At 69.7% G+C, this 57,671-nt stretch carries 49 protein-coding genes and 3 tRNA genes; 40 read left to right on the forward strand and 12 right to left on the reverse strand.

What is annotated here, in order from left to right; translation table 11 throughout:
* The first annotated feature begins 83 nt into the window (after positions 1 to 83).
* The gene (locus ACYVF3_RS17895) at positions 84 to 1,034 is read left to right on the forward strand and encodes an electron transfer flavoprotein subunit alpha/FixB family protein (RefSeq protein WP_461155365.1); all 951 of its coding nucleotides are present in this window, start codon (positions 84 to 86) and stop codon (positions 1,032 to 1,034) included.
* A 58-nt stretch (positions 1,035 to 1,092) separates the two neighbouring features.
* Here the strand turns inward: ACYVF3_RS17895 and rnhA are convergent, their stop codons facing one another.
* Positions 1,093 to 1,539 (reverse strand): ribonuclease HI, encoded by a 447-nt coding sequence (gene rnhA / locus ACYVF3_RS17900; RefSeq protein WP_461155366.1) that lies wholly within the window; start codon positions 1,537 to 1,539, stop codon positions 1,093 to 1,095.
* Positions 1,540 to 1,820: 281 nt separating this feature from the next.
* Here rnhA and ACYVF3_RS17905 point away from each other — a divergent pair, with 281 nt between their 5' ends.
* The 12 genes from ACYVF3_RS17905 (at position 1,821) to ACYVF3_RS17960 (ending at position 16,325) form a co-directional block, all read left to right on the forward strand.
* Entirely contained in the window at positions 1,821 to 3,023 is a 1,203-nt protein-coding gene (locus ACYVF3_RS17905) for a nucleotide disphospho-sugar-binding domain-containing protein (protein ID WP_461155367.1), read from the forward strand.
* Between the two features lie 86 nt (positions 3,024 to 3,109).
* A complete protein-coding gene (locus ACYVF3_RS17910; protein WP_461155368.1) occupies positions 3,110 to 3,874 on the forward strand; it encodes a GNAT family N-acetyltransferase in 765 nt (254 codons plus the stop codon).
* A complete protein-coding gene (locus ACYVF3_RS17915; RefSeq protein ID WP_461155369.1) occupies positions 3,871 to 4,695 on the forward strand; it encodes a lysophospholipid acyltransferase family protein in 825 nt (274 codons plus the stop codon). Before ACYVF3_RS17910 ends, ACYVF3_RS17915 begins: the two co-directional genes overlap by 4 nt.
* A gap of 206 nt (positions 4,696 to 4,901) precedes the next feature.
* Positions 4,902 to 6,281 carry an MFS transporter gene (locus ACYVF3_RS17920; protein WP_461155370.1) on the forward strand — a complete coding sequence of 460 codons (1,380 nt, stop codon included), beginning with the start codon at positions 4,902 to 4,904 and terminating at the stop codon, positions 6,279 to 6,281.
* Between the two features lie 62 nt (positions 6,282 to 6,343).
* Positions 6,344 to 7,567, forward strand: coding sequence for a cysteine desulfurase family protein (locus ACYVF3_RS17925; protein ID WP_461155371.1), 1,224 nt, complete (start codon positions 6,344 to 6,346; stop codon positions 7,565 to 7,567).
* Positions 7,568 to 7,604: 37 nt separating this feature from the next.
* Positions 7,605 to 8,693, forward strand: a complete 1,089-nt coding sequence (mnmA, locus tag ACYVF3_RS17930) for a tRNA 2-thiouridine(34) synthase MnmA (RefSeq protein WP_461155372.1) — start codon at positions 7,605 to 7,607, stop codon at positions 8,691 to 8,693.
* A gap of 331 nt (positions 8,694 to 9,024) precedes the next feature.
* Positions 9,025 to 10,554 carry a fatty acyl-CoA synthetase gene (locus ACYVF3_RS17935; protein WP_461155373.1) on the forward strand — a complete coding sequence of 510 codons (1,530 nt, stop codon included), beginning with the start codon at positions 9,025 to 9,027 and terminating at the stop codon, positions 10,552 to 10,554.
* A 135-nt stretch (positions 10,555 to 10,689) separates the two neighbouring features.
* Positions 10,690 to 11,721, forward strand: a complete 1,032-nt coding sequence (locus tag ACYVF3_RS17940; RefSeq protein ID WP_461155374.1) for a methionine synthase — start codon at positions 10,690 to 10,692, stop codon at positions 11,719 to 11,721.
* A 156-nt stretch (positions 11,722 to 11,877) separates the two neighbouring features.
* Positions 11,878 to 12,867 carry a DUF6461 domain-containing protein gene (locus ACYVF3_RS17945; RefSeq protein ID WP_461155375.1) on the forward strand — a complete coding sequence of 330 codons (990 nt, stop codon included), beginning with the start codon at positions 11,878 to 11,880 and terminating at the stop codon, positions 12,865 to 12,867.
* Positions 12,868 to 12,917: 50 nt separating this feature from the next.
* Positions 12,918 to 13,583 carry a hypothetical protein gene (locus ACYVF3_RS17950; protein ID WP_461155376.1) on the forward strand — a complete coding sequence of 222 codons (666 nt, stop codon included), beginning with the start codon at positions 12,918 to 12,920 and terminating at the stop codon, positions 13,581 to 13,583.
* 43 nt (positions 13,584 to 13,626) lie between these two features.
* Complete coding sequence (gene ligA, locus ACYVF3_RS17955; RefSeq protein ID WP_461155377.1) at positions 13,627 to 15,798, forward strand: NAD-dependent DNA ligase LigA; 2,172 nt, start codon at positions 13,627 to 13,629, stop codon at positions 15,796 to 15,798.
* A 35-nt stretch (positions 15,799 to 15,833) separates the two neighbouring features.
* Positions 15,834 to 16,325 carry a GNAT family N-acetyltransferase gene (locus ACYVF3_RS17960; protein WP_461155378.1) on the forward strand — a complete coding sequence of 164 codons (492 nt, stop codon included), beginning with the start codon at positions 15,834 to 15,836 and terminating at the stop codon, positions 16,323 to 16,325.
* A gap of 171 nt (positions 16,326 to 16,496) precedes the next feature.
* Here ACYVF3_RS17960 and ACYVF3_RS17965 read toward each other — a convergent pair whose 3' ends face one another.
* Positions 16,497 to 17,150: an ACT domain-containing protein gene (locus ACYVF3_RS17965; protein ID WP_461155444.1), complete on the reverse strand. Its 654-nt coding sequence runs from the start codon at positions 17,148 to 17,150 to the stop codon at positions 16,497 to 16,499.
* Between the two features lie 286 nt (positions 17,151 to 17,436).
* Between ACYVF3_RS17965 and gatC the strand changes: the two genes are divergently transcribed.
* The 4 genes from gatC to gatB are packed head-to-tail and all read left to right on the forward strand — an operon-like array spanning position 17,437 to position 20,982.
* On the forward strand, positions 17,437 to 17,736 hold the full coding sequence (gene gatC / locus ACYVF3_RS17970) for an Asp-tRNA(Asn)/Glu-tRNA(Gln) amidotransferase subunit GatC (protein WP_461155379.1): 300 nt from the start codon (positions 17,437 to 17,439) through the stop codon (positions 17,734 to 17,736).
* Complete coding sequence (gatA, locus tag ACYVF3_RS17975; RefSeq protein ID WP_461155380.1) at positions 17,736 to 19,247, forward strand: Asp-tRNA(Asn)/Glu-tRNA(Gln) amidotransferase subunit GatA; 1,512 nt, start codon at positions 17,736 to 17,738, stop codon at positions 19,245 to 19,247. The genes gatC and gatA overlap by 1 nt, the downstream gene beginning before the upstream one ends.
* 35 nt (positions 19,248 to 19,282) lie before the next feature.
* Positions 19,283 to 19,480, forward strand: coding sequence for a hypothetical protein (locus ACYVF3_RS17980; protein ID WP_145737724.1), 198 nt, complete (start codon positions 19,283 to 19,285; stop codon positions 19,478 to 19,480).
* Positions 19,477 to 20,982: an Asp-tRNA(Asn)/Glu-tRNA(Gln) amidotransferase subunit GatB gene (gene gatB / locus ACYVF3_RS17985; RefSeq protein ID WP_461155381.1), complete on the forward strand. Its 1,506-nt coding sequence runs from the start codon at positions 19,477 to 19,479 to the stop codon at positions 20,980 to 20,982. Before ACYVF3_RS17980 ends, gatB begins: the two co-directional genes overlap by 4 nt.
* Before the next feature lie 205 nt (positions 20,983 to 21,187).
* On the opposite strand, the gene ACYVF3_RS17990 is transcribed toward gatB, so the two are convergent.
* Positions 21,188 to 22,342 carry a PQQ-dependent sugar dehydrogenase gene (locus ACYVF3_RS17990; RefSeq protein ID WP_461155382.1) on the reverse strand — a complete coding sequence of 385 codons (1,155 nt, stop codon included), beginning with the start codon at positions 22,340 to 22,342 and terminating at the stop codon, positions 21,188 to 21,190.
* Between the two features lie 61 nt (positions 22,343 to 22,403).
* Positions 22,404 to 23,198, reverse strand: coding sequence for an alpha/beta fold hydrolase (locus ACYVF3_RS17995; protein ID WP_461155383.1), 795 nt, complete (start codon positions 23,196 to 23,198; stop codon positions 22,404 to 22,406).
* Positions 23,199 to 23,491: 293 nt separating this feature from the next.
* Here ACYVF3_RS17995 and ACYVF3_RS18000 point away from each other — a divergent pair, with 293 nt between their 5' ends.
* Entirely contained in the window at positions 23,492 to 24,238 is a 747-nt protein-coding gene (locus tag ACYVF3_RS18000; protein ID WP_461155384.1) for a DoxX family protein, read from the forward strand.
* Positions 24,239 to 24,444: 206 nt separating this feature from the next.
* On the opposite strand, the gene ilvD is transcribed toward ACYVF3_RS18000, so the two are convergent.
* On the reverse strand, positions 24,445 to 26,289 hold the full coding sequence (gene ilvD / locus ACYVF3_RS18005; protein WP_461155385.1) for a dihydroxy-acid dehydratase: 1,845 nt from the start codon (positions 26,287 to 26,289) through the stop codon (positions 24,445 to 24,447).
* Positions 26,290 to 26,478: 189 nt separating this feature from the next.
* Positions 26,479 to 26,964 (reverse strand): PH domain-containing protein, encoded by a 486-nt coding sequence (locus ACYVF3_RS18010; RefSeq protein WP_461155386.1) that lies wholly within the window; start codon positions 26,962 to 26,964, stop codon positions 26,479 to 26,481.
* Between the two features lie 401 nt (positions 26,965 to 27,365).
* Here ACYVF3_RS18010 and ACYVF3_RS18015 point away from each other — a divergent pair, with 401 nt between their 5' ends.
* The 8 genes from ACYVF3_RS18015 (at position 27,366) to ACYVF3_RS18050 (ending at position 37,347) form a co-directional block, all read left to right on the forward strand.
* Positions 27,366 to 29,198 carry an acetolactate synthase large subunit gene (locus ACYVF3_RS18015; protein WP_461155387.1) on the forward strand — a complete coding sequence of 611 codons (1,833 nt, stop codon included), beginning with the start codon at positions 27,366 to 27,368 and terminating at the stop codon, positions 29,196 to 29,198.
* A 139-nt stretch (positions 29,199 to 29,337) separates the two neighbouring features.
* The gene (ilvN, locus tag ACYVF3_RS18020; RefSeq protein ID WP_461155388.1) at positions 29,338 to 29,844 is read left to right on the forward strand and encodes an acetolactate synthase small subunit; all 507 of its coding nucleotides are present in this window, start codon (positions 29,338 to 29,340) and stop codon (positions 29,842 to 29,844) included.
* Between the two features lie 100 nt (positions 29,845 to 29,944).
* A complete protein-coding gene (ilvC, locus tag ACYVF3_RS18025) occupies positions 29,945 to 30,940 on the forward strand; it encodes a ketol-acid reductoisomerase (protein WP_461155389.1) in 996 nt (331 codons plus the stop codon).
* Positions 30,941 to 31,152: 212 nt separating this feature from the next.
* Entirely contained in the window at positions 31,153 to 31,398 is a 246-nt protein-coding gene (locus ACYVF3_RS18030; RefSeq protein ID WP_461155390.1) for a DUF397 domain-containing protein, read from the forward strand.
* A 266-nt stretch (positions 31,399 to 31,664) separates the two neighbouring features.
* Complete coding sequence (gene serA, locus ACYVF3_RS18035) at positions 31,665 to 33,260, forward strand: phosphoglycerate dehydrogenase (protein WP_461155391.1); 1,596 nt, start codon at positions 31,665 to 31,667, stop codon at positions 33,258 to 33,260.
* 281 nt (positions 33,261 to 33,541) lie between these two features.
* Positions 33,542 to 34,585, forward strand: coding sequence for a 3-isopropylmalate dehydrogenase (locus ACYVF3_RS18040; protein ID WP_461155392.1), 1,044 nt, complete (start codon positions 33,542 to 33,544; stop codon positions 34,583 to 34,585).
* Between the two features lie 270 nt (positions 34,586 to 34,855).
* Positions 34,856 to 36,457, forward strand: a complete 1,602-nt coding sequence (gene cimA / locus ACYVF3_RS18045; protein WP_461155393.1) for a citramalate synthase — start codon at positions 34,856 to 34,858, stop codon at positions 36,455 to 36,457.
* Between the two features lie 107 nt (positions 36,458 to 36,564).
* Positions 36,565 to 37,347 carry a fumarylacetoacetate hydrolase family protein gene (locus ACYVF3_RS18050; protein ID WP_461155394.1) on the forward strand — a complete coding sequence of 261 codons (783 nt, stop codon included), beginning with the start codon at positions 36,565 to 36,567 and terminating at the stop codon, positions 37,345 to 37,347.
* Between the two features lie 102 nt (positions 37,348 to 37,449).
* On the opposite strand, the gene ACYVF3_RS18055 is transcribed toward ACYVF3_RS18050, so the two are convergent.
* Positions 37,450 to 38,679, reverse strand: coding sequence for an FAD-dependent oxidoreductase (locus ACYVF3_RS18055; protein WP_461155395.1), 1,230 nt, complete (start codon positions 38,677 to 38,679; stop codon positions 37,450 to 37,452).
* Positions 38,680 to 38,782: 103 nt separating this feature from the next.
* On the opposite strand from ACYVF3_RS18055, the gene gltX reads away from it, so the two are divergent.
* From gltX to ACYVF3_RS18080, 5 genes are all read left to right on the forward strand, one after another.
* Entirely contained in the window at positions 38,783 to 40,306 is a 1,524-nt protein-coding gene (gene gltX, locus ACYVF3_RS18060) for a glutamate--tRNA ligase (protein ID WP_461155396.1), read from the forward strand.
* A 223-nt stretch (positions 40,307 to 40,529) separates the two neighbouring features.
* A complete protein-coding gene (locus tag ACYVF3_RS18065; protein ID WP_461155397.1) occupies positions 40,530 to 41,297 on the forward strand; it encodes an HAD family hydrolase in 768 nt (255 codons plus the stop codon).
* Positions 41,298 to 41,453: 156 nt separating this feature from the next.
* Positions 41,454 to 41,525 (forward strand) — tRNA-Gln (locus tag ACYVF3_RS18070).
* 30 nt (positions 41,526 to 41,555) lie between these two features.
* Positions 41,556 to 41,628: transfer RNA gene (locus ACYVF3_RS18075), tRNA-Glu, on the forward strand.
* A gap of 430 nt (positions 41,629 to 42,058) precedes the next feature.
* Positions 42,059 to 42,131, forward strand: a tRNA-Glu gene (locus ACYVF3_RS18080).
* Between the two features lie 50 nt (positions 42,132 to 42,181).
* Here the strand turns inward: ACYVF3_RS18080 and ACYVF3_RS18085 are convergent.
* Entirely contained in the window at positions 42,182 to 42,883 is a 702-nt protein-coding gene (locus ACYVF3_RS18085; RefSeq protein ID WP_461155398.1) for an IclR family transcriptional regulator, read from the reverse strand.
* Between the two features lie 93 nt (positions 42,884 to 42,976).
* Between ACYVF3_RS18085 and leuC the strand changes: the two genes are divergently transcribed.
* The 3 genes from leuC (at position 42,977) to ACYVF3_RS18100 (ending at position 45,974) form a co-directional block, all read left to right on the forward strand.
* Positions 42,977 to 44,380, forward strand: a complete 1,404-nt coding sequence (leuC, locus tag ACYVF3_RS18090; protein ID WP_461155399.1) for a 3-isopropylmalate dehydratase large subunit — start codon at positions 42,977 to 42,979, stop codon at positions 44,378 to 44,380.
* 81 nt (positions 44,381 to 44,461) lie between these two features.
* Positions 44,462 to 45,064, forward strand: a complete 603-nt coding sequence (leuD, locus tag ACYVF3_RS18095) for a 3-isopropylmalate dehydratase small subunit (protein ID WP_461155400.1) — start codon at positions 44,462 to 44,464, stop codon at positions 45,062 to 45,064.
* Positions 45,065 to 45,296: 232 nt separating this feature from the next.
* The gene (locus ACYVF3_RS18100; protein ID WP_461155401.1) at positions 45,297 to 45,974 is read left to right on the forward strand and encodes an HU family DNA-binding protein; all 678 of its coding nucleotides are present in this window, start codon (positions 45,297 to 45,299) and stop codon (positions 45,972 to 45,974) included.
* 243 nt (positions 45,975 to 46,217) lie between these two features.
* On the opposite strand, the gene ACYVF3_RS18105 is transcribed toward ACYVF3_RS18100, so the two are convergent.
* The 3 genes from ACYVF3_RS18105 to cofC form a co-directional block, all read right to left on the reverse strand.
* On the reverse strand, positions 46,218 to 47,210 hold the full coding sequence (locus ACYVF3_RS18105; RefSeq protein WP_461155402.1) for an NUDIX hydrolase: 993 nt from the start codon (positions 47,208 to 47,210) through the stop codon (positions 46,218 to 46,220).
* A gap of 143 nt (positions 47,211 to 47,353) precedes the next feature.
* Complete coding sequence (locus ACYVF3_RS18110) at positions 47,354 to 49,606, reverse strand: RNA degradosome polyphosphate kinase (protein WP_461155403.1); 2,253 nt, start codon at positions 49,604 to 49,606, stop codon at positions 47,354 to 47,356.
* 206 nt (positions 49,607 to 49,812) lie between these two features.
* Positions 49,813 to 50,457 carry a 2-phospho-L-lactate guanylyltransferase gene (gene cofC, locus ACYVF3_RS18115; RefSeq protein WP_461155404.1) on the reverse strand — a complete coding sequence of 215 codons (645 nt, stop codon included), beginning with the start codon at positions 50,455 to 50,457 and terminating at the stop codon, positions 49,813 to 49,815.
* 122 nt (positions 50,458 to 50,579) lie between these two features.
* Here cofC and ACYVF3_RS18120 point away from each other — a divergent pair, with 122 nt between their 5' ends.
* From ACYVF3_RS18120 to ACYVF3_RS18135, 4 genes are all read left to right on the forward strand, one after another.
* Entirely contained in the window at positions 50,580 to 51,356 is a 777-nt protein-coding gene (locus tag ACYVF3_RS18120) for a lysophospholipid acyltransferase family protein (protein WP_461155405.1), read from the forward strand.
* The gene (locus ACYVF3_RS18125) at positions 51,343 to 52,350 is read left to right on the forward strand and encodes an NAD(P)H-dependent glycerol-3-phosphate dehydrogenase (protein WP_461155406.1); all 1,008 of its coding nucleotides are present in this window, start codon (positions 51,343 to 51,345) and stop codon (positions 52,348 to 52,350) included. Before ACYVF3_RS18120 ends, ACYVF3_RS18125 begins: the two co-directional genes overlap by 14 nt.
* 41 nt (positions 52,351 to 52,391) lie before the next feature.
* Complete coding sequence (locus ACYVF3_RS18130; RefSeq protein WP_461155407.1) at positions 52,392 to 53,498, forward strand: cystathionine gamma-lyase; 1,107 nt, start codon at positions 52,392 to 52,394, stop codon at positions 53,496 to 53,498.
* A 295-nt stretch (positions 53,499 to 53,793) separates the two neighbouring features.
* Positions 53,794 to 54,231, forward strand: a complete 438-nt coding sequence (locus ACYVF3_RS18135) for a cysteine dioxygenase (RefSeq protein WP_461155408.1) — start codon at positions 53,794 to 53,796, stop codon at positions 54,229 to 54,231.
* 3 nt (positions 54,232 to 54,234) lie between these two features.
* Here the strand turns inward: ACYVF3_RS18135 and ACYVF3_RS18140 are convergent, their stop codons facing one another.
* Positions 54,235 to 54,879 (reverse strand): pyridoxamine 5'-phosphate oxidase family protein, encoded by a 645-nt coding sequence (locus ACYVF3_RS18140; protein ID WP_461155409.1) that lies wholly within the window; start codon positions 54,877 to 54,879, stop codon positions 54,235 to 54,237.
* Between the two features lie 60 nt (positions 54,880 to 54,939).
* Between ACYVF3_RS18140 and pdxR the strand changes: the two genes are divergently transcribed.
* A complete protein-coding gene (gene pdxR / locus ACYVF3_RS18145) occupies positions 54,940 to 56,358 on the forward strand; it encodes a MocR-like pyridoxine biosynthesis transcription factor PdxR (protein WP_461155410.1) in 1,419 nt (472 codons plus the stop codon).
* 77 nt (positions 56,359 to 56,435) lie between these two features.
* Complete coding sequence (locus tag ACYVF3_RS18150; protein WP_461155411.1) at positions 56,436 to 57,527, forward strand: D-alanine--D-alanine ligase family protein; 1,092 nt, start codon at positions 56,436 to 56,438, stop codon at positions 57,525 to 57,527.
* Positions 57,528 to 57,671 lie beyond the last annotated feature (144 nt).

The raw sequence follows: 57,671 nt of genomic DNA on the forward strand, positions 1-57,671 counted from the left end.
GAAGGCGGCGTGGGCGTCGCTGAGTTCCTGGCCGGCGAGAAGCTGCTCTGAGTCGTTCGCGGTTTTCGAGGAGGAATTGATTCATGGCTGAGGTTCTGGTCCTCGTCGATCACGTGGACGGCGAGGTCAAAAAGGTCACCTACGAGCTGCTGACGGCAGCGCGTCGCATCGGTGAGCCGTCGGCGGTCGTCGTCGGTGAGCCGGGCACGGCGGGCAAGCTGTCGGAGGCCCTGGGTTCCTACGGTGCGGCGAAGGTCTACGCGGCGGAGTCCGCGGAGGCCGCGCAGTTCCTGGTGACGCCGCAGGTCGACGTGCTGGCCGCGCTGGCGGGTTCGGCGAACCCGGCGGCGGTGCTGGTGCCGGCGTCGGTGGATGGCAAGGAGGTCGCCGGTCGTCTGGCGATCCGCCTGGACTCGGGTCTGCTGTCGGAGGTCGTGGACGTCGACGGTGAGGGCGTGGCTTCGCACTCGCTGTTCGGTGGCACCTACGACGCCAAGGCGAAGGTCACCAAGGGCACCCCGGTGATCACCGTGCTGCCCGGTTCCATCGAGGCCGAGCAGGCCTCGGGTGCTGCCGCGGTCGAGCAGGTCGAGGTCCCGGCCGCCTCCGGTGCGAAGATCACCGGCCGTCAGCCGGCCGAGGCTGGCGACCGTCCCGAGCTCACCGAGGCCAGCATCGTGGTCTCCGGTGGTCGCGGTGTCGGTTCGGCCGACCAGTTCGAGGTCGTCGAGAAGCTGGCCGACACCCTCGGTGCGGCTGTGGGTGCCTCGCGCGCCGCGGTGGACTCGGGTTACTACCCGCACCAGTTCCAGGTCGGTCAGACCGGTAAGACCGTGTCGCCGCAGCTCTACATCGCCCTGGGCATCTCCGGTGCGATCCAGCACCGGGCGGGCATGCAGACGTCCAAGACGATCGTCGCGGTGAACAAGGACGCTGAGGCGCCGATCTTCGAGATCGCCGACTACGGCGTGGTGGGAGATCTGTTCAAGGTCGCCCCGCAGCTCACCGAAGAGGTCACCAAGCGCAAGGGCTGACCCCTGACGCGAACAAGCGGGCCGTGCTCACACCAGAGCACGGCCCGCTTCTCGTCGTTCAGCGAGCTTCGTCGCGGCCCTTGCAGGCGAGCTTGTCGGCGCGCTCGTTCTCCGGGTGCCCGGCGTGACCCTTGACCCACTCCCACTGGACCTCGCCGTGGCGGGAGCACTCGGAGTCCAGCCGCTGCCACAGATCGGCGTTCTTGACCGGCTTCTTCGCCGAGGTCATCCAGCCGTTGCGCTTCCACCCGCGCATCCACTGCGTGATGCCCTTGAGCACGTAGGTGCTGTCGGTGTAGACGCGCACCACGGGGATCGGGCGCGTGAGGGCGGCCAAGCCCTCGATCACGGCCATCAGCTCCATCTTGTTGTTGGTCGTGGTCGGGTCCTTGCCGTAGAGCTCCCGCTCGTGATCGCCGTAGCGCAGCACGACGCCCCAGCCGCCCGGGCCGGGATTTCCGCTGCATGCGCCATCGGTGTAGAGGTCGACGCGCTCGATCTGCATGGGGGTGAATCTAGCCTCCACGGTCGGCCGGCCCGGGCAGCGGCGTGCGCGAAAGGTTCCCATCCTCACGTCAGCGCCGACCGGCGAGCGGTGACAGGAAGGTTCCCAGGCACCGCAGGAACCGGGGCGCTCGCGTGCGGGCGGTCCGACGCGTTCAGCGTTGGTGACAGGAAGGTTCCTCTCCTCGCTTCCCGTGTGAGGTGCGTCGCGATGGCAGGAAGGTTCCCTTGCTCACCGAAGTGGCCGGTGTTCGGTCATGCGGAGTGGCAAGCTCAGGTCTTGTGAGGATTCTGTTCACCGCTGGGCCCGCGCACGGGTTGACGTTGCCGATCGTGCCGTTGGTGTGGGCCGCCCGTGCCGCCGGTCACGAAGTGCTCTTCGCGAGCGCTTCCGAGATGGTCGACGTCCTCTCGCGCGCAGGACTTCCCTTGGTCGATGTCTTCCCCGACCACGAGCGCTGGGACGCGGTGATGGGAGCCGCCATGTCGCCGGCCGGCCCCACCCCCGAACAGCTCGCGGGCCTACCGGGCTGGATGGCCGGGACCTTCGCCGAGGTCGCTCGCACCGAGCGGGGGCCGTTCGGCCCGTTCACGCTCGCGATGACCGAGGGAACAGTCGAGGCGGGGCGGGTTTTCGGAGCCGAGATCGTGGTGCACACCAGCGATCACCCCGCGGGCGGGCTGACCGCGGCGGCGCTGGGCGTTCCGGCTCTGGAGGTGGGCAACCGGGTTTCGTGGTCCAGCCGCGACGCGGACAGCCCGTTCCGGGTCAACGAGGACGTGGACCGGTTGCTGCGCGAACGGTTGGCCATCGCCGGCAACGGGCCGGAGGTGATCGCGCGGATCGATCCGCGCCCGCCGAGCATGGGTGGGTTGGCCGCCGACGAGCCGGACGCGTTCGACGCGGTGCCCTGGTGGCCCATGCGGTTCGTTCCCTTCAACGGCGGCTCAGCCGTCCCGGACTGGGCTCTGAGGCGACCGGAAAGGCCCCGCGTCGGTGTCACCCTCGGCACGGTGGTTCCCCTGATGTCCGGCACGAGCAGCGCGAGCGTCGTCCTCGACGCGCTGGCCGACGTGGACGTCGACGTGGTGCTGGCGGGCAAGATCGAGCTCGGTGGGTTGCCGGACAACGTGCGCTCGGTGGGTTACCTGCCGTTGTCGGCGTTCCTGCCGACCACGTCGTTGCTGGTGCATCACGGCGGATCCGGGACCACGGCCGCGCCGCTGCACTACGGCGTTCCGCAGCTGGTGCTGCCTTCGTTCGCCGACAACCCGCTGTCCGCTGAGCGCGTGGTCGCCAGGGGCGTCGGGTTGTCCCTCGACCCGGCCACCGTCGACGCGGGCACGGTGCGCGCCACGGTGCGCAGGCTGTTGGACGAACCGGCGTTCGCCGAGTGCGCACGGGACGTCGCTGTGGAGATGGCGACCCAGCCGAGCCCCTCTGACGTGCTGCAACGGGCGGTATCACGGGCCCGGATGGAGTAGTACGCACCTGGCATTCACCGAAAGTTCCGGCTCCGTGTCATCCGCTGGTGTGTTGGGCGTTCGTCGCGCGGCGATACACCTTGGACATGTCCGAGATGCAGCTGCTGGCCAGCGCCGCACCGAATGCGGCGGTCGACGCACACTACTCGCTGCTCGTCGCTCGTGATGCCGACGAGGTCCACGCCGCACAACGCCTGCGCCACCGGGTGTTCGCGGAGGAGATGGGCGCCACCGTCAAGGGCGGGGAGTTCGGCGTCGACCAGGACTCCTTCGACGACCACTGCGACCACCTGATCGTGCGGGAAGACCGCAGCGGCGAGGTCGTCGGCACCTATCGGATGCTGCCGCCCGAACGCGCCTCGTCAGCCGGAATGCTCTACTCGGAAACCGAATTCGACCTCTCGGCCCTGGATCCGCTGCGTCCGTCGCTGGTGGAGACCGGCCGGTCCTGCGTGCACCCGGACCACCGCAACGGAGCCGTGGTGAGCCTGGTGTGGACGGGAATCGCCCGCTACATGCTGCTGCACGGGCACACCATGCTCGTGGGCTGCGCCTCGGTGCCGCTGGACGACGGCGGGGTTCAGGCCGCGCACGTGTGGCGGACCGTCTCGCAGAAGCACTACGCGCCGGAGGAGCGCCGGGTGCTCCCGCACCAGCCGTGGGAGCCCGGTGAGATCAACGAGCGCTCGACGATCCCGCCCCTGCTGCGCGGTTACCTGCGCTTGGGCGCGGAGGTCTGCGGACCACCCGCACACGACCCGGAATTCGGTGTGGCGGACTTCTTCGTGCTGGTGGACCTGGAACGCGCCGATCAGAGATACATGCGGTTCTTCCTCGGAGAGGCGGCATGAGCCACTCGTGGATGCCGGAGTCGCCGTGCGGGCCGGACTGCCTGCCGCCGCGCGACCCCGGCACCGAGGTCGGCCGGCTGCGGCTGGTCATGCGCATCGGCATCACCATCGCGCTGCTGCTGCTCGGGAGCGCGATGGTGCTGGCCCTCCCGTCGTCGCTGCGGCGCCGGGCGGTGCCGAAGTGGTTCCGGATGTTGTTGCGAGCGCTGGGCATCCGGCTGGAGCTGGACGGCACGCTCAAACCCGGTGGTGGGCTGGTCGTGTGCAACCACGTCTCGTGGTTGGACGTCGTGGCGCTCCAGGTGCTCACGCCGATGAAGATGCTGGCCAAGGTCGAGGTCCGGTCGTGGCCGGTGCTGGGTTCGCTGGCCGGGCGGATCGGGACCGTCTACATCGACCGCGATCGGCTCTCGGCATTGCCGGGCGCGGTGGCCACGATCGCCGATGAGCTCCGGGCCGGAGCGGTGATCGGAACGTTCCCGGAAGGCACCACGTGGTGCGGTTCGGCGAGCGGCACGTTCCGTCCAGCGGTCTTCCAGGCCGCGTTGGACGCGGGGGCTCCGATGCAGCCGGTGGCGGTGCGCTTCAGGGACGGGGGCGGGCAGCTGACCACGGCGGCGGCCTTCCTGGGCGACGCGAGCCTGGCCGATTCGGTCCTCTCGGTCGCTCGCATGCGCGGTCTCGTGGTGGAGGTCGTCGTTCTTCCGGAACTGACCGGTGATGACCGCAAGTCCCTGGCCCTGGAGGCTCAAGCCGCGATCACCGACATCACCGGAGCGCGCAGGGGACACGAGATCCCCGCCGAACCAGTCGCTGCTTGACCCGGACCGCGTCCCGGCCAACGGGGGACTCGGTCTACCGCTCGTGAGGATGTGACAGGAAGGTTCCCATGCTCGCCGCCGCCAGGCGGACAACGGAGCCGGGAGCGGTGATCTCAGCGGAAATCCGGGAACGGCCGGGTGGATCGCTGCTCCGGGCGGGTGGGAGCGCTGGACCTCCACCGGGGTGGAAGTTGCAGCCTGGTCCGGTGGGCATCGTCGAGGACAACACCAGCGACCATTCCGACAGCGCGCTGTGGCATCCGCAGCGCCGCGCGTTCACCGCGGGGCTGATCCTGGTCATCACGCTGGTGGCGTTCGAGGCGATGGGACTCGGCACCGCACTGCCCACGATCGTCGCCGATTTCCACGCATCGCAGTGGTACTCCTGGCCGTTCACGGTGTTCCTGGCGTCCAGCGCGGTCGGGACCGTGATCGGCGGCAGGATCGCGGACGTCCGAGGACCGTCTTCGTCGTTGCTGGCTGCGCTGCCGTCGTTCGCGGGTGGTCTGGTGATCGCGGCCGCCGCTCCGAGCATGGCGGTGCTGCTGCTCGCGCGCGTGGTGCAGGGCCTCAGCGGCGGTGTGCTGATCGTGTCCCTCTACGTGATGATCGCCCGCGTCTACCCCGAGCGGCACCGGCCGGCCGCTTTCGGGGCGCTCTCGGCAGCGTGGGTGGTGCCTGCGTTGATGGGTCCCTTGATCGCAGGACTGCTGACCGAGCACGCGAGCTGGCGGTGGGTGTTCGGCGGTCTTGCTCCGCTGGTCTGCCTCGGTGCTGCGCTGTTGGTTCCCACGCTGTGCCGCTTCGGCGCGCGGGGTGAAGGGCGCGTTGCTGCCCGGCCCGGCTTGCCGTGGGCCGCGGTGGGCGCGGCGGCCGGTGTTGTGGCGCTGAACTGGTCGGCGAACCAGAGGTCCCCGCTCGGGCTCGTGGTGGCGGTCGTGGGGGTGGTCGTGCTGGTCCCCTCGTTGCTGCGGCTGCTGCCGGAGGGAACGTTGCGCGCCCGCCCGGGGCTGCCGGTCATGGTGCTCTCGCGGGGCCTTCTCGCCGGGCTGTTCTTCACGGCGCAGGCGTTCGTCCCGCTGAGTCTGACCGTGGTGCACGGTTTCTCCCCGGCAGGCGCAGGCGTCCCGCTGACGGTGGGATCGGTGGGCTGGTCGGTCGGTGCTCTCTGGCAGAGCAGGCAGCGCCGGATGAGTGGGGAGCAGATCGTCGCGGCAGGGTTCGGCCTGGTGGGGACGGGTGTGTTCGCGCTGGTGTGGGCATTGCCCGTCTGGGGCGTGCCGTGGCTGGTGTTCGTCGGGTGGTTCGTGGCCGGGATGGGGATGGGAATTTCCGTGGCGACGACGGCCGTCACCGTGCTCTCGCGGTCCCCGGAGGCCGAGCGCGGGTTCAACTCCTCGGCGCTGCAGATCTCCGACATGCTCGGGCAGGCTCTGCTGGTCGGGGCCGGTGGCGTGGTGGTCAGCGCGCTGGCGAGCGGGGCCGCGCCGACCCGAGGTGTGCTGCCGCTGGATCTGGTGCTGCTGGTGGTGGCGGTGCCCGCGGCTGTGATGCTGCTCCGGTCAGGTCGGGCCGAACCGGTCTGACCTGCGCGTTCCGTTGGACCGCAGGGGAGACGGCGGTCAGCTTGCATTACCCTGGATGAGCGATGACTTACCTCGACCACGCTGCCACGACGCCCATGCGGCCCACAGCGGTGTCCGCGATGAGCGAGGCGTTGACCCGGATCGGCAACGCTTCGTCCCTGCACACCTCGGGTCGGCGGGCGCGGCGGCAGGTCGAGGAGTCCCGCGAGGACATCGCGGACGCCCTCGGCGCTCGGCCCTCGGAGGTGCTGTTCACCGCCGGGGGCACGGAGAGCGACAACCTCGCGGTCAAGGGCATCTTCTGGGCACGCCGAGCGGCCGACCCGGCCCGTCGCCGGGTCCTGGCCTCCACGGTCGAGCACCACGCGGTGCTCGACGCCGTCGAGTGGCTGGCCGAGCACGAGGGAGCCGAGGTGACCTGGCTGGAGGCGGATGCGGCCGGGCGGATCACTCCCGAGGTGTTCGAAGAGGCTCTGACCAGCGCGGATGATGTGGCGTTGGCGACGGTGATGTGGGCCAACAATGAGGTCGGATCCGTCAACCGCGTCGCGGAGCTAACCGCCATCGCGCAGCGTCACGGGATCCCCCTGCACACCGACGCGGTCCAGGCCGTCGAGACGCTGCCGGTGGACTTCGCGGCGTCCGGTGCGTCGGCGCTGACCATGACCGGCCACAAGGTGGGCGGCCCCTACGGTGCCGGTGTGCTGCTGCTGTCCCGCGACGTCAAGTGCACTCCGGTGCTGCACGGAGGCGGCCAGGAGCGCGAGGTGCGTTCCGGGACCCTCGACACCCCCGGTGTCCTGGGGTTGGCGGCGGCGGTGCGGGAGGCCGTCGAGGCGCGCGACTCGCACGCGTCGCAGCTGGCGAAGCTGCGGGACGAGTTGATCGACGGCGTGCGCGCGGCGGTCCCGGACGTGGTGCTCAACGGCGATCCGGGTGACCAGATCATCGGTGGTGGTCCGTCGCGGTTGCCGGGCAACGCGCACTTCACCTTCCCCGGCTGCGAAGGTGACAGCCTGCTGATGCTGCTGGACGCCAAGGGAATCGAGTGCTCGACGGGTTCGGCTTGCACCGCGGGAGTGTCCGAACCCAGCCACGTGCTGCTGGCGATGGGCGCCGATCCGAAGGCCGCTCGGGGATCGTTGCGGTTCTCCCTCGGGCACAGTTCGACGGCGGCCGACGTGAAGGCGCTCACCGATGTCATCGGTCCGGTGGTGCAGCGCGCACGCGGTGCCGGTTTGGCGGGGTTGCGTCGGTCTTCGGCGGCGACCGCCGCCACGGAATGATCGACACTGATCAGCAAGAAGGAAGCAGGTGTGAGTCGTGCGAGTGCTGGCAGCCATGAGCGGTGGGGTCGATTCCGCGGTCGCGGCGGCGCGGGCGGTTGCCGCCGGCCACGACGTGGTCGGGGTGCACCTCGCGCTGTCCGCCAAACCCGGAACCCTGCGGACGGGCGCGCGGGGGTGCTGCACCGTCGAGGACTCCCGTGATGCGCGCCGCGCAGCCGACCTGCTGGGCATCCCGTTCTACGTGTGGGACTTCGCCGAGCGCTTCACCGAGGAGGTCATCGAGACCTTCGTGGGCGAGTACGCGGCGGGCCGCACTCCGAACCCCTGCCTGACCTGCAACGAGAAGATCAAGTTCGAGGCGTTGCTGGAGAAGGCGATGGCGTTGGGCTTCGACGCCGTGTGCACCGGCCACTACGCCCGACTGTCCACGGTGGACGGTGTTCCGGAGCTGCGGCGCAGCCGCGACGAGGGCAAGGACCAGTCCTACGTGCTCGCGTCGCTGACCTCCGAGCAGCTGCGGCACTCGATGTTCCCGCTCGGCGGTTCGCTGAAGTCGGAGGTTCGCGAGGAGGCCGCCGAGCAGGACCTGGCGGTCGCCAAGAAGCCGGACAGCCACGACATCTGCTTCATCCCCGACGGCGACACCAAGAGCTTCCTGGAGAACAAGCTCGGCCAGGCCCCGGGCCAGCTCGTCGACGAGGAGACCGGTGCGGTGCTCGGCGAGCACACGGGCGTGCACGGGTTCACGATCGGCCAGCGCAAGGGCCTGGGCATCGACGCACCCGCTGCGGACGGCAAGCCGCGCTACGTCCTGTCCCTGGAGCCGGTTTCGGGCACGGTGAAGGTGGGTTCCCGCGAGCACCTGGCGGTCACCGAGATCGACGCGAAGCGACCGATCTGGCCGTCCGAGCAGCCTTTGGACGGCCCGACGGAGTGCGTGATCCAGGTCCGCGCCCACGGCGGCACGGCTGATGCGGTCGCGGAGTTCGACGGCGAGAACTTCACGATCCAGCTCCGCCAGCCCCTCCAGGGCGTCGCCCCTGGCCAGGCGGTCGTCCTCTACCGCCCGGACGGAGCGGGAGACCTGGTGCTGGGCAGCGGCATCATCTCGGGCACCCGCTGACGTGGGGTGGGGAAGTTTTCATGAGAACTTCCCTCCCATCACGAGACCGAGGTTTTCATGAAAACCTCCCTCACCCTGGGGAAACCGAGGGCCATGGGGACTTCTGTCCCGTGCGATTGTTCATCGATGCCGTGAAGTCGGATCGCTTCGACCGCTGACGTCTTCCGGCGGCAGATCGATTGCGTTGGCCGCTGTTCTTGATCGGAAGCGCCACGGCCGCCTTCGGTGAGTTCCCCGGCGAGGAGGTGGGGCCGTCCGGGCTAGCCGGCGTCTAGTGCCGACTGGTTTGCCGGGTTAGTGTCTGGCCTCACACGATGGCGTGGGAGGACTGATGGTGGAGCTTCGGGGGAGTGCGGTCGCGGACGTGGTGCGGCGGAGCGCTGCGCGCGTGGGCGATCGGGAGGCGCTGCGGTTCGTCGATTCCGGTGGCCACGAGCGGGTCTGGAGCTACGCCGAGCTCGACGCCGCGGTCAGCCGGGCCGCCGGGTTCCTGCTGGAGGCAGGGGCGGTCAAGGGCGATCGGATCGCGGCTTACGGCAAGAACTCCGACGCCTACCTGATCGGTTTCCTGGCCTGCGCCAGGGCGGGCTTGGTGCACGTGCCGATCAACTACAACCTGACCGGAGGGGAACTCTCCTATCTCCTCGCGCAGTCGGGAAGTTCCCTCGCACTGGTCGATCCTGCGTTGGCCGGCAACGTCGACGAGGTGCGGGAGGAAAGTTCCCTGCAGCAGGTCATCCCGCTGCGCGACGCGAAGGGATCCTTGCTTTCGCGCAGCGTTGAGGGGAACGTTCCTGCCATCGACGTCGACGTCGCCGACGACGACCTCGTGCAGCTGCTCTACACCTCCGGCACCACGTCGTTGCCCAAGGGCGCGATGATGACCCACCGCGCGCTGCTGCACGAGTACGTCTCCTGCCTGCACGCGCTGGACTTCGGCGAGAACGACCTGCCGCTGCACGTGATGCCGCTCTACCACTCGGCGCAGATGCACGTGTTCCTGCTGCCGCACCTGATGATCGGCGCGCGCAACCACCTCGTCGAAGTGCCCGATCCGGCGGACATCCTGCGGCGCATCGAGAGCGAGAAGATCACGTCCTTCTTCGCTGCGCCGACGGTGTGGGTCGCGCTCGCCAACCACGCCGACTTCGCCACCCGCGACTTGAAGACCCTGCGCAAGGCCTACTACGGCGCGTCGATCATGCCCGGCCCCGTGCTGCGGCGACTGCGCGAGCAGTTGCCCGAACTCGGTTTCTACAACTGCTTCGGGCAGTCCGAGATCGCGCCCCTGGCCGCCGTGCTGCGCCCGGAGGAGCACGACGAGCGACCGGATTCCGCTGGGCGGCCGGTGCTGTTCGTGGAGGCGAAGGTCGTCGACGACCAGGGCGAGGAGGTCGCGCCCGGCGAGTCGGGCGAGATCGTCTACCGGTCACCGCAGCTGTGCACCGGGTACTGGGACAAACCGGAGGAGACCGAGGAGGTCTTCCGGGGCGGTTGGTTCCACTCGGGTGATCTGGTCCGCCGCGACGAGGCCGGTTACTGCTTCGTCGTCGACCGGATCAAGGACGTGATCAACACGGGCGGGGTGCTGGTGGCCTCCCGCGAGGTCGAGGACGCCCTCTACACGCATCCCGCGGTCGGCGAGGTCGCGGTCATCGCGGTCCCGGACCCGAAGTGGATCGAGCGGATCGCGGCCGTCGTCGTGGCCAAGGACGAGATCAGCGAAGCGGAACTGCTCGAGCACGCCCGCCAGGTCCTCGCCGGGTTCAAGGTCCCCAAGCAGATCCACTTCGTCGACGACCTGCCCCGCAACAGCTCCGGCAAGCTGCTCAAACGAGTCCTCCGCGACGAACTCACCTGACCTCCGTCGGGCGAACGCTTGGGAACCTTTCGCTCACTCCCCGGGGTCTGAGCTCCCCGGCCAGGGGAAAGGGGCCGCTCCGGAACGGTGGTCACCCGTGCGTGCCGGATCATCTCGGCGGTCGATAATGAGGGAGTGACTGAAGCAGCGTGGGGTCCGGGTGTGGCAACAGCCGTCGGGTCTCTGCCGGGGACGGATCCGGTGGAGGCCGCGCGGACGGTGGTCGGCGAGTTGCCGGACCTGATGCCGGTGCCCGAGTTGCCCGCGCGTGGTGGCGGAGCCGACATCCTCGGGCGGACCGCGGGGTTCCTGGTCGACCTGGCCGTCGAGGTCGTGCCTTCGGGGTATCGCGTCGCCTCGGCGCCGGGCATGGATCACCGGCGGGCCGTTGACCTGCTGCGCTGGGACCTCGACGCGCTGGAGCAGGCGGTCGGCGAGGCGGGGGCGCCCCGGGTCGTGAAGGTGCAGGCGGCGGGGCCGTGGACGCTCACGGCCGGCGTCGAGCTGATGCGCGGGCACCGCGTGCTCACCGATCACGGAGCCCTGCGCGACTTCACCGACTCGCTCACCGAAGGGCTGATCGCGCACGTCGGACAAGTGGCCGCGCGGACCGGTTCGCGGGTCGTGGTGCAGCTCGACGAGCCGTCTCTGCCCGCCGTGCTGAAGGGATCGTTGCCCACGCCGTCGGGGTACGGCAACGTCGCGGCCGTGCCCGAACCGGACGCTCAGCGGCTGCTCGGCGAGGTGATCGAAAAGCTCGGCGCGGCAACGGGTTCGCCCGTCGTCGTGCACTGCTGCGCACCGAGGCCGCCGGTCGAGCTGCTGCGCCGCGCCGGCGTGGGTGCGATCTCGCTGGACGCCTCCCGCCTCGGCGACGTCAAGGGCGCGTTCGCCGACGAGCTCGGCGAAACCTGGGAAGAGGGCGTCCCGCTGTTCCTCGGCCTCGTCCCCACCACCGAACCCGCAGGTCAGGCCGAGCTGCGCCGCATCGCCCAGCCGGCGTTCGACCTGGCGACCCGACTCGGATTCGGCAAGAAGACGCTCGCCGAGCAGGCCGTTCCCACGCCCACCTGCGGTCTCGCCGGAGCATCACCGGCCTGGGCGCGCCGTGCAATCTCGCTCACCAAAGACCTGGCCAAGCTCTTCGCCGACGAAGCCGAATCCTGATCGGAATCGATCGGCCGTTCACCTCCGGCGGACGGTCAGTCCACTGTGGAAGGTTGATCGGTACGCGTCCGTTTGGACCGGTTGAGTCCGTCTCGTTGTCCGAATGTTTTGCCGAAATGGCCGTGAATCGACCTTTGCGCTGGTAGGAAGAGCTCCGTGGGGAGTCAATGCGTCAGCGAGCTTCACCGCGTCGCTTGGATCGAGCGGAGCACGATCCGGGACGCGGCGTGCTTGACCCTGGTCCGGGACAGCGACCGCGCTCGGGTCGCCGAGTCCTTCGGTGCCGTGACCTCCCGCGGGAGGTCGCTGGACATAGACGAGTTCTGCGAGGAGTCGTTCGCCTACCAGGAGAAGCACCCGATGATCGCGCTGCGCTCCGTCGGGGAGTGGACGCTGGTCGTCGAGGACAGCGGTGACCAGGGCATTCGTCCCGAGGTGCTGCGGCGGGTCGCGCATCCGGAGGCCGTCTCGTGCTACTGGGACGAAGACGTGCGCACGCGGTTCGTGCACGCCGCCGATGGCGTGATCCAGACGTCCTTCGAAGCCGTGCTCCCCGAGTACCGGGAAGGTGCCGATCCGGACGGGATCGAAGCACATCGCGAGCCCCTTCCCTGGTCGCAGGGGCCTCCGGTGCCGCTGATGCTGGCGCTGGCCGGGCGGATCACCGGGGAGGTTCCCACCGAGGAGTGGCTCACCGGGGACCTCTGCACCTACCCGGTCGCGCCCTGGCCGGACGACCTCGAATCGATGCCGTTGGGCGATCTCGACGGCTACCCGGTCGAGATGCTGACCGCCCTGCGCGCGGCCGGTGAGCACGACCAGCGGCGCGTTCTGCGATCGCTGGCCCGCTACGTCGCCACCACAGCGGACTGCCTGGACCTGCCCGTCGTGCAGCAGATCCTCGCCGGGGTGCGGCCTCCGTGCGCCGAAGTGGACCAGACCCTGCGTGAACTGGTGTGGAGCGGGATCTGGGAGCGTCCCGCGTTGGTCAGCCGGAACCGTCTGCACGCGATGCAGGTGCTGCGGCAGGTCATGCACGAGGACTCCCGCAGCGCCCTGTCCGGAGTCCTGTCCGGTGTGGCGGGAGTGCGCGGTGCGGAACCGGCGGCGGTCACCGCGCTCGTCCGCGACGAGCTCCCGGGGTGAAATTCCTCGTCCCGCCACGGCCGACTCGGCGGGGCGGCACAATAGTTCCCATGTTCAGGTTCCTGCGCCGCCGTGAAGCCGAAGTGCCCGCCGAACCGGTCGACCTCGCCGCCGAGGCCGCGGAGCGGGCCGCGGCGTTCTGGCAGTGGTGGGACGACAACCTGCCGGAGATCGCCTCCGCGCTCGGTGACAGCGAGCCGCAGCGCATCGAAGCGCTGGTCGCCGACGCCGTCGCCGCGGTGCACCCGGATCTGACCTTCAGCCTGGAACACGGGGAGAAGGCCGCGTACGCGCTGGTCATCAGCAGCCAGGCCGACCCGGAGCTGCGGCCCCGCACCGATGCCTGGATGGCCGCAGCCCCGGCCGCCGACACGCTCTTCGAGTACCACGACGCCGTGCCGGCCGTTCCCGATCCGACCGAGGTCACGGTGAACCTGCGCGGTGAGAAGTACCCCCTCGAGGAGGTGCGGATCGCCGCGCAGGTCGACGAGGCGGAGGGCCTGGTCGACGTCGCCGTGTACCACCCGGGCTTCCACAAGCTCGACGACAGCGCGCGCCGCGCCCTGACCTTCCTGCCGCTGGACGCGGCCCTCGGCGAGCGGCTGGCCGCCGACCGGCTGGGGCGGGTGGAAACCGCTGAGGCCGAACCCGCGGACGCCATCGGTCTGCTCGAACTGCGCGAGCTCGTCACCGACCTCGACCGCAACGCGCAGTGAGCCGCTGCGTGCCCGTGTCGGGGTAGCTCGTTAGTCTCGGGGCGTGACCAGCGAGGACGTGCACGAGCTCAATCCCAGCGACGACGCCGACGGCGTGCCCGCCGACCCAGCGGCCGCAGGCGCGGCCGAAGGCGTCGAGGACGTGCCGCCCGACGTGCGCGAACAGTACGCGGAGCTGGCCGAAGAGGTCCGCGGCCACCAGTTCCGCTACTACGTGCTGGACTCGCCCACGATCGCCGACGGCGAGTTCGACGAGCTGTTCACCCGCTTGCAGCGGATGGAGTCCGATCACCCCGCGCTGCAGGCCCCCGATTCGCCCACGCAGGTCGTCGGCGGCACCTTCTCCACCGCGTTCACCCCGGTCGCGCACCTGGAGCGGATGCTGAGCCTCGACAACGCCTTCGACTCCGAGGAGTTGCGGGCGTGGGTCGAGCGCGTGGAGCGCGAGGTCGGTGGCGACGCGCACTACCTCTGCGAGCTCAAGATCGACGGCCTGGCGGTCAACCTCCTCTACCGAGACGGCCACCTGGAACGGGCTTTGACCCGGGGCGATGGCCGCACCGGTGAGGACGTGACGCTCAACGTGCGCACCATGGGTGACGTGCCCGAGCAGCTGTCGGGCACCGACGAGTACCCGGTTCCGGAGCTGGTGGAGGTGCGTGGCGAGATCTTCTTCCGGGTCGACGAGTTCGCCGAGCTCAACGCGAAACTCGTCGACGCGGGCAAGGAGCCCTTCGCCAACCCGCGCAACGCCGCCGCCGGGTCGCTGAGGCAGAAGGACCCGCGGGTGAGCCGTTCGCGGCCGCTGCGGCTGATCTGCCACGGTCTGGGCAGACGCGAGGGATTCGAGCCGGAGCGGCAGTCGGAGTCCTACGCGGCGCTCAAGGCGTGGGGACTGCCGGTCTCCCGGCACACCGTCGTCCTGTCCACTGCGGATGAACTGCTCGGTCACATCCAGAACTGGGGCAAGAACAGGGACTCCGCCGAGCACGAGATCGACGGCATCGTCATCAAGGTCGACGAGGTGCCGCTGCAGCGCAGGCTCGGCACGACCTCGCGGGCCCCGCGCTGGGCGATCGCCTACAAGTACCCGCCGGAGCAGGCCACCACCAAGCTTCTGGGCATCGAGGTCAACGTCGGGCGCACCGGGCGGGTCACGCCGTTCGCGGTCATGGAACCGGTGAAGGTCGCCGGGTCGACCGTGTCCATGGCGACCCTGCACAACGCCGACGAAGTGCGCCGCAAGGGCGTTTTCATCGGTGACCGCGTCGTGATCCGCAAGGCCGGGGACGTGATCCCCGAGGTGCTCGGGCCGGTCGCCGACGTCCGGACCGGCGATGAGCGCGAGTTCGTGATGCCGGAGGCGTGCCCGGAGTGCGGAGCGCGTCTGGCGGCGCAGAAGGAAGGCGACGTCGACCTGCGCTGCCCGAACGCGCAGGGCTGCCCCGGCCAGCAGCGGGAGCGGCTGTTCTACCTGGCCAGCCGCAAGGTCCTCGACATCGACGCGCTGGGCTACGAGGGCGCTTCCGCGCTGCTGGGCGCCGGTGTGCTCGGTGACGAGGGAGATCTGTTCGACCTCGACGAGGCGAAGCTGCTCAAGACGCCGCTGTACACGACGAAGGAGGGGAACCTCTCGGCCAACGGGGCCAAGCTGCTGGCGAACCTCCAGGAGGCCAAGCAGAAGCCGCTGTGGCGGATCCTCGTCGGGCTGTCGATCCGGCACGTCGGGCCGACCGCGGCGCAGGCGCTGGCCAGGGAGTTCGTCACGCTGGACCGGATCGAGCAGGCCTCGGAGGAGGAGCTGGCCGACACCGACGGCGTCGGGCCGACGATCGCCACGGCGGTGCGCGAGTGGTTCGCGGTGGAGTGGCACCGCGAGATCGTGCGCAAGTGGCGCGAGGCCGGAGTGCGGATGGCCGACGAGCGCGACGAGTCGATCCCCCGGACGTTGGAGGGCATGTCGATCGTGGTCACCGGGACGTTGCAGCAGTACTCCCGGGACGGCGCGAAGGAATCGATCATGGCCCGGGGCGGTCGGGCCGCCGGTTCGGTGTCGAAGAAGACGTCGTTCGTGGTCGTCGGTGACTCGCCGGGGTCGAAGTACGACAAGGCGATGCAGCTGAAGGTGCCGGTGCTCGACGAGGACGGCTTCACCGTGCTGCTCCAGGAGGGTCCGGAGGCGGCCGCTGAGCGGGCGCTGCCGCCCGAGGAGTGAGGGGAGCGACGGTGCGGGGTGGCAGGATCGCGGCCATGGCAACGATTCGCGCCGCTCTGCCGGCGGAACACGAGGCAGTGGGAGAGATCTCGGCGAAGGCCTACGCGGACGCGGGCAACCTCCCGGCAGACGGTTCGTACGTGTCGGTCCTGCGCGATGCCGCGACGCGCTCGGCCGAGGCCGAACTGCTCGTCGCGCTCGACGGCGACCACCCGGTCGGCACCGTGACCGTGTGCCGTCCCGGCGACGGCTACGCGCAGATCGCGCGTCACGGCGAGGTCGAGTTCCGGATGCTCGCGGTGTCGCCCGACGCCGGTGGTCAGGGCATCGGCAGGCAGCTGGTGGACGCCGTCCTGGAGCGCGCCTGGGCCGAGGGCGCGGCCCGGGTCGTGCTGTGCGTCTCGGAGACCGCGGAGACGCCGCGACGACTCTACGAGCGGATGGGTTTCGCGAGGCTGCGCGACCGGGACTGGAGCCCCACGGGAGACATCACCCTGCTCGGCTACTCCCTCGACCTGGCTGCCTGACCCGCGGTTCAGCGACCCGCGAGGGACGACCGGGGGCGCGACCGTGTCAACGGTGGGTTGTCAGTTCCCGGTTTTAGTCCGAACCGAGCCATGATCATGTCCGTTATGTCGGCTCAGTTTGGACTAAAACTGGGACTTGGTGCGCAGGAGCGCCAGCCGCGCTCGGGGTCTTCAGCTGTCGAGGACTACTGAGACTATGCCCGCGAGGTGGGCGAGGCGGGCGAGTTCGGCGGCGCGGAACATCGGGCCGCCCGGGCGGCCCGCCAGCAGGACGCGGTCGGGCTTGCCGATGGGCGTGGCGGCGAGCTCGGTCCCCAGCTCCTGCCAGGTCTCCGGCACCCACGCCTCGTCGCCGTCGAGGATCGTGGCGCGCGGGAGCGGCAGCCACGGGAGCTCCAGGTAGCCCTCTTGCGGGGCGGAGGTGCTGGCGGCCAGCTGCTCGGCGCCACCGGAGCGGTGCCCGAACACGATCGCCCACCCCGATCGGATGATCTTCGGGACGCCTTCGGCGAAGATCTGCAGGCCGCGCGCCGGTTCCGCGGCGATCTCCTCGACCAGCTCCAGCTCGCGGTGGGTGTCCAGCACGCCCGCGTAGGGCCGCACGGCGTCGACCTCGACGCCGTCGATGGATTCCGCGGCGGTGATCAGCACGTCCGGCGGGCGCCCGCTGGGCAGCTCCACCACGAGGTCGTCGATGGCCACGCCGCCGACGCGTTCGACGACGTCGACGCTGAGGATGTCGGCACCGATCTCGCCGAGCGCGCTCGCCACCGACCCGAGGTTGCCGGGCCGATCCGGTATCTGCACCCGGATGAGGAAGGACACCGGACTCAACGCCTCCAGTTTCGTGCGCGACACCTCGCCGGCCGCGCGTTCTCCTTCGCGTGCGCATCCGCTTGCGCGGCCGCACGCGCGAGGAACAACCGCGGAGAAATTGTGTCAGACGCGGTGTAGTCACCTTGCTACAGCCGTCCACGGAGTAGAACGACCAGGCCATTCGGGAAAGTTCCCGGGCGCGCCTCGCCAGGCACGACCCCTGCCAGGTCTGGCAGCGTGGTCGCCATAGACTGGGATGCACTAGTAAACCGGACATGACCAGGGAGCCTTCGCAGTGTCCAAGATCTCCCGCGACGAGGTCGCACACCTCGCCGGCCTGGCGCGGCTGGCAGTCACCGAGGCCGAGCTCGACACCTTCGCCGGCCAGCTCGACCAGATCCTCGACGCGGTGGCGCAGGTGGGGCAGGTCGCTGCGGACGACATCCCACCCACGTCGCACGCCGTGCCGGTGACCAACGTCTTCCGCGAGGACGAGATCCGCCCGGGCCTGACGCGCGAGCAGGCGCTCGCAGCGGCGCCCGCAGCCGAAGAGGACCGCTTCCGCGTCCCCCGCATCTTGACTGAGGAGGCCTGATGAGCCTGACCGGGCTGACCGCGTCCGAGCTGGCCGCCAAGCTGGCGGCAGGTGAGGTCACGTCGGTCGAGGTGACCCAGGCGCACCTCGACCGCATCGCCGCCGTGGACTCGCTGGTCCACGCGTTCCTGCACGTCGACGCCGAGGGCGCGCTCGCCGCCGCCCGCAAGGCCGACGAGGACCGGGCCGCGGGCAAGGCGGCCTCGCCGCTGGCCGGTGTACCGCTGGCGCTCAAGGACGTGCTGACCACCACCGACATGCCCACCACCGTCGGGTCGAAGATGCTCGAGGGCTGGATGGCGCCCTACGACGCGACCGTCACGCGCAGGCTGCGCGAGGCCGGCGTGGTCGTGCTGGGCAAGACCAACATGGACGAGTTCGCGATGGGTTCCTCCACCGAGAACTCGGCTTACGGCCCGACCCGCAACCCGTGGGACACCGACCGCATCCCGGGCGGTTCCGGCGGCGGCTCCTCGGCCGCGCTGGCCGCGTTCGAGGCACCGCTGGCCATCGGCACCGACACCGGCGGCTCGATCCGCCAGCCGGGTGCGGTGACCGGCACGGTCGGCGTGAAGCCCACCTACGGCGGCGTCTCCCGCTACGGCCTGGTGGCCTTCTCCTCGTCGCTGGACCAGCCGGGTCCCTGCGCGCGCACCGTGCTGGACGCGGCGCTGCTGCACGAGGTGATCGCCGGGCACGACCCGATGGACTCGACCTCGATCGACCAGCCGGTCCCGCAGGTCGTCGAGGCCGCCAAGCAGGGCTCCGGCGGTGACCTGAGCGGCGTGAAGGTCGGCGTGGTCCGCGAGTTCTCCGGCGACGGCTACCAGCCGGGCGTGCAGCGCGCCTTCGACGCCGCGGTCGCGCAGCTCTCGAAGCTGGGTGCCGAGGTCGTCGAGGTCTCCTGCCCGCACTTCGACTACGCGCTGGGCGCCTACTACCTGATCGCGCCGAGCGAGTGCTCGTCGAACCTGGCCCGGTTCGACTCGATGCGCTACGGCCTGCGCGTCGGTGACGACGGCGAGCGCAGCGCCGAGCAGGTCATGTCGCTGACCCGCGAGGAGGGCTTCGGCCCTGAGGTCAAGCGGCGCATCATGCTCGGCACCTACGCGCTGTCGTCGGGCTACTACGACGCCTACTACGGCCAGGCGCAGAAGGTGCGGACGCTGATCACCCGCGACTTCACCGCCGCGTTCGAGCAGGTCGACGTGCTGGTCTCGCCGACCACCCCGACCACGGCGTTCAAGATCGGCGAGCGGGTCGGCGACCCGATGGCGATGTACCTCGCCGACCTGTGCACCATCCCGTCCAACCTGGCGGGCAACGCCGCCATGAGCCTCCCCTGCGGGCTGTCCGATGAGGACGGTCTGCCGGTGGGGCTGCAGATCATGGCTCCGGCGATGGCCGACGACCGGCTCTACCGCGTCGGCGCGGCCTACGAGGCCGCCCGGGACGCCGAGCAGGGCGGCCCGCTGATCAACCGTGCCCCGAAGCTGGAGGCCGCGGTATGAGCCGTTCCCACGCCACCGATGCAGGAGGTCGCAAAGTGAACCCGAAGTTGAAGGCAGCGTTCCAGCTCGCTTCCGTGGTCTCGGCGGCCTTCGGGCTGAAGTCGAGCTACAAGGCGGCCCGCGAGAAGAACGACAAGCTCGAACTGGCCGACGTCATCATCACCGCGCTCGGCCTGATCACCGGCACCGCGCTGGCGGTGCGCGCGCTGCGCAAGGGGAGTGACGACGAGTGACGGCGGTCGCCGAGATCATGGACTACGACGAGGTGCTGGACCGGTTCGACCCGGTGCTGGGCCTCGAGGTCCACGTGGAGCTCTCCACCAAGACCAAGATGTTCTGCGGCTGCGCCAACGAGTTCGGCGCCGAGCCCAACACGCAGGTCTGCCCGGTGTGCCTGGGCCTGCCGGGAGCGCTGCCCGCGGTCAACGGCAAGGCCGTCGAGGCCGCGATCCGGATCGGCCTGGCGCTCAACTGCCAGGTCGCCGAGTGGTGCCGGTTCGCCCGGAAGAACTACTTCTACCCGGATCAGCCGAAGAACTTCCAGACCTCGCAGTACGACGAGCCGATCGTCTTCGACGGTCACCTCGACGTGGTGCTCGACGACGGCGAGACCTTCCGCGTCGACATCGAGCGGGCGCACATGGAGGAGGACACCGGCAAGTCGCTGCACATGGGCGGCGCCACCGGTCGCATCCACGGCGCCGACTACTCGCTGCTGGACTACAACCGCGCCGGCGTGCCGCTGATCGAGATCGTCACCAAGCCGATCACCGGTGCCGGTGAGCGCGCTCCCGAGGTCGCCCGCGCCTACGTGACGGCGCTGCGCGACCTGCTGCGCGCGCTGGACGTCTCCGACGTGCGGATGGACCAGGGGTCGCTGCGCTGCGACGCGAACGTGTCGCTGATGCCCAAGGGTGCGAGCGAGTTCGGCACGCGCACCGAGACCAAGAACGTCAACTCGCTGCGCAGCGTCGAGCGCGCGGTCCGCTACGAGATGCAGCGGCACGCGGCGGTGCTGACCTCCGGCGGGTCGATCGTGCAGGAGACCAGGCACTTCGACGAGTCCACCGGTTCCACCTCGGCGGGTCGCCCGAAGGAGACCTCCGAGGACTACCGGTACTTCCCGGAGCCCGACCTGGTTCCGATCGCGCCGTCCCGCGAGTGGGTCGAGGAGCTGTCCCAGACCCTGCCGGAGCTGCCTTGGGAGCGCCGCCGTCGCGCCAAGGAGGACTGGGGTCTGTCCGACGAGGAGCTCCGCGACCTGGTCAACGCCGGTGCGCTGGAGCTCATCGCCGAGACCGTCGAGGCCGGTGCGGCTCCGGGCGACGCCCGCTCGTGGTGGGTGGCTTACCTGTCGCAGCAGGCCAACACCCGCGGTGTCGAGCTGGCGGACCTGGCCATCACGCCGAAGCAGGTCGCGCGGGTCGTGGCGCTGGTCGGCGAGGGCAAGCTGACCAACAAGCTGGCCCGTCAGGTCGTCGACGGCGTGCTCGACGGCGAGGGCGAACCGGACGAGGTCGTGGCCGCGCGCGGTTTCGAGGTCGTCTCCGACGACTCCGAGCTGCAGAAGGCGGTCGACGAGGCCCTGGCGGCGCAGCCGGACGTGGCGGAGAAGATCCGCGGCGGCAAGGTCCAGGCGGCCGGTGCCGTCGTCGGCTCGGTCATGAAGGCCACCAAGGGCCAGGCCGACGCCAAGCGGGTGCGCGAACTCGTCCTCAAGGCCTGCGGCCAGTAGCGCGGAAGTTCCCAGAACGCCCCCGACCTCGCCAGGTCGGGGGCGTTCTTCGCGCGGGGGAGTTCAGCGGATGTGGCGCTAGCCGACGAGGACGCCATCGACCTGCTCACCGGACTCATCGACCGCGGCATCAACGCCTAGGAGGAGTCGTTTCGATCTGTTCCCAGGCGCGGGACTCGGCCCGCACTGCTGGGCAGACCGAGCCTCAGTCCTTGCCCGCGGTGCCGCCGGTGGGTGGTTCGAGCCGCAGGACGCGGTCGTCGCTGGGGACGGGACGGTCGCCGTCGCGGTTGGTGGTGCCCAGCCACACCAGGCCGTCCGGGGCCAGCGTCGCGGTGGAGAAGCGGCCGTAGCGGTTCTCCAGCACCTTGGTGGGCTGCCCGGTGAAGCTCCCGTCCGGCGCCGGGTGCAGCGTGTAGAGGGCGGAGGCGTCGCGCAGCGCCACGATCACCGTGGACGCGTCGGCCGCGCACCCCGACACCCCGGGCCGGTCCGACCAGGTCCAGGCCGGGGTGCCCAGCGGCTCGCCCATCCTCACCTGGTGGAGCGCGTCCTGGCCGTTGTTGCGGTCGGTCACCCAGAACATGTTCATCGCGGCGGTGCCGCAGATGCCCGTCGGTTCGTTGAGCCCGGAGGTGACCACCGGTGAGTTCCGCTGCGGGTTGCCCTCCGCCGGTTTGCCGAAACCGTCGATGCGCAGCATCTTCCCGGCCAGCGAGGTCGGGTTGGCCGCGGTGGCCGGGTCGCCGCCGTTTCCGGTGGCCACCAGCAGCGCGCCCTTGCCGTCGTCGAGCAGCGCGCCGGAGTTCCCGCTGGAGCCCTTGGGGATTCCGGTCAGCACCGGTTTCGGGCTGTCGCCGCTGGCGATCCGCACTACCCGGTTGTCCGAGCCGGTCGTGACGTAGGCGTAGAAGAGCTCGTCCTCGTGGTAGGTGGGCGACAGGGCCAGCCCGGTCAGCCCGCCACCGCTGCTCGCGTCGACCGAGATCCGCGCCAGCTCAACGGGTTCCGACCCCTTCTGGACGCGCAGCACGCGACCGGTGGTGCGTTCGCCGACGATCGCGCTCTGCCCGTCCGGGAGCACCGCGATGGCCCCGACCGGGTTCAGGCAGGTGGCGACCACCGCCGGGTCGGGGTCTTCGCAACCGACCGCTTGCGGCGGTGGCTGCTGGGGGTTCGGCGCGCCCGGCGCTTCGGAAGGCGGTACTTCGCTCTCGAAGGAGGGCTGCGGTCCGGCTTGCGGCGCCAGCGATGGCTGCTCGGCGAACGGCCGGGTGTGCTCGTCGGGGAACTGGGCGCATCCGCTCAGCACGACCCCGAGCACCGCGAAGGCGCTCACCAGCGCACGAGACCGACCCATCACACCCGCGACCTTATCCGCCCCGCGGTGAACCCGGGGTGAGCCACCCGTCGCCTCGGGGTCATGTCGGTGGCCGCAGCGCCCTGCGCCGAGGACGGGCGTCCGGCAGGGGGAAGCGGAGCCGTCGCACCGGCGGGGGCGGCGGGTCGATCCCCAGGCGCGCGCATTCGACGGCCTCGACGCGGCGGAGGAGCAGGTCGAACTCCTCCCGGACCGTGCCGGGGTCTTCGAACGGGAGGAAGTGGGAGGCGTCGAGCAGCCGCACCCTGGCTTGCGGGAGGGAGCCGATCTGCCGCGCTGCGGTCAGCGGTTCGCCCAGCGGATCGTGGCGCCCGGCCAGCAGCGTGATGGGGCAGGTGATGCGCGGCGGCTCGTCGCGGGCGGACGCGCTCCAGGCCAGCGCGAGTTCGGCGTGCCTGCGCCAGTCGTGCTGCACGAGCCTGCGCAGCGCGACGGCGGTGGTGGGGCGGCGACCGGTCGGCAGCACGCCCACCTGGTGCAGGATCCGGGCGGGCCAGTCGCCCACGGGGAGCTGGGAGATGATGCCTTCCAGCAGGTCGCCGGCCAGCTTCAGCGAGGCCGAGCCCCCTGAGGCCAGCAGCCTGCGGGCCGAGTCGGGCAGGCCCAGGTTGGCCAGCAGCGCTTCGACTCCCGCGGTGGGCGGTCCGGCCAGCAGCAGCAGCCCCCGCACCCGCTCGGGGTGGCGCGCGGCCATCGCCACGGCGGTGGAGGTGCCGCCGGACCACGCCAGGACCACGCAGTCGGGCACGTCGGCGTCGTCGAGGACCTCGACGGCATCGGCGATGTGCTCATCCGGGCTGCTGGCGGAAATGTGCGAGGGGGACCAATTCAGCACCTGCGCCGTGCAATCCAGCGGAAGCAATTCCGGCGCCGAAATGAGTTCGGGAAGCATCAGAACCGCTCGCGGGGCGAACGAACCCGGTGGCCAGGCTTCGCCGAACTCCGGGAAACGCGATCCACCTGCCGAAACATCGGTTCTTCCGGGCGCGCTCTCGCCGAATTCGGGATCCTCCATCTGCACATTTTCCACCTGAACGGACACTTGCGGTATCGAACCTGTCACGTGTCGGAAAGGTTTTCCCTCAAAGGGTCGCACTATCGGGTGAAGATGCCCTAACCTCCTGCGGCGTGAGCATCCATGACGATCGCCCCGGCGGTGCGGGCGGCTCCCCCGACGATCGCAGCTACGGCGCGCACGCCCAGCGGCCGCGCGGCGCCAAGGGTGCGGCCAGGAGCACGCAGAGCCTCGGCGCACGGCAACACAACTACTACGACGAAGACGACGGCTACAGCGACGGCGAAGCGACCTCGCTGGTGGGCGGCGTCGGCGAAGAGTCCGGCTACGCCGAAGAGCTCGGCAAGAAGCGCAAGCCCTTCGCCTGGAACGGTGGAACAGACCTCGGACTGCTGATCCTGCGTTTCGCGCTGGGAGGCGTCTTCCTCCTGCACGGCGCGCAGAAGCTCTTCGGCGCGTTCAACGGCCCGGGCCCGGAAGGCTTCGCGGAAGTACTGTCCGGCATGGGCTTCCAGCAGAGCGCCGCGCTCTCGCTGGTCACCGGCGGCACCGAACTCGGTGCGGGTGCGCTGCTGGTCCTCGGTCTGTTCACGCCCGCCGCCGCGGCCGGTGTGGTGGGCCTGATGGCCAGCGCGGTGTTCGTCAAGCTGGGCGCCGGTTTCTTCAACGCCGACGGCGGGTTCGAGATGGATGCCATCCTCGGTGCCCTCGGTCTCGGCTTGATGTTCACCGGCCCCGGTCGGGTGGCCTTGGACTACGGGCGTGTGTGGTTCCGCCGTCCGTTGGGATTCGGCTTCTTCGGCCTGATCGTCGCGGCTGGCGCGGCTGCGGCGATTCTGATCCTCTTCCACCGCCCCTGAGGCGTGCACCGAAAATCGGGCCCCGCTCCAACCCAGGAGCGGGGCCCGATTTTTCGTGGTCAGGAGATGAGTTCGTCAGGCAAGCACCGAAGGTGCTTTCTCGTCACCCCACCTGGGTGTGTTGGGTGGGGTGGGGAAGTTTTCATGAAAACTTCCCCACCCCACCCAACACAGATCACGTGTCGGCGTCACCCACCCAACGCAGATCACTTGTTCACGTCGCGGACTGCGCCGTAGGAGGCGGAGGTGGCGAGCTTGGCGTAGGCGCGCAGGGCGGTGGTGACGGTGCGCTCGCGGTCGACGGGGTGCCAGGGGTTCTCGCTGGCCTCCATCTTGGCGCGGCGCTCGGCCAGGACCTGCGGGTCGACCAGCAGTTCCAGCTTGCGCTCGTGGACGTCGATGAGGATCTGGTCGCCGTTCTCGACCAGTCCGATCGCTCCGCCGCCCGCGGCTTCCGGCGAGATGTGCCCGACCGACAGGCCGGACGATCCGCCGGAGAACCGGCCGTCGGTGATCAGCGCGCACTTCTTGCCGAGGCCGGAGCCCTTCAGGAACGCGGTCGGGTGCAGCATCTCCTGCATTCCCGGGCCGCCCGCCGGTCCTTCGTAGCGGATGACCAGGACCTCGCCCGGCTGGATCTCCTTCTTCAGGATCGCCGAGACCGCCTGCTCCTGGCTCTCCAGGACGCGGGCCGGGCCCTGGAAGTGCCAGAGCTCCTCCTCGACGCCCGCGGCCTTGATGACCGCGCCTTCCTCGGCGAGGTTGCCCTTGAGCACGGCCAGGCCGCCGTCGACGGTGTAGGCGTGCTCGATGTCGCGGATGCACCCCTCGGCGGCGTCGGTGTCCAGCGACGACCAGCGGTTGTTGGTCGAGAACGCCTGCGTGGTGCGGACTCCGCCGGGTGCGGCGTGGAAGATCTCGAGGGCCTTCTCCGAGGGGGACTCCCCGCGCACGTCCCAATCGGACAGCCACGCGGTGAGGCTCTCGCTGTGCACCGAGGCGACGTCGCGGTGCAGCAGGCCGGCGCGGTCGAGCTCACCCATGATCGCGCTGATGCCGCCGGCCCGGTGCACGTCCTCCATGTGGAAGTCGGAGTTCGGCGCGACCTTCGACAGGCACGGCACCTTGCGGCTGATCTCGGCGATGTCGTCGAGGGTGAAGTCGATCTCGCCTTCCTGTGCGGCGGCGAGGGTGTGCAGCACCGTGTTCGTCGATCCGCCCATGGCCATGTCGAGCGCCATCGCGTTCTCGAAGGCCTGCTTGTTGGCGATGGATCGAGGCAGGACGGTCTCGTCGTCCTGCTGGTAGTAGCGCTTGGAGATGTTCACGACGGTGCGACCGGCTTCCTGGAACAGCTCGCGGCGCGCGGCGTGGGTCGCCAGCGTCGAACCGTTGCCGGGCAGGGCCAGGCCCAGTGCCTCGGTCAGGCAGTTCATCGAGTTCGCGGTGAACATCCCGGAGCAGGAGCCGCAGGTCGGGCACGCGGAGCGCTCCACCTCGGACAGACCGTCGTCGTCGACCGCGGCGTTCGCCGAGGCCGAGATGGTGGTGATCAGGTCGGTCGGTGCGTGCGCGACGCCTTCGACCACGACCGCCTTGCCCGCCTCCATCGGCCCCCCGGAGACGAACACGGCGGGGACGTTGAGCCGCATCGCGGCGTTGAGCATCCCCGGGGTGATCTTGTCGCAATTGGAGATGCACACCAGCGCGTCGGCCTGGTGCGCGTTGACCATGTACTCGACCGAGTCGGCGATGATCTCGCGCGAGGGCAGCGAGTAGAGCATGCCGCTGTGGCCCATGGCGATGCCGTCGTCAACGGCGATGGTGTGGAACTCGCGCGGCACACCGCCCGCCTCGCGGACCGTCTCGGCCACGACGTCACCGAGGTCGCGCAGGTGGACGTGACCGGGCACGAACTGGGTGTAGGAGTTGGCGATGGCGACGATCGGCTTGCCGAAGTCGTCGTCGGTCATGCCGGTGGCGCGCCACAGCGAGCGGGCGCCGGCGGCATTCCGGCCGTGAGTCGTGGTTCGGGAACGCAACTGAGGCATGGGGAGACCTTCTTCGATTCCAGGCTCTGTGCGGGTCGGTGCCAGGTGCGGAGCCGGCGAGAGCTGCAACGCGGACCTTCCCGCTGACGACGCCTTGTGGGCGCTCAGCGTGGCGGTACCGCGACCCTACTCTTGCTCGACGCGCCGTTGACCACGCATGTCGGGCAGATTACGCGCGAACGGCGGTGTTCAGCCCGCGTCGGAGGACTGCGCGCTGGGGTCCGGGAGGTGACCGCGGCTGACCAGCGATACCGCCGGGAGGTCGCGCGGGCGCACGTGGGGCAGCGCGATTTCCGAGCCGCCGGTGGTGCTGGCGCGGACCTTGGACTGCTTGGTGATGGCCAGCCCGTTGAGGGAGTCCCAGGGCAGGGTGCGCGCGGTCGCGAGGCCGCGAACCTTGATCCGCTCGGCGTCGACGGTGGTGCGGGGCCACAGCACGATCCACAGCATGGCCAGCGGCACCAGGAAGACCAGCAGTCCCAGCGGGCCGGCGGTGGTGGCCAGCGGGACCGCGCAGGCGGCGACCGCGAGCACCGCCAGCAGCGATACCCGGGGAGCCCGGAAGTTCAGCGATTCCGGGATTCGGGTCTGCTGCGGCTCCGCGGCCTGCGCGGATTCGGTGCTCTGCGGCTCGGCGGCGTCGTCCCGCCCGGAGTCCTGGGGTGTCTCGCTCACGCCCCGATGCTCTCACCTGGCCGGATCCGCCCTGTCGGGACCCGAGCACCGCAGGGCTTCCCGATGGTTGGGAGGCGCGGAGCGGTGCGTATCACATCGGCCGGAAATCATCCCGGCAAAGGGTCCGTGAACTGGGAAAATCGCGAAAGGGCACGATCGCGTTCGCTCGAACGTGCGCCCAGCATGCGGGATGGGCGTCCCGAATGGTTTGACGCGGTGCGACCAACCCCATTAACGTCCTGGCCATGCTGCGACTGCACGACATTCTCGTACTTCCCCGGCGCGTCGACGCCTGAGGAAGTCCTCGCAGCTGTCGACGCGCCAACCCTCGTCTGGCCCATTCGTGGCCTGCGGGGGTTTTTTCGTGTCCGGTCCCACTCCCAACCACCGAGGTTGACCCGATGACCAGCGCCAACACCAGGCAGAATCCGGTCCCGGCGCCCCCGCCAGGACGCCGACCCAAGCCCGCGCCGCCCAGCGGTGCTCCGGTGAAGCTCACGGGTGCGCAGGCACTCGTCCGCTCCCTGGAGTCCGTGGGTTGCGAGGTCGTCTTCGGGATTCCGGGTGGCACCATCCTCCCGTCGTACGACCCGCTGCTCGACTCCGAGAAGGTCCGGCACGTGCTGGTTCGCCACGAGCAGGGAGCCGGGCACGCGGCGACCGGGTACGCGCAGGCCACGGGCAAGGTCGGCGTGTGCATGGCGACCTCCGGCCCGGGTGCGACCAACCTGGTCACCCCGCTGGCCGACGCCAACATGGACTCGGTCCCGATCGTGGCGATCACGGGTCAGCAGTCGACCGGCCTGATCGGTACCGACGCGTTCCAGGAAGCCGACATCTGCGGCATCACGCTGCCGGTCACCAAGCACAACTTCCTGGTCACCGATGCCGAGGACATCCCGAGGGTCATCGCGGAAGCGTTCTACATCGCTTCCAGCGGCCGTCCCGGTCCGGTCCTGGTCGACATCCCCAAGGACGTCCAGCAGGCGCCCATGTCGTTCTCCTGGCCGCCGGAGATGAAGCTGCCCGGCTACCGGCCGACCAGCAAGCCGCACGGCAAGCAGGTCCGCGAGGCCGCGAAGCTGATGGTCGAGGCCAAGCAGCCGGTCCTCTACGTCGGCGGCGGTGTCATCAAGGCCGAGGCGCACGCGGAGCTGCGGCAGCTCGCCGAGCGCACCGGGATCCCGGTGGTCACCACGCTGATGGCGCGCGGCTCGTTCCCGGACTCGCACCCGCAGCACCTGGGCATGCCCGGCATGCACGGCACGGTGTCGGCGGTCGCCGCGATGCAGCGCTCCGACCTGCTGATCGCCCTGGGCACCCGGTTCGACGACCGGGTCACCGGCCAGCTGTCGTCGTTCGCGCCGGACGCCAAGGTCGTGCACGCCGACATCGACCCGGCCGAGATCTCCAAGAACCGCTACGCCGACGTCCCGATCGTCGGTGACTGCAAGGACGTCATCGCCGAGCTGACCGAGGCCTTCGAGGCCGCCGAGTCCGAGCACGGCACCGCGGACCTGAAGCCCTGGTGGGGCATGCTCGACGACATCCGCGGCCGGTTCCCGCTCGGGTACGCCGAGCCCAGCGACGGCAGCCTGTCGCCGGAGTACGTCATCGAGCGCCTGGGCAAGATCGCGGGCCCCGACGCCGTCTACGCCGCGGGCGTGGGGCAGCACCAGATGTGGGCCGCGCAGTTCATCGGCTACGACAACCCGCGCACCTGGCTGAACTCCGGTGGTCTGGGAACCATGGGCTACGCGGTTCCGGCGGCCATGGGCGCCAAGGCCGGTGAGCCGGACAAGACGGTCTGGGCCATCGACGGCGACGGCTGCTTCCAGATGACCAACCAGGAGCTCGCGACCTGCGCGATCGAGGACATCCCCATCAAGGTGGCCGTCATCAACAACGGCAACCTGGGTATGGTCCGGCAGTGGCAGAACCTGTTTTACGCCGAGCGTTACTCACACAGCGACCTCGGCACCCACAAGCACCGCATCCCGGACTTCAAGCTGCTCGCCGACGCCTACGGGTGCGCAGGCCTGCGGTGTGAGTCCAAAGAGGACGTCGACAGCGTCATCCAGCGGGCTATGGAGATCAACGACCGACCCGTCGTGATCGACTTCGTGGTGGGCAAGGACGCGCAGGTCTGGCCGATGGTGGCGGCCGGCACCGGCAACGACGAGATCATGGCGGCCCGAGGCATCCGCCCGCTCTTCGAGGAGGATGAAGCGTGATCAGCTCTGTGCCAACGGCAGTTCTGCGCAACCGCACCTCAGGGGAACGTGACGCAGGCCGGCCACGATCAACCTCGGAACGATCGATTGGGCGCAACGCGACCAGTCCCATGAATTGCGGAGAGGCGGTGCTGGAGGCGTGAGCAGGCATACGCTGAGCGTGCTGGTGGAGAACGTCCCCGGGGTCCTCGCGCGGGTTTCCGGCCTCTTCTCCCGGCGCAGCTTCAACATCGAGTCGCTCGCGGTCGGCCCGACCGAGCACCCGGAGATCTCCCGGATGACGATCGTGGTCGCCGTCAGCGACCAGCCGCTGGAGCAGGTCACCAAGCAGCTCAACAAGCTGGTGAACGTGATCAAGATCGTGGAGCTGGAGGACGACGCCGCGGTGCAGCGCGAGCTGCTGCTGGTGAAGGTCCGCGCCGACTCGTCGGTGCGCAGCCAGGTCCTGGAGACCGTCCAGCTGTTCCGCGCGAAGGTGGTGGACGTCTCGCCGGAGGCGCTGACCATCGAAGCCACCGGACCCGCCGATAAGCTCGACGCGTTGCTGCGAATGCTGGAACCCTACGGCGTCCGCGAGATGGTGCAGTCGGGAACGATCGCGATCGGTAGAGGCCCCCGCTCCATCACGGCTACTGCGGTCCGCTGACAACCGGCTACCCCGCCACAGGGCCCACAGGCTCACGAGCAAGCGGTTGGCAGGCGCGGCCGACAACCGATGAAGTCCCGAAAGGAAACGCTGAAACACCATGGCAGTTGAAATCTTCTACGACGCGGACGCTGACCTCGGCATCGTGCAGGGCCGGAAGGTCGCCGTCATCGGATACGGCAGCCAGGGGCACGCCCACGCGCTGAGCCTGCGGGACTCGGGTGTGGACGTGCGGATCGGCCTGCCGGAGGGTTCCAAGTCCCGGGCCAAGGCCGAGGAGGAGGGCCTGAAGGTCCTCACCCCGTCCGAGGCCTCCGCCGAGGCGGACCTGATCATGATCCTGGCGCCCGACACCAAGCAGCGCGAGATCTACGCCAACGACGTCGCCCCGAACCTCAAGCAGGGTGACGCGCTGTTCTTCGGCCACGGCTTCAACATCCGCTACGGCCTGATCCAGCCGCCGGCCGACGTCGACGTGGCCATGGTCGCGCCGAAGGGCCCGGGCCACCTGGTCCGCCGCCAGTTCGTCGACGGCAAGGGCGTGCCGTGCCTGATCGCCGTCGAGCAGGACGCCTCGAACAACGCCCAGGCCCTGGCGCTGTCCTACGCCGCGGCCATCGGCGGTGCCCGCGCCGGCGTCATCAAGACCACCTTCAAGGAGGAGACCGAGACCGACCTGTTCGGTGAGCAGGCCGTCCTCTGCGGTGGCACCTCCGCGCTGGTGCAGAACGGGTTCGAGGTGCTGGTCGAGGCCGGCTACCAGCCGGAGATCGCCTACTTCGAGGTCCTGCACGAGCTCAAGCTGATCGTGGACCTGATGTGGGAGGGCGGCATCGCCGGTCAGCGCTACTCCTGCTCCGACACCGCCGAGTACGGCGACCTCACGCGCGGCCCGCGCGTCGTCGACTCGCACGTCAAGGACTCGATGCGCAAGGTGCTCGGCGAGATCCAGGACGGAACCTTCGCCAAGGAGTGGGTGGCCGAGGACGAGGCCGGTCGCCCCAACTTCACGAAGCTGCAGTCCGAGGGCAACGCCCACCAGATCGAAGAGGTCGGCAAGAAGCTGCGCTCGCTGATGTCGTGGACCAACAAGTGAGCTGACGCCCTGCGCGCCGCCGCACGGGTGGCGCCATCGGGGTGAATTTCCGAGCTCTCCGGATCTCTCGGCAGCGTTGATCCGCCTGGCCCGGTGAATCCTCAGATGAGGTTTCACCGGGCCTCGCGCGTTCTGGCGGTGGTCGGTAGGTTTCCGCCGGGCGGGTCTCCCACAACGGGATATCGCTATGAGTGAGGGATACGGTACGCATCGTGAGTGCAGACAACGAGATCGTCGACGATAAAGCGCACGTCCGCGGCAAGCTCGACTTCACGGGCGCTGAGTGGATCGCGAGTACGGACGATCCGGATGAACCGGGCGTGGAGATAGCCTTCGTCGACGGTTACGTGGGGATGCGGAACGGGGCTGACCCGGAAGGGCCGGTCCTCGTCTTCACCCCCGAGGAATGGGACGCGTTCGTCGCGGGCGCCAAAGACGGCGAATTCGACGAACCGTGAAGCGCGGCCGCCGTTCGGGCCTGCTGCCGCCGGCGTGGGCGGCCGGGCCCGTTCGGTGCGCGATCCATTCCCGCACTGTGGAACGGTTTTGCTCGCTCATGGGGGTTGATCTGCGAGAATGCCGGGAAAGCGGAACTTGCGGACATGTTCGATCCAGCGGTGATCCGAGCTACACCCTTGTGAATGCTTTCTCAATCTCCCGTTAAACTTCCAACGTCCGGGCACATCGTCGTGCCGATCGTGATCTTCCAGCTTGGAGTTCGCCCGTGACCAACGCAAGCCGTCCTGTCGTTCTTCTCGCCGAGAAGCTGGCCCCGTCCGTGATCGACGCCCTCGGCGAAGAGGTCGAGATCCGCAACGTGGACGGCACCGACCGTCCGGCGCTGCTCGACGCTGTCGCCGACGCCGATGCGCTGCTGGTCCGTTCCGCGACCAAGGTCGACGCCGAAGTCCTGTCGGCCGCGAAGAGCCTCAAGGTCGTCGCCCGCGCGGGTGTCGGCCTCGACAACGTCGAGGTACCCGCCGCCACCGAGCGCGGCGTGATGGTGGTCAACGCCCCCACCTCGAACATCGTCTCCGCCGCTGAGCACGCGATGGCGCTGCTGCTCTCGGTGGTCCGCAACGTGCCGCAGGCCGACGCGAGCCTCAAGGGCGGCGCCTGGAAGCGCAGCTCCTACGGCGGCGTCGAGCTCAACGGCAAGACCGTCGGTGTCGTCGGCCTGGGCAAGATCGGGCAGCTGTTCGCCGCTCGCGTCGCCGCCTTCGGCACCAAGCTGATCGCCTACGACCCCTACGTGTCGCCGGCCCGCGCCGCGCAGCTGGGCATCGAGCTCGTCTCGCTGGAGGAGCTGCTCAGCCGCGCCGACGCGCTGTCGATCCACCTCCCGAAGACCGCTGAGACGCTGGGTCTGATCGGCGCCGAGGAGCTCAAGAAGGCCAAGCCGAACCTGGTCATCATCAACGCCGCGCGCGGCGGTCTGGTCGACGAGGACGCGCTGGCCGAGGCACTGCGCAACGGCACCGTCGCCGGCGCCGGCATCGACGTGTTCAAGTCGGAGCCCATCACCGACAGCCCGCTGTTCTCCCTGGACAACGTCGTGGTGACCCCGCACCTGGGTGCCTCCACCAGCGAGGCCCAGGACCGCGCGGGCACCGACGTGGCCAAGTCCGTCCGGCTCGCGCTGCGCGGCGACTTCGTCCCGGACGCGGTCAACGTGCAGGGCGGTGCGGTCGGCGAAGAGGTCCGCCCGTACCTGGCGCTGACCCAGAAGCTGGGCCAGCTGCTGTCCGCGCTGCAGGGCGGCACCCCGAGCTCGGTGACCATCGAGGCCCGCGGCGAGCTGGCCGACGAGGACATCTCGGTGCTGCAGCTGGCGGCGCTGCGCGGCGTGTTCTCCGGTGCGGTCGAGAGCCAGGTGACCTTCGTCAACGCTCCGCAGCTGGCCGAGGAGCTGGGCGTCCAGGTCGAGATCAAGACGACCTCGGAGAGCCCGAACCACCGCAGCGTCGTGTCGCTGCGCGCGCACATGGCCGACGGCACCACTGCGGTCGTCTCCGGTGCGCTGTCGGGCCCGAACCAGGTCGAGAAGCTGATCGAGGTCAACGGCCGGCACTTCGACCTGCGGGCCGAGGGCAACGTGCTGCTGCTGGAGTACCCGGACCGCCCGGGCGTGATGGGCAAGGTCGGCACGCTGCTGGGCGAGGTCGGCGTGAACATCGAGGCCGCCACGGTCAGCCAGACCACCGAGCGCTCCGAGGCGATCATGCTGCTGCGCGTGGACCGTCCGGTCGAGCAGGGCGTGCTGGAGCCGATCGGCGCCGCCGTGGGCGCCCGCATCGTGCGCACGGTCAGCTTCGAGTGAAGGTGGATGCCTCGGCAACGAGGTGTCGCTGAGTAGGTGCGCTACCGACGGTTCGCGCGCTGAATAGCTCGGAAGCGTGAGAAGGGGTCGTCCCTGCTCAAGGGACGGCCCCTCACGCGTACCTGGAACGAAACAGTCCGTCACTCTAGTGGGTGTCCCACAGTCCGGGACTTATCATCCACTCGGTGGGCCCGGCGTGCCGCGAGGCGTGGACATGCCGGTAGCCTTCGGCTCAACAGTTCGAGCCCCGCAGTTCGGGGTGGTTCTCGGGAGGTGTGTAGATGCGGCTCGCTGTGATCCCCGGCGACGGGATCGGGCCGGAGGTCGTGGCCGAGGCACTGAAGGTGCTCGGCGAGGTGGTGCCGGACACCGAGATCACCCGTTACGACCTCGGAGCCGCTCGCTGGCACGCGACGGGGGAGCTGCTCCCCGAGTCCGTGCTCGGTGAGCTCCGCCAGCACGACGCGATCCTGCTCGGCGCGGTCGGCGACCCATCGGTGCCCAGCGGCATCCTGGAGCGCGGTCTGCTGCTGCGGCTGCGGTTCGAGCTCGACCACCACGTGAACCTGCGCCCCGCGCGGCTCTACCCGGGCGTGAAGAGCCCGGTGGCCGACCCGGGCGAGATCGACATGGTCATCGTGCGCGAAGGCACCGAGGGCCCGTACGCGGGCAACGGCGGCCTGCTGCGCAAGGACACCACGCACGAGATCGCGACCGAGGTCAGCATCAACACGGCGTTCGGCGTCGAGCGGGTCGTGCGTGACGCGTTCGCCCGCGCCGCCTCGCGGCCGCGCAAGCACCTGACCCTGGTGCACAAGACCAACGTCCTCACCCACGCCGGCTCGTTGTGGTCGCGCGTGGTCGAGGAGGTCTCGCTGCAGTACCCGGACGTCACCGTGGCCTACCAGCACGTCGACGCCACCACGATCCACATGGTCACCGACCCGAGCCGGTTCGACGTGGTCGTCACCGACAACCTCTTCGGCGACATCATCACCGACCTCTCGGGCGCGATCACCGGTGGCATCGGCCTGGCGGCCAGCGGCAACATCGACGCCACCCGCCGCAACCCGAGCATGTTCGAGCCGGTGCACGGCAGCGCCCCGGACATCGCCGGGCAGGGCGTGGCCGACCCCACCGCCGCCGTCCTGTCGATCGCGATGCTGCTCGACCACGTCGGGCTGACCGAGGCGGCCAAGCGCGTCGAGGCCTCGGTGGCCTTCGACCTGGCCACCCGCGACCACTCGTCGCCGGGCGCCACCTTCGCCATCGGCGACCGCCTCGCGGCGCTGGTGTCCTCGCACGAGGTCGTGCCCCAGCCCTGATCTTCACCTGGGTTCCGAAGGGCGTCTCCCGTTGGGGAGGCGCCTTTCGGCCTTTCCGGATCGTGAGAACTCCGCCGCGTTCGATGGACATCGGCGGGTGAGGTGTGCAGCATGGAGTCGTGGCTTTCCGCAGTGTGATCATTATTGGCGAGCGCGTCGGGTAAACATCTCCACTTCCCGACGCGCTGACCTCTCGCATTCGCGGGGGGTCTTTTTTGTTGCCTGCGCCAAGTCCGCGCCGAACCGATCGAACCGACGGGAGACATTCCAGTGACCCGCACCAAGCCGGCCGGCACGCCCCTGGGCGACGACTTCCACGTCTACGACACGACGCTGCGCGACGGCGCGCAGCGCGAGGGGATTTCGTACTCGGTCACCGACAAGCTGGCCGTCGCGCGCCTGCTGGACGGACTCGGGGTCGGGTTCATCGAAGGCGGTTGGCCCGGAGCGCTTCCCAAGGACACCGAGTTCTTTCACCGCGCTGCGCAAGGGGAACTCGAACTCGACCACGCCGCGCTCGTGGCGTTCGGCTCCACCCGTCGCGCAGGCTCCAGAGTGGACGACGATCGTCAAGTTGCCGCACTGCTGGACTCTCGCGCCCCGGTCGTGACGCTGGTGGCCAAATCGGACCGCAGGCACATCGAGCGCGCGTTGCGCACCGACATCGCCGAGAACTGCGCGATGGTCGCCGACACCGTCCGGCACCTCGTCGACCACGGCAGGCGGGTTTTCGTCGACGCGGAGCACTTCTTCGACGGGTACGCGTTCGATCCCGACACCTCGCTGCGCGTGCTCGACGCCGCCGCGGGCGCGGGTGCCGACGCCGTCGTGCTGTGCGACACCAACGGCGGTCAGCTCCCGCTTCAACTGGCCGACACCGTGCGGGAAGTCGTCGCGCGCACCGGGATCCGCGTCGGCATCCACTGCCAGGACGACACCGGTTGCGCCGTGGCCAACAGCGTCGCGGCGGTGCAGGCCGGTGCCACCCACGTGCAGTGCACCGCCAACGGCTACGGCGAACGCGCGGGCAACGCTGATCTGTTCACGGTTCTGGGAAATCTGGGCATGAAGCTCGACATGCCGGTGCTGCCCGAGGGCAAAATGGCTGAACTGACCCGCGTTTCGCACGCGCTGGCGGAAATCGCCAACCTGGCGCCCGACACCCACCAGGCGTACGTGGGTCAGTCGGCGTTCGCGCACAAGGCGGGGTTGCACGCCAGTGCGATCAAAGTGGACCCAGAGCTCTACAACCACCTCGACCCGGCCGAAGTCGGCAACGGGATGCGGGTGCTGGTGACCGAGATGGCCGGTCGCGCCAGCCTGGAGCTCAAGGGCGCCGAACTCGGCCTGGAACTCTCGTCGGAGGCCGTCGGGGGAGCGGTGCGGCAGGTCAAGGAGCTCGAAGCGCGAGGCTGGTCCTTCGAAGCGGCCGACGCCTCGCTGGAGTTGTTGCTGCGCCGGGAGATGACGGGTTCCGATCTCGAAACACCGTTCGAGCTCGAGTCGTACCGGGTGATGCTCGATCACCGCGACGACGGCGAGGTCGTCTCGGAGGCGACCGTGCGGGTCAGCGTGTCGAGGGAGCGGGTGATCGCCACGGCGGAGGGCAACGGTCCCGTCAACGCCCTCGACGCCGCGCTGCGCAAGGCACTCGTGCCGCACTTGCCGTGGCTGGAGTCGGTGGAGCTGACCGACTACAAGGTCCGCATCCTCGTCGACGAACCCGGCACGGACGCCGTCACCCGGGTGCTGGTGGAGTCCCGCGACGGCGAGCACGAGTGGACCACCGTGGGTGTGCACGCGAACATCGTGGAGGCCAGCTGGCTCGCGCTCTGCGACGCGCTGATCTACAAGGCCTGCGCCACGATGTGACGGCACCCTCCCGCCAACCCGGAATGCGGTGGCGGGTTCCGGTGTCCGAGTATGTTGGGCGCGGGTTCCCACCACCCGTCCACATCAGATTTCTTGCGGAGGTTGTCTTGCGTTTGGCTCGTGTGGCCCACTCGGACGGAGTGTCGTTCGTGGCGTTGGAGCCGGATCCGGCGGCGCCGCGCGAGAAGATCGTGGCGGTCGAGATCGACCAGCACCCGTTCGGCTCGCCCACCTACACCGGCCGGAAGTGGCCGATGGCCGACGTGCGGCTGCTGGCGCCGATCCTGCCGAGCAAGGTGATCTGCGTGGGCAAGAACTACGTGGAGCACGCGCGCGAGATGGGTGGTGAGGCGCCCGAGAACCCGCTGATCTTCATGAAGCCCTCGACTTCGGTGGTCGGCCCCAACTCGCCGATCAAGCTGCCGCCGAACTCCGAGCGGGTGGACTTCGAGGGCGAGCTCGCGGCGATCATCGGCCAGCCGTGCAAGGACGTCCCGGAGGCCCGCGGCACCGAGGTGCTGCTGGGCTACACCATCGCCAACGACGTCACCGCGCGCGACCAGCAGAAGGCCGACGGGCAGTGGACCCGCGCCAAGGGCTACGACACGTTCTGCCCGCTGGGGCCGTGGATCGACACCGAGATCGACCCGTCGGACCTGTCCATCCGCACCGACCTGGACGGTGAGGTTAAGCAGGACGGCCGCACCTCGCAGCTGGTGCACGGCGTCGGCGGCCTGGTCTCGTGGGTGTCGCGGATCATGACGCTGCTGCCCGGCGACGTCATCCTCACCGGCACGCCGGCGGGCGTCGGCCCGATGACCGACGGCCAGAAGGTCACGGTCTCCATCGACGGCCTCGGCGCCCTCACCAACCCGGTCCAGAACGCCTGACCCACGCGATCGGCCGGGGTGGTGTCAATTTCTTAAGTATTTGAGGCTCACCCGGGTGACGTTCAGATACTTAAGAAATTGACACCACCCTGGCGGAGCGGGTTACCGGCGGGCGGCCTTTGGGGGGTGCTCTCGGACGGCGCCGAAGGCGAGTAGGTAGGGCGGGACTCGGCGGAGGAACGGCAGCCGCGAGATCAGGCGGATCGGCAGCGGAAGCTTCGCCGAGTCGCCGAGGTCGATCTCGCCGCGGAGGGCGGGCCCCACCACGTTGTCGTGGATGATGCGCTGGAAGCCCTGGATCAGCACCGTGGTGAGCCAGCGGCGACGCTGGACGGCCGCCACGTGCCTGAGCCGCAGCCGCCCCTCGCGCAGCGGTCCCGCGAGGTGGCGCGCCGTCGCGACCGCGTCCTGGACCGCGAGGTTGATCCCGATCCCGCCGACCGGTGACATCGCGTGCGCGGCGTCGCCGATGCACAGCAGGCCGGGCACGTGCCACTTGCGCAGCCGGTCCAGGGTCACGTGCAGCAGCTTGACGTCGTCCCACGAGCGCACCAGCTCGCGGTCGCCCAGCCACGGGATCTCCTGCTTGAGCTGCGCGTTGAAGTCCTCGATCGGTCCCGACCGGCCTTCGGAGTCGGAGCCCTTGTGGATGATCGAGGCGACCTGGAAGTAGTCGCGCCGGTCGATGAGCACCTGGAAGGCGCGCTTGCGCAGCATCCCGACCAGCCCTTCCGGGTCCTCGGGCTGCCGGGGCAGCCGGAACCAGCGGACGTCCATCGGCGTCGGGAAGTCCTGCAGCCCGAGTTCCGGCAGCTCGCGCGCGAACGACTTGCGGCCGTCGCAGGCCACGGTGATGGTGGCGCGCAGTTCGCCGGTCTCGCCGGTGGCGGTTCGGTAGTGCACGCCGCGAACCCGTCCGCCCTCCCGGATCAGCTCGGTGGCCTCGGTGTTCATCCGCAGCGCGAACCCCGGCTCGGACTTGCCCTCCTCGGCGAGCATGTCCAGCAGGTCCCACTGCGGAACCATCGCGATGTAGTTGCGCTTGATGGGCAGCAGGCTGAAGTCGCCGACCGTGAACAGGTCCCCGTCGGGGCCGAGGGGCAGCTGGATCTTGTTGATCCGGCTCTGCGGGATCTGCTCGAAGCGATCGGCGAGCCCGATCTCGTCGAGCAGCTGCAGGGTCGTGGGGTGGACGGTGTCGCCGCGGAAGTCGCGGAGGAAGTCGCCGTGCTTCTCCAGGACGGTGACCTCGACTCCGGACCGGGCCAGCAGCAGTCCGAGCACCATGCCGGCCGGTCCGCCGCCGACGATGCAGCAGGTGGTGCGCTCCATCGCGTTCCTCCCAGGGTTTTCAACGACTGTTGAATAAATTCAGCATGCACCTACCGGGTGCGGCCGTCAAGCGCACGCGAGCAGTGGCTACGCTGAATCCGTTATGAGCACGCCAGAAGCCAGCACAGACGCAGCCAAGGAAGAGGCGACCGGACAGGGGGCCGCGGGCCCGGTTCGTGCCCGGTTCTGCCCGTCGCCGACCGGAACCCCGCACGTCGGCCTGATCCGCACCGCCCTCTACAACTGGGTGTTCGCCCGGCACAACAAGGGCAAACTGGTGTTCCGCATCGAGGACACCGACGCCGCCCGGGACAGCGAGGAGTCCTACCAGGCGCTGCTCGACGCGCTGCGCTGGCTGGGCCTCGACTGGGACGAAGGTCCCGGAGTCGGCGGAGACCACGGCCCCTACCGGCAGAGCGAGCGGCGCGACATCTACGCGGATGTCGCCCAGCGCCTGCTCGCCGCCGGTGAGCTCTACGAGTCCTACTCCAGCCCGGACGAGGTCGAAGCCCGGCACAAGGCGGCCGGCCGCGACCCCAAGCTGGGTTACGACAACTTCGACCGCGACCTCACCGACGAGCAGCGCGAGGCCTTCAAGGCCGAAGGGCGCAAGCCCGTGCTGCGGCTGGTGATGCCCGCGCGCGACATCACCTTCACCGACCTGGTCCGAGGTGACATCACCTTCCCGGCGGGCAGCGTGCCCGACCCGGTGCTCGTGCGCGGCAACGGCGATGCGCTGTACACGCTCACCAACCCCGTCGACGACGCCCTCATGCGGATCACCCACGTGCTGCGGGGCGAAGACCTGCTGTCGTCCACGCCGCGCCAGATCGCGCTCTACGAAGCGCTGCAGCGCATCGGCGTCACCGACTTCACGCCCGCGTTCGGCCACCTGCCGTTCGTCATGGGCGAGGGCAACAAGAAGCTGTCCAAGCGAGACCCGCAGTCCAACCTGTTCCACCACCGCGACCGCGGGTTCCTGCCCGAAGGCCTGCTCAACTACCTCGCGCTGCTCGGCTGGTCGATCTCCGAGGACCGCGACGTGTTCACCCTCGACGAGATGGTCGAGGCCTTCGACATCGGCCGCGTCAGCTCCAACCCGGCGCGCTTCGACCAGAAGAAGGCCGACGCCATCAACTCCGCGCACCTGCGCGCCCTGGCACCCGACGACTTCGTCGAGCGCATCGTGCCCTACCTCGTCGACGGCGGGGTGCTGCCCGCGGAGCCCACCGAGTCGCAGCTGGAGACCGTGCGCGCCGCCGCGCCCCTCGTGCAGGAGCGGCTCATCGTGCTCTCCGACGCCGTCGGCATGATGGGCTTCCTGTTCGCGGGCGACGACTTCCAGCCCGAGGAGGCCTCCGCGCAGAAGGCGCTCGGCGACGACGCCCGGCCCGTGCTGGAAGCCGCGATCGGGTCCCTCGAAGCGCTGCCCGAGTGGACCACCGACGCCATCGAGGAAGCCCTCAAGGTCTCCGTCGTCGACGGACTCGGCATCAAGCCGCGCAAGGCCTTCGCGCCCGTCCGCGTCGCCATCACGGGGCGCACCGTGTCGCCGCCGCTGTACGAGTCGATGGAACTCCTCGGCCGCGAGGTCTCGCTCGCCAGGCTCCGCAAGGCGCTCGGCTGACCGGCACCGAGAGCAACTCCCACCACCCACGCCGCCGCGGCGCTCACCGGAGCGCCGCGGCGGCGTCGTTCTCCCACCTGCGCAATCGCCCCGGGGCGCGTTCGAGCCCAACTGCTAAGACGGAGCGGAAATCCGGTTTGGTTGCACAGTGTTCTCAGACCCACAGCAGACTTCACTAGGTTGGCAGAGTCGGACGCGGCGGGTGAACGCCTAGCCTCTCGGGGTGACATCCGCGGCTGACCTTTCGAAATCCCGCAATCCCGCCCAGATCAAGGCCGTCTGCCTCGACATCGACGACACCTTGCTGGACAGCCAGAGCGCGGCGCGCAGCTCCCTCAGAGAGCTCCTCGGGACCGACCGGGCCTGGCCCGTGTGGGAACGCACCACCGACCGGTACTACGCGCGGTTCGTCACCGGCCAGATGCCCTTCGACGTCATGTGCGTCGAACGCACCCGCGCCTTCTTCGCCGCCTTCGGCGAGCACATCGACTACGCGGAAGCGCGCAGCCGCGAAAACCAGCGCATGGACGCCATGCAGCGCGCCTGGGGACTGTTCGACGACGTCCTCGACAGCCTCGACTGGATGCGCGCCAGCGGACTCCGCCTCGCCGCCGTCACCAACGCCCCCAGCGCCTACCAGCGCAAGAAGCTCGCCGCCGTCGGCCTCGCCGACGCCTTCGACGCCGTGATCATCTCCGGCGAGATCGGCGTGGCCAAACCGGATCCGCGGATCTTCCACACCGCCTGCGACCACCTCGGCCTCCAGCCGCACGAAGTCGCCCACGTCGGAGACAGGCTCACCACCGACGCCCACGGCGCCGCTCGCGCCGGGCTCAGCGGCATCTGGCTCAACCGCGACCGGATCCCCGCGCCCCGCACCAGCGCCGAGGACGTCGTCCCCACCATCACGAGCCTCGACGAACTCCCCGAACTCCTCGTCACCGAGATCGCCGCACCCGACTTCGCCGATCTCGTCGCCCCGGTGCGCTGAACCAGGCCACCACCTGCGAGAACTCCAGAAGAGGGGGGTGCTGGGAAGGCCCCTCGCGCGGTGGTCTAATATATTCACCAACGCGGCGGACAGAAGTCCGGAAGCCGAACTCCGCACCGGAGATCGGAATTCGAGACAACTGGCCGTCAAGCACCATGGGGTATGGTGTAATCGGCAGCACGACTGATTCTGGTTCAGTTAGTCTAGGTTCGAGTCCTGGTACCCCAGCGAGCAGATCACCTCGGTGATCTCTCACGCGGTCCCGTCGTCTAGCGGCCTAGGACGCCGCCCTCTCAAGGCGGTAGCGCGGGTTCAAATCCCGTCGGGACTACAGCGGTGGGAGCGGTATACCTACGTTGATGCGTAGGTGTACCGCTTTCGTCATTTTGTTGGGGGGGCGGACCCCCCATGCCCCCCACGGTGCGGTGGTCGCTCTGGGGAGTGCTCCTCTCTTCGGTTCTCGTTCCCGGCCTGGGCTCGTGACCAGCCTCTTCGGTTCTTGATTGGCTCGTCGGCTTCGCCGCCTCGGATGTTGCTCGCCGGCTTGCCGTCTTCTGTTTTGTTGGCTTGGTGTTGCTTCCTTGGGCCTTGTTCGGCTTTTGGTTGTTGGGTGGGGCTTCCTTTCTTCCATTGTGTTGTGGGGGTTCGTCTTCTTCTTTGTTGTTGGGGTCACTTCTGTTGGTGTCTTTGCTGGTTGTGGCGGTTCGGGGTGGGGGTGTTCTTGGGGGTTCTCGGGTGTTGTAGTCTTATCTCCGTTGCGCGGTCCCGTCGTCTAGCGGCCTAGGACGCCGCCCTCTCAAGGCGGTAGCGCGGGTTCAAATCCCGTCGGGACTACAACGCGAAGGCCCCGGACACGATGTCCGGGGCCTTCGTTTTTGCCCGTGTTAGAGCCTGTTCTGCAAGCCCTCGGCTGCCGCCAGCAGATCCGCCGCCCAGCGCGCGCCGGGCCTGCGGCCCATCCGGTCGATGGGGCCCGACACCGAGATCGCCGCGACCACACCGCCCTGGGAATCCCGCACCGGCGCCGACACGCTCGCCACACCCGCCTCGCGCTCCGCGACGCTCTGCGCCCAGCCCCGGCGCCGCACCTCCAGGAGAGTGCGCTCGCCGAACACCGCCTCGCCGAGCACCGCGCGCTGCGTCGCCGGATCCGCCCACGCGGCCAAGACCTTCGCCCCTGAGCCCGCCGTCATCGACAGCGCCGTCCCCACCGGGACCGTGTCCCGCAAACCGCTCGGCGGCTCCGCGGTCGCGATGCACAGGCGCTGCATGCCGTCCCGTCGGTAGAGTTGGACGCTCTCACCCGAGACGTCCCGGAGTTTGGGCAGCACCGTGGACGCCGCCTCCAGCAGCGGATCCACCGCGCCGCCGGCCAGCTCCGCCAACGCCGCGCCAGGGCGCCACCTGCCGTCCGAACCGCGACGCAGCAGGCGATGCGTCTCCAGGCCCACCGCCAAGCGGTGCGCCGTCGCCCGCGGCAGCCCCGTCCGGCTGCACAGTTCTGCCAGGCCGCAGGGCTCCTGGGCCACCGCCTGCAGTACGGCCACTGCCTTGTCCAACACTCCGATGCCGCTATGCTGTCCCACGTACCGATACTAACTTCTCGATATCTGGGAAGTCCACTCTGTGGGAGAGGCCCGCTCCTCCGCGGGCCTCGGCGCGCTCGACTGGGAGCAGTGATGGGAAAAACGCTCGCGGAGAAGGTGTGGGACGCGCACATCGTGCGCCAAGGTGAGGGGCACGAGCCCGACCTGCTCTACATCGATCTCCACCTGGTGCACGAAGTCACCAGCCCGCAGGCTTTCGAAGGGCTCCGGCTGGCCGGCCGCGAGGTGCGGCGCCCCGACCTGACGATCGCCACGGAAGACCACAACGTCCCGACCGTCGGCCTCGACCTGCCGATCGCCGACCCGGTGTCGCGGACCCAGGTCGAAACGCTGCGCAAGAACTGCGCGGAGTTCGGCGTCCGGCTGCACCCCATGGGTGATGCCGAGCAGGGCATCGTGCACGTCGTCGGGCCGCAGCTCGGCCTCACGCAGCCCGGCACGACCGTCGTCTGCGGCGACAGCCACACCTCCACGCACGGCGCGTTCGGCGCGCTGGCCTTCGGAATCGGCACGTCCGAGGTGGAGCACGTGCTGGCCACCCAGACGCTGCCGCTGCGGCCGTTCAAGACCATGGCCATCAACATCGAGGGATCGTTGCGCCCCGGTGTGACGAGCAAGGACGTCATCCTCGCCGTCATCGCCAAGATCGGCACCGGTGGCGGGCAGGGCTACGTGCTGGAGTACCGCGGCGAAGCGGTGCGCCAGCTGTCGATGGAAGCCCGCATGACCATCTGCAACATGTCGATCGAGGCCGGTGCGCGCGCGGGCATGATCGCGCCCGACGACACGACTTTCGAGTACCTGCGGGGCCGTCCGCACGCGCCGGAGGGCGCCGAGTGGGACGCCGCTGTCGAGTACTGGAAGACGCTGCGCACCGACTCCGACGCCACCTTCGACGAGGAAGTCACGCTCAGCGCCGACGAACTCACCCCGTTCGTCACCTGGGGCACCAACCCGGGTCAGGGCCTGCCGCTGGGCGAGAACGTGCCGGACCCGGAGGCCATCGTCGACGAGGGCGAGCGCTTCGCCGCGGAAAAGGCGTTGGCCTACATGGGCTTGACGGCGGGTATGCCGCTGCGCGAGGTGAGCGTGGACACCGTCTTCCTGGGGTCCTGCACCAACGGGCGGCTGGAGGACCTGCGGGCGGCCGCGGCCGTCATCGAGGGCCGCAAGGTCGCCGACAACACCAGGATGCTCGTGGTGCCCGGCTCGATGAAGGTGCGGCTGCAGGCCGAGAGCGAAGGGCTCAACGAGGTTTTCACCGCCGCCGGAGCGGAATGGCGTTCGGCCGGTTGTTCGATGTGCCTGGGCATGAACCCGGACCAGCTGGACCCGGGCGAGCGCAGCGCCTCGACCTCCAACCGCAACTTCGAGGGCAGGCAGGGCAAGGGTGGCCGGACCCACCTGGTTTCGCCTCTGGTGGCCGCGGCCACGGCGGTGCGCGGAACGCTCTCCTCGCCCGAAGACCTCGACTGAGCAGCTGATTCATCAGGGTCCCGCGCGATGTCGCGGGTGCCCGAACCGCACCTCCCGAGCTTTCACTCACCAGGAGCAACGATGGAACCGTTCAAGACGCACACCGGGATCGGAGTCCCGCTGCGCCGGTCCAACGTGGACACCGACCAGATCATCCCCGCCGTGTACCTCAAGCGGGTTTCCCGCACGGGCTTCGAGGACGCGCTGTTCGCCGCGTGGCGCGGGGACGAGGACTTCATCCTCAATCAGGAACCCTTCTCGTCCGGCAGCGTGCTGGTCGCCGGCCCCGACTTCGGCACCGGATCCTCCCGCGAGCACGCGGTGTGGGCGCTGAAGGACTACGGCTTCCGAGTGGTCATCTCGAGCCGGTTCGCCGATATCTTCCGCGGCAATTCCGGCAAGCAGGGCTTGCTGGCGGCGCAGTGCGAGCAGTCCGATGTGGAGCTGCTCTGGAAGCTGCTGGAGAACGAGCCGGGTACCGCTGTCACGGTGGATCTTCAGGAACTGACCGTCCAAGCCAAGGACCTCACGGTGCCCTTCAGCATCGACGACTACACCCGCTGGCGGCTGCTGGAAGGCCTTGACGACATCGGTTTGACGCTGCGCCACGCCGAGACGATCGACACTTTTGAGCGTGGGCGCCCGAGTTTCAAGCCCGCCACGCTGCCTGCTCGCAAGGGCTGATCAGCACCCCGGAGCTGGGCGGGTTTTTCCTTTCACAGCAGGAAAAACCCGCCCGGACCGGACAACTCAACCAGTTGCTCCCAGCACTGCGCGGACCCCGTTGCCCGGACTCGAATGCCCGCGCCCCAACGAAAAAATGGGGCGTGGCGAATGGCATTTGTAGTTCCGGGGCTTTACCGTTGACATTGAGTCGGCCCAACGGGGCCGTTGTTGTGTCCTGGGAGGGACTGAAGTGAACAAGGCCCAACTGATCGAGGCTCTGGCAGAACGCCTCGGAGACAAGAAGACCGCCAGCCAGGCCGTTGAAGACGTCGTCGACATCATCGTTCGCAACGTCAACAAAGGCGAGAAGGTCAACATCACCGGTTTTGGCGTTTTCGAGAAGCGCGCTCGTGCGGCGCGCGTCGCTCGAAACCCGCGCACCGGTGAGAGCGTGAAGGTCAAGAAGACCAACGTTCCCGCGTTCCGCGCCGGCACCCAGTTCAAGGAAGTCGTGGGCGGCCAGCGGAAGCTCCCGCGCTCGACCACCTCCGGCAAGGCGGCCACCACGCGCGGCGTGACCACGCGCACCGCTTCGGCGAGCAAGACCACCACCGCTCGCAAGCCCACCACCACGCGTGCCGCGGCCACCAAGACCGCCAGCCGCACCACGGCCAAGGCCTCCACCGCCAAGGCTTCGACCGCCAAGTCGACCAAGGCGAGCACCGCCAAGGCCACGACCAAGGCGGCGCCGAAGCGGGCGACCACCAAGGCCAGCACGACCAAGTCGGCCCCGGCCAAGGCGTCGACCACCAAGCGTGCGAGCACCGCCAAGGCCACGACCAAGGCGGCGCCGAAGTCCACCGCCAAGACGACGACTCGTCCGGCCGCCAAGAAGGCCACGACGACCCGCAAGTCCACCAAGAAGTGATCGCTCGCTTCGACTGCGAGCTCCAGTGGGCCGAGCGGGCGGAGGCATAGCCCCTCCTCGGGGCATGCCTCCGCCCGCTCACAGCTCGTGAGGAAGGCGAAAACCCGCCGCGCCGCGGGCGGCGGGTCGCTTCCTCCTCCAGCGTTGTCGCGCGTGAAGGGCTCCAGATGCCCGTGTAGCGCCGGAACCAGCCCGGCGGGCCTTCCCCCGCCGAGGCGTCTGCAGCAGCCCTGTGCGGTGCGATCAGCGCCCAGGAGGGGTTCTTCGCGCTCCCGCCAGGGGATCTGGCAGGTAATCGGCGGCCGCCAGGCGCAGGTCTGGTTCCCGCTCGCCCTCCGCGCCCTCCGCCGGCCGGAAGGACAGCGTCCACACGCTTCCCTTGCGCGACGCCACCTCGTCGAGCGCCAGGCCGGCCGAATCCGCCAGCCGCGTCACCAGATCCGGGATGACGCCTCCCTGGCTGGACACCAGGCTCGTGCCGCCTTCGGCCGCCACTCCCAGCAGTGCGCGCACGCCCGCCTGCGGATCGGCTGAATAGACCTCTTCGGAGAACTGCGGTTCGCTCACGATGGCGATTCCGCGCTCCGCGGCCACCGGGGCCACGGTTTGTTCGCAGCGCACGCGCGGAGCCGAATAGATCCGGGAAGGCGCGAACAACGGCAACAGGGAATGCAATGCGTCGCGTTGTTTGCGGCCCGCTCGGCTCAGCGGGCGCAGAGCGTCATCTCCGGACCATTCGGATCGTTTGCCCGCTTTTGCGTGCCTCACCAGCAATACGGTCGCCGTTTCGGCCCGGGACTCGTCGAATGCGTCGAGGACTCGCGCGTCGTGCGGATAGCTCAACTCGGCGCGCGCCTGCTCCAGCGGCAACCAGCGGAGTGCGTCCACTTCGTCATTGGGCGTGAACTCGCCTTCCCGCAGGCGTGCGGAGAAGTAATCGACGATCTTCGGCGCCGCCCCGCCCGCACGCGTGGGAACCGCGTAGCGCACCTGCGGGAGATGACGCCCGAGCGTGGCCGAGAAACCGGTCTCCTCGGCGACCTCGCGAACGGCCGCGTGCGCGGGGAGCTCGCCGGGATCCAGCTTTCCCTTGGGCAGGGACCAATCGTCGTAGCGGGGTCGGTGCACGAGGGCCACTTCCGGCCCGCGCGCACCAGGCCGCCACAGCACCGCGCCCGCAGCGCGCACGAGCGCGGGCACCTCGACGGCTTCGGCAACCGGGATGTCGTCGGTCACGCTTACTTCCTCATCGTGCCTGTGAACGTGGTGTTTCCGGGCGGCGAAGGCGCCACCTCACCCGGGCAGCCTGCACCGCCGCCGAGCGCGAGCCGTGCATTGCCGATCCCGAGGAGTGGCGTCCTCCCACCGTCCGAGCCTCGCTAGGAGACCTTCGCGCCGTGACCGGACAGCATCTCGGTCTGGTGGTCCCGGACCTGCTCACCGCTGCGCGGCGAGGCTTCCCAGTCTCCCTTGGGGTTGAGCACCCAGCAGCGCGTCGACGGGTGCAGCGCGGAGTCCATCATCGCGTCCATCTGGCCGGTCAGCTTCGGGTCCGTGACGCGCACCTGGGTTTCGATGCGGCGGTCCAGGTTGCGGTGCATCATGTCGGCGCTGCCCAGCCAGTGCTCGTCGATGCCGACGAAGTGGAACACCCGCGAGTGCTCCAGGAAACGCCCGAGGATCGACCGGACCTCGATGTTCTCGCTGAGCCCGTCTGCGCCCGCCTTGAGGGCGCAGATGCCGCGCACCACGACCTGCACCGGCACACCGGCCAGCGAGGCGCGGTAGAGGGAGTCGATGATCTGCTCGTCGACCAGCGAGTTCACCTTCATCCGGACACCGCAGCTCAAACCCTGCCGGGCGCGCTCGATCTCGGCTTCGACCCGTTCGACGATCCCGTTGCGGATGCCCTGCGGGGACACCAGGATGCGCCGGTAGTCGCCGTGCCTGGCGTACCCGGTGAGCACGTTGAACAGGTCGGTGAGGTCGGCGCCGATCTCCGGGGATGCCGTCAGCAGGCCCAGGTCCTCGTAGATCCGGGCCGTCTTGGGGTTGTAGTTGCCGGTGCCCAGGTGGCAGTAGCGGCGGATCGTCGAACCCTCCTGGCGCACCACGAGGGACGTCTTGCAGTGCGTCTTCAGGCCGACGAGGCCGTAGACGACGTGCACGCCCGCGCGCTCCAGGGTGCGCGCCCACTGGATGTTGGCCTGCTCGTCGAAACGGGCCTTGAGCTCCACCAGCGCCACGACCTGCTTGCCCGCCTCGGCGGCGTCGATGAGGGCGTTGACGATCGGCGAGTCACCCGAGGTGCGGTACAGCGTCTGCTTGATGGCCAGCACGTGCGGGTCTTCCGCTGCCTGCTCGATGAAGCGCTGCACCGACGTGGAGAACGAGTCGTAGGGGTGGTGCACCAGAACGTCGCCCTCGCGCAGCGTGGAGAAGATGCTCTTGGGCGTCTGCCCCTCGGCGAAGGCCGGGTGGGTGGCGGGCACGAACGGCGAGGGCTTGAGGTCCGGCCGCTGCAGCTTGTCGAGCTGGAACAGGCACGACAGGTCCAGGAGCCCCTTGACCTCCACCACGTCGTGCTGGTCGACCTCCAGCTCGCGCAGCAGGAGTTCGAGCATGTTCTCGCTCATGGTGTCGGTGACTTCCAGCCGCACCGGGGGTCCGAAGCGGCGGCGCGCGAGTTCCCGCTCCATGGCCTGCAGGAGGTCTTCGTCGCGGTCCTCCTCGACCTCCAGGTCGGCGTTGCGGGTGACGCGGAAGATGTGGTGCTCGGAGACCCGCATCCCCGGGAACAGCTTGTCCAGGTGCGCGGCGATGAGCTCTTCGAGCGGCAGGAAGGTGGCCAGCTCGTTCTCCCGGTCGGCCTCCACCCGGATCAGCCGGGGCACGTTGTCCGGGACCTTCACGCGGGCGAAGCGCCGCAACCCGGCGTCCGGGTCGGTGACCGTGACGGCGAGGTTCAGCGAAAGCCCGGAGATGTAGGGGAAGGGGTGCGCCGGGTCGACGGCGAGCGGTGTGAGGACCGGGAAGATGTGGTCCTCGAAGTAGCGGGTGAGCTTGCCCTGGTCGGCCGAGCCGAGGTCGTCCCACTCCATGATGCGGATGCCGCTGGCGTCCAGCTCCGGCAGCAGCTCGTCCACGAAGACCCGGCCGAGCTTCTCCGTCAGGTCCTGGTTGCGCGCGGCTATGCGCACCAGCTGCTCGTGCGGGGTGAGCCCGTCGGCGCTGCGCACCGACAACCCGGTCTCCTCGCGGCGCTTCAACCCGGCGACGCGGACCATGTAGAACTCGTCGAGGTTGGACGCGAAGATCGCCATGAACTTCGCGCGCTCCAGCACCGGCTGCGACTTGTCCTCGGCGAAGGCCAGCACGCGCGCGTTGAAGTCGAGCCAGGACAGCTCCCGGTTGAGGTACCGGTCCTCGGGCAGGTCCGTCGTCGCGGCCGCCCGCGTCACCGCCGGCGGCGCGGAGGGGACCCGCGCACCGCCGTTGACCTGAGCGGACTCGTCCGGCTTCGCGCTTGCCGCGGTGCGAGGCGCGGGACGCGGTGTGCGGCTCGTGGCCTTGCCCTTGGACGAGGTGCGCTTGGCGGGCCGCTTCGGCGACCGGTCGCTGTTGGTGCTCACGCTGCCATTGTCGCTCAGAAAACGGTTCCAGATCGACCGCTGAGGCCGTTCATCTGATGTTCGTCCGAGCACACGGGCACCGTCCGCGACGTGCGCAGGGGAACCTTCCTGCCACTCGCGCTCCCGGGTGGAGGCTGCCCGGCGGGTCGCGAGGAAGGGACCCTTCGGCGCCATCGGAGCCGGACGTGCGGGTGGGAACCTTCCGCTCACTCGCCCGGGTTGAGGCGGGCAGCGGTGCGCGGGCCGAGGCCGGCCGCCTCCGCTGCTGTCAGGTCCTCTTCGGTGTCGACGTCGCGTCGCACGGACTCCCACGGGCCGAGCAGCGCTTTCGCGCCCGACTCGGAGTGCGCGAGGGCGGAGCCCGGGCCGAATCGCGGCTCCAGCGGCTGGTGCGGGTCGGCCAGCAGCAGCGTGGTGCCGTCGCCGCGCAAGTCCGGGCAGTACGAGCGGTCGGTTCCGGCCGAGCGCAGCGCCCACCCGAGTTCGCCCGAGCGCAGCGCGGGCAGGTCCGCCTGCAGGGCTCCCACGCGCGCCGCGCCCCGGGAGCGCAGCACCTCGTCGCCGTGCCGCAACGCCGCGTTGAGCCCGTCGGCCGGATCGTCGGGCAGGACCTCGACGCCGAGCTCGGCGAAGGCCTCGGTCAGCTCGGGATCGGAGGAGACCACCAGCACGCCCGCGACCCCGCGGGCCGCGCGGGCGGCGGCCACCGTGTCCAGCGCCATCGCGGTGACCAGCTCGACGTGCCCGGTCACGCCGCGGCCGGCCAGCAGCCGGGACTTGGCCAGCGCCAGCGGTTTGAGCGGTACCAGCAGCTGCACCCCGGCGTTCTCGGGCGTGTTCTCAGTGGTCACGGGAACCATCTTGCGTCAACATCCGCCGATGCGGTGGAGGGCTTCCCAACTGCCGCCTGGTTGATGAGGCTGTGCCCGGGGCCGGGTACTTTGACTGGCGCTCGAGACCTTGAGGAGTAGTCGTGGCCGAACCGAGAAGCCTCCGGCGGCAGCGGAGGAAAACCACCGAGAAGGCACGCGGAATGGGCGTCGTCTGGCTGGGACTGGCCCGCTGGGTGTTCTACCCGCTGACGCACCTGCTGGCGCACGTTCGCGTGCGCGGGGCGCACAACATCCCCGCCGAAGGCAGCGCGCTGCTCGTGCTCAACCACGTCTCCCACCTCGACCCGATCTTCGACGCGGTCACCGTCCACCGCACCGCCCGGGTCCCGCGGTTCATGGCCAAGAACAGCCTGTGGGACCTCCCGCTGGTCCGCAACGTCCTGGTCGGCGTCGAGCAGATCCCGGTCTACCGGGGCACGGCGGACGCGCAGAAGAGCCTGCGCGAGGCGCACTCGGGTCTGGAGCGCGGCAAGGTCCTGGTGATCTACCCGGACGGCACCATCACCAAGGACCCGGACGGATGGCCGATGACGCCGAAGGCCGGCGTGGCCCGGCTGGCGCTGGCCAACGACATCCCCGTCATCCCCGCGGCCCGCTACGGCACCCGCGAGATCTACGACCACTACAACAAGAAGTTCCGGCCCTTCCCGCGCAAGACCGTCAACTACGTCATCGGCGAGCCGCTGGACCTGTCGGCCTACCGGGGTGCCGAACCCGACGTGGAGACGATCCGCGAGGTCGCGAACCTGGCGATGACCCGGGTGCGCGAACTGCTCGGCGAGATCCGCGAGGAGCAGCCGCCCACCGAGTTCTACGCTCCCGGCCGGAAGAACAAGGGGACCAATGGCGCAGCCTGAGCGGATCGCGGTGCTGGGCGCCGGTTCCTGGGGGACGACGTTCGCGAAGGTGCTCGCCGACGCGGGCAACGACGTCTGCTTGTGGGCACGGCGCACTCAGGTTGCGGCCGAGATCAACGAAACCCGCTGCAACGACTCCTACCTGCCCGGCATCGCGCTGCCCGAGCGGTTGCGCGCCACCGACGACGCGGCGGAAGCGGTGCACGCCGCGGAGTTCGTGGTGCTGGCGGTGCCAAGCCAGACGCTGCGGGAGAACCTGGCCGGGTGGCAGCCGCTGCTGCCCCCGGACGTGACGCTGGTGAGCCTGGCCAAGGGCGTCGAGCTGAGCACCCTCAAGCGGATGAGCCAGGTCGTCGGTGAGGTCGCGGACGTGCCGATGGACCGGGTCGCGGTCGTGTCCGGACCGAACCTGGCCAAGGAGATCGCGGCCGGGCAGCCCACCGCGACCGTGGTCGCCTGCGCGGACGCGGATCGCGCGGTGGCGCTGCAGAAGGCGTGCTTCACGCCGTACTTCCGGCCCTACACCAACACCGATCTGGTGGGAATCGAGATCTCCGGCGCCTGCAAGAACGTCATCGCGCTGGCGTGCGGCATCGCCGCGGGCCTGGGGTTCGGGCACAACACGATGTCCTCGCTGATCACGCGGGGTCTCGCGGAGACGACGCGGCTCGGCGTGGCGCTGGGGGCCGATCCGATGACCTTCGCCGGGCTGGCGGGCCTGGGCGACCTGGTGGCGACCTGCGCGTCGCCGCTGTCGCGGAACCGGACCTTCGGCGAGCGGCTGGGCAGGGGCGAGACGCTGGCAGAAGCGCAGGACGCCGCCCACGGCCAGGTGTCGGAGGGCGTGAAATCATGCTCGTCGATCCGCCAGCTGGCCGAGCGTCACGGCGTGGAGATGCCCATCACCGACGTGGTGCACCGGGTGTGCCACGAGGGACTGCAGCCGGGGCCGGCCGCGGCGGAGTTGTTGGGGCGCGAGCGCAAAGCGGAGTGATCCGCTCGCCGCTCGCGTCGATGAGCGCGGGAGCGAGCACAGTGGATCTTGGGGATTTCGGCGACGGAACGCGCGTGGTGCACGGCGGGCACCCCGAACCCGAGGCGGGCACCCCGTTGCTGCCCGGACCGGTGTTCGCGGCGCCCTACCACCTGGGCGAGTCCGGTCCCAGCGGTGATTTCTACGGCCGCGCGGGAAATCCGACCTGGCGCGCGCTGGAATCGGCGATCGGCGAGCTCGACGGCGGGCACTGCGTGCTGCTGCCCTCGGGGATGGCGGCGACCAGCGCGGTGCTGCGCGCGGTGCTGCGTGCCGGGGACAAGCTGGTGCTGCCCTCGGACGGCTACTACGCGACGCGTCAGTTCGTCAGCGACGAGCTGACCGAACTCGCCCTCGACGTTCGCGAGATCCCCACTCCCGGCCCGTGGACCGACGACGTCTTCGACGGCGCCCGGCTGGTCCTGCTGGAAACCCCCTCCAACCCGGGCGGCGACGTGTGCGACATCGCCGCGCTGGCGGAGCGCGCGCACGCGGCCGGAGCGCTGGTGGCGGTCGACAACACCACCGCGACGCCGCTGGGGCAGCGCCCGCTGGAGCTGGGCGCGGACATCGTCCTCGCCAGCGACACCAAGGCCCTCTCCGGGCACAGCGACATCCTGCTCGGGCACGTGTCGGTCCGCGACGAGGAGCTGGCGAACCGCCTGATACGCGCGAGGTCGCTGTCCGGCGCGATCCCGGGTCCTTTCGAGACGTGGCTGGCGCACCGCAGCATGGGAACCCTCGACCTGCGGTTGTCGCGGCAGGCGGAGAACGCCGCCGCCCTGGTCGAGGTCTTGGCCGGCCACCCCGCGGTGAGCGGTCTGCGCTGGCCCGGGCGCGCCGGGGACCCCTCGCACGAGGTGGCCGGCAGGCAGATGCGCCGGTTCGGCGGGGTGTTCTGCTTCGAGCTCACCGACGCCGACGCCGTGGCGGCCTTCATCGCCCGGAGCCGCTTGGTCGTAGCGGCCACCAGCTTCGGCGGGTTGCACAGCACCGCCGACCGCCGGGCCCAGTGGGGCGATCCGGTCCCCGAAGGCTTCGTCCGCTTCTCGGCGGGCTGCGAAACCCCCGAGGACCTGGTCGACGACGTCCTCCGAGCCCTCGCCTGAGCCCGGCGCTCCAGCGGATCCCGCCCATCTCACCCCAACGAGTGTGAGCTGGGTCCCGAGTCGTGGGCGTGACGCCGCGCGGTGGTTGACGGCGTCGTGGGGGACTGGTTCAGTTCGTGTCGTGTTGAAGCGCGCGTTCACCGGCCGACGGGGTCACATCGACCTGCACCGCGTCGCCAGCGCGCTCTGTTCGTGTTCTTCGTGTTGATCGGTCTCAGCCACTTCCCGGGTTGATCGCGGCGTCCTTGCGCGTCTGCGCCCCGGGGTCCGTTCACGATCTCCGAAGGACTTCACCGTGTTCGCCGTTCCGCCCAACACCCTCGCCGCGCCTGCCGATCTGAGCATCGCGCACCCCGCGCGCATCGCCCGCGAGTTCGCCGCCGACCGCGCCTCCTGGGCGCACTTGCTGCGCTACGACGCCGATGAGCGCTGGGCCGGGCTGCTCGCCCGCACCGACGCCTACGAGGCGTGGCTGCTGAGCTGGCTGCCCGGCCAGCACACCGATCTGCACGACCACGGCGGTGCCACCGGCGCGTTCACCGTCGTGCAGGGGGATCTGACGGAGAGGGTCGCCAGGCAGGGGGATTCCGAGGTCCTGCACTCGCTGACCGCCGGTCAGTCCCGGGTCTTCGGTCCGCACTACGCCCACCAGGTCAGCAACCTGGGCGTGGACCCGGCCGTGACGATCCACGTCTACCGCCCGCAGCGCGCGAACCGCACCATCCGCGGCTGACCCTCAGGTGCGCCGCAGAACGTGTTCCGGCACGGGCAGTTCCGCGATCAGGTCGGTGGAGGGCACTGGCGTTCCCCAGGTCTGGTGCAGCGGTAGGACGCCGGCCCAGACCTCGTTGGCCTCGATGTCCTCCTCGTCGTCACCGGGGTCCCCTGCGCGGATCTTCACCGCTGCCTCGGTGAGGTCGAGCGCGAGGACGGCGGTCGCGGCGAGCTCCTTCTTGTTGGGCTGCCGCGCGTAGTCCCACGAGCCCGGTGCGAGCTGCTCGGTGACCAGCCGCAGCCCTTCCCAGCGCTCGTCCGGGTCCTCCACCTGCCGGACGCGCCCGTGGATCACCGCGGACCGGTAGTTGATCGAGTGGTGCATCATCGATCGCGAGTACACGATCCCGTCCACTCGCGTCACTGACACGCACACCTCATCGGCTTCCCGCAGGCTGCGCGCCCCGGTCGATCCGTGCAGGTAGAGCGTGTCGCCGCGGCGGCCGTAGCAGGTCGGCAGCACGAGCGGCGCGCCGTCGACGACCAGTGCCAGGTGGCAGATCAGCCCCGCGTCGAGGGTCGCGTGGAGGTCGGCGCGGTCGCTGCGCGCCCGCTTGGCGCTGCGGCGGACGGTGGAGCGGTCGGTGGGGGAGAGCTGCGTAGTCACGTCATCAGGATCACCCGAAGAAGTGGCATCATAGAAGTGCCAATCAGGGAGAATTCTGAAATGCCACATGACGTGCCCGCGGCCAGCTCCCCGCTGCTGGAACTGGCCATCGACCTGCATCGGGACGCCGATCTTCCGCTCGCGGTGCAACTCGCCGACGCGCTGCGGCACGCGGCCACGATCGGTCAGCTGCGCGGTGGCGACCGGTTGCCCTCCACGCGGGCGCTCGCCCGGCACCTCGCCATCAGCCGCACGGTGACCGCCGCCGCCTACGAGCAGCTGCACGCCGAGGGCTGGATCGTCGGTCGCCGCGGATCGGGCACCTACGTCACCACCAGCCCGCCGGGCGCGCGCAGCGACGCGGTGCTGCCGCCCGTCCTGGAACCCCGGCGCAACCAGCGCCCGATGATCGTCCTCGTCCCCGGAGTCCCGTGGGCCGACGGCATCGACCGCGCCACCTGGCGCCGGGCGTGGCGCGCGGCCGCCGATTCCGGGCCCGACCTGCGCCACGAGAGGGCCGGACTGCTCAGCTACCGGGAAGCGGTCGTGGAACACCTGCTGCGGCACCGCGGTCTGGTCATCGGCGGCTGGACGGCCGAGAACGTGCTGGCCACCGGCGGAACCAGCACCGCGCTCGGCGAGATCGCCGCCGCCGTGCTGCCGCGCGGAGCGAAGGTCGCCGTCGAGGAGCCCGGCTACCAGCGCGCGGTGGGTGCGCTGAAAGCGGCCGGGATCCAGGTCGTTCCCGCACCCGTCGACCACTCCGGTCTCATCGTCGACGAGGTGCCGAGCGGGGTCGCGGCCGTCTACTGCTCACCCGCGCACCAGTTCCCGATCGGCGGGAGGCTTCCGGCCGAGCGGCGGATCGCTCTCATCGAACGCGCCCGCGACGAGGGATGGCTCATCGTCGAGGACGACTACGACGGCGAACTCCGCTACGACGTCGCCCCGCTGCCGGTGCTGGCCTCGATGGCCCCCGACGTCGTGGTGCACCTCGGCACCACCAGCAAGATCCTGACCCCGACGCTCGGCGTGGGCTGGATGCTGGCCGCCGAGAAGATCACCACCGCGGTGCAGCGGCACCGGCACAGCGTCGGTGCGAGCCCTGCGCCCGCCGGGCAACGCGTTCTGGTGGAGATCGCCCGCCACGGAGATCTCGGCAGGCACCTGCGCAGGCTCCGCAGGGAGCTCTCGCAGCGCCGCGCGATCGTCGTCGAACGCCTGCGGGACGAGGGGCTGGAGGTCTTCGGCGATCGCGCGGGCGCCCACGTCGTGCTGCCGCTGCCCGATGGCGCAACGGAGCAGCGCGTCCTCGACGACGCCGCGGAGGAGGGAATCGTCCTGGACGGGTTGCGGCGTCACCACGACGGTCCGCAGCGGTGGCACGGACTCGCCCTCGGCTACGCCGCCTGCACCCGCGACGAGCTCGAATCCGCGCTGCCCGTGGTGGCGAGGTTGTGCGGAAAAACCCAGGGGTGACATCCGATACCGCATCGTGTCGCCGGCGGAAGGCCTTCGTAAAACGAGGTGAGCGGGGCCGGGGTATGGTCCGGCGCATGACTTCGCGCAAGACCCGGGTGGCCGTCGTCTTCGGCGGGCGCAGCACCGAGCACGGCATCTCCTGCGTGTCCGGCGGTAGCGTGCTCGCTCACCTGGACCAGGACCGTTTCGAGATCGTGCCGGTGGGCATCACCCAGGAAGGCGCCTGGATGCTCGGCACCGATGATCCGAAGCAGCTGGAGATCCGGGACCGCAAGGAACCCGAGGTCGCCGCCGGCACCGCGCTCGCCCTGCCGGGCGACCCGACGCGCCAGGAGCTGGTGCTGCTGGACCCGGAGCGGGGTGGCGAGGTCCTCTCCGGCGTCGACGTCGTGTTCCCGGTGCTGCACGGCGCCTTCGGCGAGGACGGCACCATCCAGGGCCTGCTCGAGATGGCAGACGTGCCCTACGTGGGACCGGGCGTGCTCTCCAGCGCGGTGTCGATGGACAAGGAGTACACCAAGAAGCTGCTCGCGGCCGAGGGCATCGAGGTCGGCACCTACGAGGTCTTGCGGCGCGGTCAGGAAACGCTGAGCGACGCCCAGTGCGAGCGGCTCGACCTCCCGGTGTTCGTCAAGCCCGCGCGCGCCGGATCATCGCTGGGGATCACGAAGGTCACCGACTGGGCCGACCTGGACGCCGCGATCGCCGAAGCCCGCATCACCGACCCGAAGGTCATCATCGAGACCGGCGTGGTTGGCCGCGAGATCGAGTGCGGCGTGCTGGAGTTCCCCGACGGTCGCGTCGAGGCGTCCCAGCCCGCGGAGTTGCGCGTCACGGGCGAGACCGACTGGTACGACTACGAGTCGAAGTACCTCGACGACGTGACCGAGTTCGACCTGCCCGCCAAGATCAGCGACGAGCACACGACCCAGCTGCGGGACATGGCGGTGCGCGCCTTCGCCGCGCTGGAGTGCCAGGGCCTCGCGCGGGTCGACTTCTTCCTGTCCGACCAGGGCCGGCTGATCATCAACGAGGTCAACACGATGCCGGGCTTCACCCCGATCTCGCTGTACCCGCGGATGTGGGCGCACAGCGGCCTCGACTACCCGACGCTGCTGACCACGCTCGTCGACACGGCCATCGCCCGGGGCACCGGCCTCCGCTGACCCGGAGGTCCCTCAGTTCCCGGTTCTTGGTCCAAGCCGAGGACACCCGGGAGGTTGGTCAGTGGGGTGGGGAAGTTTTCATGAAAACTTCCCCACCCCACTGACCACACATTTCGGACGCGAAGGGTCCCGGTTCGGACCAGA

This window comes from Saccharopolyspora tripterygii (genome assembly GCF_054778355.1).

Bases quoted from the DNA above. Each gene is read 5' to 3' on its own strand.
- ACYVF3_RS17895 (WP_461155365.1), top strand. From the start codon at position 84: ATGGCTGAGGTTCTGGTCCTCGTCGATCACGTGGACGGCGAGGTCAAA.
- rnhA (WP_461155366.1), bottom strand. From the start codon at position 1,539: ATGCAGATCGAGCGCGTCGACCTCTACACCGATGGCGCATGCAGCGGA.
- ACYVF3_RS17910 (WP_461155368.1), top strand. From the start codon at position 3,110: ATGTCCGAGATGCAGCTGCTGGCCAGCGCCGCACCGAATGCGGCGGTC.
- ACYVF3_RS17915 (WP_461155369.1), top strand. From the start codon at position 3,871: ATGAGCCACTCGTGGATGCCGGAGTCGCCGTGCGGGCCGGACTGCCTG.
- ACYVF3_RS17925 (WP_461155371.1), top strand. From the start codon at position 6,344: ATGACTTACCTCGACCACGCTGCCACGACGCCCATGCGGCCCACAGCG.
- ACYVF3_RS17935 (WP_461155373.1), top strand. From the start codon at position 9,025: ATGGTGGAGCTTCGGGGGAGTGCGGTCGCGGACGTGGTGCGGCGGAGC.
- ACYVF3_RS17950 (WP_461155376.1), top strand. From the start codon at position 12,918: ATGTTCAGGTTCCTGCGCCGCCGTGAAGCCGAAGTGCCCGCCGAACCG.
- ACYVF3_RS17960 (WP_461155378.1), top strand. From the start codon at position 15,834: ATGGCAACGATTCGCGCCGCTCTGCCGGCGGAACACGAGGCAGTGGGA.
- gatA (WP_461155380.1), top strand. From the start codon at position 17,736: ATGAGCCTGACCGGGCTGACCGCGTCCGAGCTGGCCGCCAAGCTGGCG.
- ACYVF3_RS17990 (WP_461155382.1), bottom strand. From the start codon at position 22,342: ATGGGTCGGTCTCGTGCGCTGGTGAGCGCCTTCGCGGTGCTCGGGGTC.
- ilvD (WP_461155385.1), bottom strand. From the start codon at position 26,289: ATGCCTCAGTTGCGTTCCCGAACCACGACTCACGGCCGGAATGCCGCC.
- ACYVF3_RS18015 (WP_461155387.1), top strand. From the start codon at position 27,366: ATGACCAGCGCCAACACCAGGCAGAATCCGGTCCCGGCGCCCCCGCCA.
- ilvC (WP_461155389.1), top strand. From the start codon at position 29,945: ATGGCAGTTGAAATCTTCTACGACGCGGACGCTGACCTCGGCATCGTG.
- ACYVF3_RS18040 (WP_461155392.1), top strand. From the start codon at position 33,542: ATGCGGCTCGCTGTGATCCCCGGCGACGGGATCGGGCCGGAGGTCGTG.
- ACYVF3_RS18055 (WP_461155395.1), bottom strand. From the start codon at position 38,679: ATGGAGCGCACCACCTGCTGCATCGTCGGCGGCGGACCGGCCGGCATG.
- gltX (WP_461155396.1), top strand. From the start codon at position 38,783: ATGAGCACGCCAGAAGCCAGCACAGACGCAGCCAAGGAAGAGGCGACC.
- leuC (WP_461155399.1), top strand. From the start codon at position 42,977: ATGGGAAAAACGCTCGCGGAGAAGGTGTGGGACGCGCACATCGTGCGC.
- leuD (WP_461155400.1), top strand. From the start codon at position 44,462: ATGGAACCGTTCAAGACGCACACCGGGATCGGAGTCCCGCTGCGCCGG.
- ACYVF3_RS18125 (WP_461155406.1), top strand. From the start codon at position 51,343: ATGGCGCAGCCTGAGCGGATCGCGGTGCTGGGCGCCGGTTCCTGGGGG.
- pdxR (WP_461155410.1), top strand. From the start codon at position 54,940: ATGCCACATGACGTGCCCGCGGCCAGCTCCCCGCTGCTGGAACTGGCC.
- ACYVF3_RS18150 (WP_461155411.1), top strand. From the start codon at position 56,436: ATGACTTCGCGCAAGACCCGGGTGGCCGTCGTCTTCGGCGGGCGCAGC.